The following is a 55696-nucleotide window of genomic DNA, read 5'->3' as shown; positions in this document are numbered from 1 at the left end:
GAGGAAGGTTGCCGTGCATTCCAACGCGTTCATGAGCCGGAAGTCGGATTCGTTCGTCCTCACAAATAAACTCGTATCGATGACGAAACCGGTTGACAATTTGGGCTGGAGGTTCAACTGGAGCAAGGTGACCGTTGCCCTGAGCTTGGTGACGATCCTGGCCCTGGCCGTCGCGATGCGTCTTCATCTGGCCGATGATCTGGAACGGCTTCGACTCGAGGCTTTCCAAAGCCCCTGGGCCTGGGTCGGTTTGGCCATGATCGTCTTGAGTTTTCTCGTCCTGGTCTGGAGGATCTTCCTGGTTGTCGGCTACCGATCGACTCCATCGTGTCCCGACAAGGACCTTCCTCTCTGCACGGTGGTCATACCGGCCTACAACGAAGGCCGTCAGGTCCTGGATACGGTCCGGAGCGTCATGGCCAGCGACTACCCCTGGACACGAATGCAGGTCGTCTGCGTGGACGACGGCAGCAGAGACGATACCTGGATCTGGATGCAGGCTGCGGCCAGGGAGTTTCCAGACCGGCTGGAGCTTGTCCGGCAGCCGATCAACCACGGCAAGCGAAGAGCCCTCTACGAGGGTTTCGTCCGGGCCAGGGGCGAAATTCTGGTAACCATCGACAGCGATTCCGAGGTTGCCCCCGGAACCATCCGCAGTCTGGCCAGCGTCATGGTCCGCAACGGGCGAGTGGGGGCCGTGGCCGGGAACGTCAGGGTTTTGAACGTCGGGGAGGGGCTGATTCCCAAGATGCTGGACGTTTCCTTTACCTTTTCCTTTGACTTCATCAGAGCATCCCAGAGCCGGGTGAACACGGTCATGTGCACGCCCGGGGCATTGTCAGGATACCGCCGCAGTGCCGTGGTGCCCATTCTCGATGAATGGCTCAACCAGACCTTTCTCGGTCGGGAGGCCAATATCGGGGAAGACCGGGCCATGACCAACCTCATCCTCCGGCAGGGCTGGCTGGTCCACTTCCAGCACGACGCCGTTGTCTACACCAAGGTCCCGACGGCATATCGGGGACTGTGCAAGATGCTTTTGCGCTGGGCCCGGAGCAACATCCGGGAAACCCTGGCACTCTGTCGGTTCGCCTTCAAACGTTTTCGCCCGGAAGGAGCTACCGGGGCCCGGATCAACCTTCTCGTCCATCTCCTCAGGATGTCCGTTGGCGAATGCTTCAAGCTGTCCCTTCCCCTGGTCCTGATGATCTGGCCTTTGTTGGCCGGCTACAATCTCCTCATCGGCCTCGTCACGGCGGCTTTGGTTCCGGCCTTGTTCCATTTCGTGCGGAACCGGAACACCGACTTTCTCTGGGCCTTTCCCTATGCGGCCTTCTGGCTGGTGGGATTGTCGTGGATCAGTCTCTACGCCCTGGTTACCCCGCATCGGAATGGATGGTTGACCCGGGACTTGGCGACGGAGCTCGGTGAGGTGGCCCAGTCGAAGATGGCCGTGAATACGGCCAGGATCGCGGCCTGAATTCCTTTTTCGATGATGGTTCGGCCCTCGGAGGTCCGATATTCGTTGACTGCCGACGGCGGTCATGGCACCCTCTCGGGGCCTTGAAAATCGTGATCTGAACAGGAGAAAGCCATGATCGAACTCAGCCTGGCCAATATCGAGAACTACCTGACGCGAACCTTTCCAGGTCAGGTCCGTCTGACAGGAGTGGGGGACATCGGTTCCCTGGACGAGCAGGGGATGAAGGACTTCGGGTACGGCAAGCCGATGCTCGTCAGTTTTGAAGTGGACGGCCGTCCCAGGCAGGCTGTCTTGTCCATGATGCGCGGGGACAAGTACGGTCACCAATTTCTCTGGGACCGGGCCGCCATCCTCATGTTCCAGTACGATGCCGGATCCCGGATGCCCAAGCACGTTTGCCCACTGGGCCTGGGCTATGTGGACGGCCAGGGACGGTTGGAACCAGTCCTGGATCCGAAAGAATTTTTTATCGTCAACGAAAAGGTCGAAGGCGACGACTATTTCCTGCATCTGGAACGGATCAAAAACGGCGAGTTTCGCGATTCGGACGTTCGTCTGGCCCGGGATTTCGCCGCTTGGCTGAGCGAGGTCCACGCCCGGAAACACGAGGCGGCTGACCTCTACGTCCGCCGGACCAGACAGCTCCTCGGGGATTCCGAGTGCATCTGGGGCATTGTCGACGGATATCCTTTTCCTTACGAGCCATTTCCGGTCAAGCGAATCAAGGCCCTGGAAAAACGCCTGATCGACTGGCGCTGGAAGCTGCGGGGCTATACCCACCGTCTCTGCGCCGTGCATGGGGATTTCCATCCCTGGAACGTCCTGGTCCGCCCGGACGGCGACTTCACCGTATTGGACCGCAGCCGGGGTGAATGGGGCGAGCCGGCCGACGACGTGTCCACCATGACCTGCAATTATCTTCTGTTCAGTCTCTACGGACATGCCGGGCTCGGCGGGCATTTCGAAGCTCTATACACGGCCTTCTGGGAAGAATACCTCGGACGGACCGAGGATTCGGAAATGCTGGAGGTCATCGCCCCGTACTTCGTGTTCCGGGCTCTGGTCATCGCCTCTCCCGAATGGTATCCGAACCATCCGCCCCAGGTCAGGGAAGGCCTGTTCCGGTTCATGGAACGTGTGCTCGATGACGAGGTCTTCGACTGGCGGAACATTAACAAGTACATGGTGCCGTGAGCGGAATCTTCAAAAAAGGATGGGCGATGTGGTTCGTCGGCCTGCCCGGTTCCGGCAAGAGCAGCCTGGCCCGGGGCGTGGCCAAAGCCCTGCGGGCCGAAGGCATGGACGTGGATCTTTTGGAGATGGATGCCCGCAGGAAATCCTATTTTCCGAATCCGACCTATTCCGGCGAGGAACGGGCCGAGGCCTATCGCCTATTCGCCGAGGAAGGGGCTGCCCTGGCCAGGGACGGGAGACGGGTGGTCATGGACGGCACCGCTCCCAAACGGGCCATGAGGGATCATTGCCGAAACCTGGCCCCACGGTTCGTTGAGGTTATGGTTCGATGCAGACTGGAAACGGCCATGGCCCGGGAGGCGGCCCGGCCCGAAGGGCTGGTCATGGCCGGGCTGTATGAGAAGGCCTTGGAGCGCAGGCGCACCGGTCAAAACTTTCCCGGTCTGGGGCAGGTGGTCGGGGTGGATGTGCCCTTCGAGGAGAATCCAGAGGCCGAACTGGTGATCGAGAATGATTGCCCGGACCCGGAAAGAGGGGTGGCGGCCGTTCTGGAGTTTCTTCGTCGCTGGTTGGGGGATTTCCGAAGGTGAGCCGGAGTTTCCACGTCCTGACCTTCGGCTGTCAGATGAACGTCTGCGACTCGTCCTGGATTTCTGCTTCCTTGCGAAGCAGGGGATGGGAGGAGACTGTCGAGGAAGAGGCCGATGTGGTCGTCCTGAACACCTGCAGCGTTCGGGACAAGCCAGAGCAGAAAGTGTATAGCGTTTTGGGGCGGATCGGTCCCAGGCTGCAGTCCATCCCTGACGGCTTCGCCGTGGTGGGGGGCTGCGTGGCCCAGCAGGTCGGCCGGGCCATCTGGAAGCGTTTTCCCTTTGTGCGGCTTGTCTTCGGTACGGACGGGGTCCATCGGGTGCCTCAAACCATGGACCGTCTTGTTCGGGGTGAAATAGGTCGGGCGGCCCTGCTGGACTTCGAGGACGCCTATCCCGAGCGCCACGGCGGCCTGCCGGATCAGATTCCCGGCCAGGCCTTCGTGAACATCATGCAGGGCTGCGACAATTTTTGCGCGTATTGCATCGTGCCTTTCACCCGGGGGAGGCAGAAATCCCGGGATATAGATTCGGTGTTGCGAGAATGTTCGACCTTGGTGCAGCGGGGAGCGAGAGAGTTGACCCTGCTTGGGCAGAATGTCAACAGCTTCGGGCTTGACAGGCCAAGCAGCCCGTCATTTGCCGAGCTACTGACAGCGGTGGCCGACATTCCGGGCCTGGAGCGTCTCCGGTTCACGACCTCTCATCCCAAGGACATTGCCCCTGAAGTCATCGAGGCCTTTGGATCGTTGCCGGTTCTGTGTCCACAACTGCATCTGCCGGTCCAGTCCGGATCAAATCGGATTCTGAAGGCCATGGGCAGGAAGTACACCAGGGAACGCTATGTTGATATCGTCAGGGCCCTGCGCGGGGTCCGGCCGGATTTGGCTCTGAGCACGGACATCATCGTCGGGTTTCCCGGAGAGAGCGAGCAGGATTTTCAGGAGACCATGAGCCTGCTGGATGAGGTGGACTACGCCGGAAGCTTTTCGTTCATGTATTCGGACCGGCCCGGAACCCAGGCAGCCGCGATGCCCTTGAAGATCGACCGCAGCGAAAAGCTCGACCGTCTGACTCGGCTGCAGCGCCGACAGGATGAGTTGACCGCGTCCCATCTGGCGGGCATGGTCGGGAATGAAACGACTGTTTTGGTTGAAAGGCCGAACCAGAAGCAGTTCGGAAGTCAAATCCGCTGGCAGGGCCGGGATCCCGGGGGGAGGATCGTCCATTTTGATCACGTTATCCCGGATCTGGCCGGGCGCATGGTCGCGGTAAAAGTCACCGGTTCCGGAGGGCACAGTCTGTCCGGCGAGACGCAAGGAGCACCATGGTAGAAATGCACGTTTTTGGGCTGGCCCTGGACGAGGAATCTCAGGTTCCGATTCTCATCCTCAAGGATGGGGACGGCCGTTTTGTCCTGCCCATCTGGATCGGGAACATGGAGGCCGTGGCCATCTCCATGGCCATCAACAAGATACAGGTCCAGAGACCCTTGACGCATGACCTTTTTCTGAGGCTCCTGGAGAACCTTGAAACCTCCCTGGATCGGGTCGAGTTGACCGCCCTGAGCGAGGGCACCTATTACGCAGAGCTGGTCCTTTCGACAGGAGATCGGCAGAGGCGCTTGGACAGCCGTCCCTCGGACGCTATCGCCCTGGCGCTCAGGGCCGGTGTCCCGGTCTTGGCCACCGAGACCTTGCTGGAGACCGTGGCCAAAGGAGCCGAGAAACCATTCCAGGCCGTGTTGGACGACGCCGAGTCGGACAAATGGACCGAAGTGCTGGCCAAGTTCGATCCGGACGGCAAACCCTATTCGATGTGATCATGTTCGATCTGCATACACACACGGTTTTCAGCGACGGGGAGCTCATTCCGGCCGAACTGGCCAGAAGGGCGAAGGTGGCCGGGTATTCGGGCATCGCCTTTACCGATCATGTGGACGATTCCAACCTGGAAACGACCCTGGCCGGACTCTTGGCCGTGGCCCGGGAATATGGTCCGCACATGGGCCTCGATCTGCTGGCCGGAGTGGAATTGACCCACGTTCCGCCCGGCTTGGTGCCAGTTCTTGTCGCTCGGGCCAGGGAATTGGGGGCGCAGGTGGTGGTTGTCCATGGAGAGACTGTGGTCGAGCCTGTGGCTCTGGGCACGAATCTGGCGGCCATCGAGGCCGGGGCGGACATACTAGCCCACCCCGGGCTCATTACCGAGCAGGACGTCCGTCTGGCCGCCGAGCGTGGAGTTTTTTTGGAGATCACGACTCGCAAAGGGCATTCTTTGGCCAACGGCCACGTATTGGCCATGGCCAGAAAATTCGGGGCCGGTCTGGTCATCAACAACGACGCCCATGCCCCGGGGGATTTGGTTTCGAGGGACTTTCGGCGCATCACCGCCCTGGGGGCGGGTATGACCGAAAATGAATACCGGCGAGCCGAGGCCAACGGTGACGGTCTGGCCCGAAAAATCCTGGCCGCCCGAGGGACGGTCCAAGCCTGAGGCCGGGGCTATGGGGCCCTTCACCTCAACATAAACGAAACAGTCATGCATTCATTCAGTTTTTGGGACATGCTGGCCCAGGCCACGACCATGGTCCAGTTGGTCCTTCTCGTTCTTGGAGCCATGTCTATGACCAGCTGGTACATCATCTTCTATAAGACTATCCAGCTGAACAGGGTCCGCAAGCGATCCCTCCAGGATTTGGAACGGTTCAACAAGGCCCCTGATCTGCCCAGCGCCCTGCGCCTGCTGAAAGCCGGGTCGGGCTCGCCCTTGTTTCCGGTGGCCAATCTGGCCCTGGGAGAGATCAAGAATCTGGAGCGGGCCAAGATCCGACCCGAGGTCAAGTACAAGATCTCCGAGGACAACGTCCGTCGGGTCCTGAAGCAGGGGGTGAGCCGGGAATTGGACCGCATCTCCAGGTCTCTTCCCTTCCTGGCCACCTGCGCCAACGCTGCGCCGTTCATAGGCCTGTTCGGGACGGTCTGGGGGATAATGCACGCCTTCCATACCATAGGCATACAGAAATCGGCGGCCCTGGCCGCGGTGGCTCCAGGCATCTCCGAGGCTCTGGTGGCCACGGCCATCGGACTCTTCGTGGCCATCCCGGCCACGGTGGCCTACAACACCTTTCTAGGGATGCTGAACAGTATCGAGAAGGAATTCGTGAATTTCGCCGGAACATTTTTGAACAGGGTCCAGCGCGAGATTCCCTGGATGGATCTCAAGACCCGGGAGGAGTGAGATGGCGCTCGGGGTCGGGGGGAAAGGGTTCGTTTCCGAGATCAACGTCACGCCCTTCGTGGACGTTATGCTGGTCTTGCTGATCATTTTCATGGTCACGGCCCCTCTGATGACCCAGGGCATAGAGGTCGATCTGCCTCAGACCAGGACAGTGGCCTCACTGCCCGAGGACAGTGATCACGTGATTCTGACCGTCAGCGGGAACGGAACTCTTTTCCTCGACGAGTATCGATTGGAATTGGACGAGCTTGAAAAGCATCTGGCCACGGTCATGTCAGGCACGAACAAACTCTTGTATCTCAAGGCCGATAGGGCCGTTCCCTACGGGGTCGTGGTCAAGGTCATGGCCAGGGCCAAGGCGGCGGGGGTTGAAAAACTGGGCGTGGTGGCCGAGGAGGAAACCGATCCGTGAGGCTTTCCTTTCCGTCGGGCCGGTCATTCTCCAAGTTTGGGGGCGATGGGGCGGGCATGCGCGGACTCAGCCTGGTCCTGTCGGTCCTCGTGCATGTCATCGTGGCCGTGGCCCTGCTCCAGGCCGGAAGCGGAAACTCCATGGCCAAGATCGACCTGAATAAAAGAGTCTACACCGTTGATCTGGTAACCCTCAAGGCTCCGGGCCCGGCCAAGGGCGGAGCCTCCCAGACACCGAAATCGGCCGCAGTCCAGAAAAAGGCCGATCCGAAACCGACCCCAAAGCCCGCAGCCAAGGTCGAGCCAAAACCGACGCCCAAGGACATCAGTCCGGCCAAGAAGGCCCAGGATACGAAACCCAAGGCCAAGCCCGAGGCCAAGGCTAAGCCCAAGGAAGAGCCCAAAAAGAGGCCGGAGAAAAAGGAAAGCCGGGAGGACATCCTGGCCAGCGCCCTGGGGAGTGCCCGGGAACAGGCCGCCCGCAGCGATCGAGCCCAAAAGGACACCGTGGCCGGAGCTCTGGCTCAGGCCCGGCAAGAGGCCGCTGCAGTGGGATCCCCTGGCGAGGGCGGCGAAGGGAGCGGAGGGGTGACCCTCCTGGATATCTACGCGTCCCTGGCCGAGGCCAAGGTCAAGGAGAATTGGAGATTTCCGCGGGTCGGAGGTGGTGCCCTGGTGGTCGGAGTCGAGATCGACATCGACGACGCCGGAACAATCGTCGGGTCCAGAATCGTCGAGTCATCCGGCCGATCCGATTTCGATGCCTCGGCCATGCAGGCCGTGGCCGAAACCAAGGTTTTTCCCAAGCCTCCTCTGGGGATCCGTCGATTGGTCATCCGTTTCAATCTGAATGAACTCATCTCGTGAGCATATGAACAAAGTCATCATTCTTTTCCTCCTGGCCTTGTCGGCCCTCTTTTTGGCCGCATTGCCGGCCGTGGCCCAGGATGCCTTGAACATCGACATCCACGGCCCCGGCCAGACCCGAATGAACCTCTATCTGGCGTCGCCATTGCCCTTGGAGGGTCGTGAGGGCGTCGATCTCGATCCGGCGGTAAATCTGGAGAAGGAGTTGAGGGCCAACCTGTCCTTCCTGCCTTTCTTTCATCTGGTTTCCTCGGCGGACATGCTGGGAGGAGGGGGCCTTGGCGGGTATCTAGCCAGGAACATGGACTTCAGGAAGCTTCAGCTCTCCAAGGTCGATCTGGCCTGCACCTCGGCCTGGGCCCAGAGGCCGGGCATCCTCGGTGAGGTCGAGCTCAGGGCCTACGAGGTCTTCACCCAGCGGCTCGTGCTCGGCAAGGCCTACCAGATCCAGGGGACGGAACAGATTCCGCAGGTCGCCGCCAAGTTTTGCTCAGCCCTGATGGAGATATTGACCGGGAGCGGGCTTTTTTTTGATTCCAAGCTGGCCTTCGTCAAAAAAATCGGTCGAAACAAGGAAATCTACGTGGCCGACGCCCTGGGCCGGGATTTCAGACAGGTCACCCGCCTTGGAGGCATCTGTTTGAGTCCGGCCTGGTCCCCTGATGGTCGCTATCTGGCCTTCACCTATCTTTCCGGACGTGAGCATATGCTCGGACTTTGGGACGGCGAAACGGACAAGGTCACGACCAGGACCCTGCCTGGAAACACGGTCATTTCCCCGGTTTTTCTGCCCGACGGGCGATTAGCCGTAAGCATCAATCCCCAGGGCAGCTCAGACATCTTCCTACTGGACCGAAGTTTTAGGCTGGACAAGCCCCTGGTCCAGCATTGGGCCATCGACATTTCCCCGAGCTTCGACTCCGCGGGACACAAAATGGCCTTTGTCTCCAGCCGGGCAGGCAATCCGCACGTCTTTGTTCTCGACATGCCATCCGGGGAGGTCAGTCGGGCCACATACGCCGGAAAATACAACACCGGAGCCGACATCAGCCCTGACGGCAAGTTTCTGGCCTACGCGGGGGAGACCGAGAACGGCCATCGGATTTTCGTCATGGACCTGACCACGGGACGGGAACGGCAGGTGAGCTTCGGCCCTCGAAACGACGAGGATCCGGTTTGGTCTCCGGACGGATATTTCCTGGCTTTCACTTCCAACCGCGAGGGCGGGTATAAGATTTATCTGACCACCCGGCATGGAGATGAGGCCAGACTGGTGCCCACCGGTCCCGGGGAAGCCTCGGCTCCGGCCTGGGGAAGGGAATACGCAAAAGGGCGATAAGCGTGCCCGTGCTATATGGGTCGGTTTCAAAAACAATTTTTTTGGGAGGAAGAGAACATGCGCAAAGGAATTTGGTTGGTATTGATGGTCGTGCTGGCCGGATCGTTTTTGGCTTCGGGATGCGCCAGCCGCAAGGTGAGCGGCGACTCGACCTCGGTGCCCCAGCCCCAGCCCGAGCCGGTGGTCGTTGTTGAGCAGGAAACGATCGAGATCGTCGAAGTGGAGGACCCCAGGGTTCTGGTCGAAAGGGAGCTTCGGCAGTTGACCATCCATTTCGACTTCGACTCCTCGGATCTCAAGCCCGAGGCCAGAGCGAACCTGCAGCTTGTAGCCGACACGTTGAAGGCCAACCAGACCGTCCGGGTTCTGATTGAAGGGCATTGCGACGAGCGAGGCACCGAGGAATACAACTTGGCCCTGGGTGAACGCCGGGCTCGGGCGGCCCGTGAATTCCTTGTCCTGCTCGGTGTGGAATTGTCCAGGACGGAGATCCTCAGCTACGGAGAGGAGCGGCCCGTGGCTTCCGGACATAATGAAACGGCCTGGTCCCAGAACCGCCGCGCCGAATTCAAACCCATTCAGTAGGATACCGAAACAGGGAGGGTGGATCACAAGTCCGCCCTCCCATCGCGGAAAACATCGAGGAGGCAACAGATGCGCAGAATGAGTTGGATGCTCTTGGCGGCCCTGGTGGCTGCATTTCTTTTTGCCGGCGGATGCACCAAGAAGCAGGTCAGCGTCGGTTCTTCGCCCATGACCCGAACCGGAGCCCAGACCGGCAGCTTCCAGGATGGCGGGCCTGCCGATGCCGAAACCGAAGAGGCCAAGAAACTTCGTGAACTTCAGGAGCGGGAGCTTCACGAGAGCGAGCTTCAGGACGAAGAGGCCAGACGTTTGGCCCTGGAGTCCGAGGGAACTCAGGGAGATCCGACACGGTTGGCCGCCCTGGAGGAAGAGGTCAGGAATCTGGTCGTCCTGTTCGATTTCGACTCCTTTGAACTTAAGGCCGAGGCCCGGGAGAAACTCCAGGTCCTGGCCGACAGGTTGAAGACCAATCCGGGGGTGCGCCTTCTCGTCGAAGGACATACGGACGACCGGGGAACCGAGGAATACAATCTGGCCCTGGGCGAGCGTCGGGCCAGGGCGGCTTACGAGTTCCTGATCCTCCTGGGTTTGGAATCGGGGCGGATGCAGATCATCAGCTACGGCGAGGAATATCCTGCCGTTCACGGCCAGAACGAGTCGGCCTGGGCCCAGAATCGCCGGGACGAGTTCAAAATCATACAATAGTCTTCAGACGTCTGATTGTTGAGAAATTAACTCTCGGGAGGCCAGACATGAAGAAGGGATGTATGAGCGGCCGGGCGATGATACTGACCGTAGCGGCCATGTTGCTGGTTCTTGGCTGCGGATGCCGCACGGGCAATTCCTCGGGGGACCAGACCGACGAGGAGCGGGCTCGGGCAGCAGTCGACAAGGTCAGGGATGATCTCCAATCCGTCCTCGGCCGAGACGTGCCTGTCCTGGGGTTGATCATCCAGACTCCTTCCACGATCATCTTCGCGTCCTCGTCGGCATCACCGGAGCAGGCCATGACGGCTGACACCCATTTTCGGTTCGCCAGCAACACCAAGACCTTCACCTCGACCTGCATCCTGCGCATGCATCAGGACGGGTGGCTGGACATCAATAATCGGATCACGGACCTCATCCCCGGCTCGACCATCCCCTACGTTCCAGACACGGTCGAGTGGAACGTCCCCTGGAAAGACGAAATCACCATCGAACTTCTTCTCCAGCACGCCGCCGGGGTCTACGACGTGGACAACGACGAGGTGCCCGGATGCGGAGGGGAGTCCTACACGGCCTGGAAACAGGGTCTGAAACCCGACCATCAGTTCTCGGCCTCCGAACTGGTGGGACAGGCCGCCTTGCACAGCCTGTCGTATTTCGAGCCGGGCCAGGGCTATCACTACAGCAACACCGGGTACACCATGCTTGGCGAGATCGTGGCCCGGGTCTATTCCTTCAGGACCGGAACGAGCAAGACCCTGACGGACTACTTGCGTGACATGATCGTGGGAGAGCAGGCTCCCGTGCCCCTGGACATTGATTTTCCCTGGAAGTCCACGGACCAGACGATTCCCGAACCGTTCGTACCGGGAACCATCGTCACGGAGGGAGGGACCTTGGTCTTCTCGCGGATGAACATGAGCGCCCAGGTGGCCGAAGGCAACGGATGGGGAACCCTGGCCGGCCTGAACCGATTCGTCCGGACCCTGTTTCGGGGGGAAAACATCCTCGAGCCGGAAACGGTCGAACTGATGATGACCGACGGCTCGACGGCCCAGCCAACCTATGCCCTGGGCTGCGAATACCGCCCCAATCTCGGCTACGGGCACAACGGGTGCCGGGTCGGGTATCTGTCCATGATGGCCTACGATCCGGAAGCCGAGGTTTCAGTGGTCGTCTGCCTGCCCTTCTTGGACGTGAGCAGGGGCATGGACACATTCCAGCATTGCTTTTTCGCCCTGTACGACGCAGCCTACGGCGTCCGGGAAGCCTTGGGGTATCCGGGAAAACCCGAACAGTCCCGATAGCTTTCAGGCGGCCATCATGTTCCGGCCGTTTTGACGGTCAGTGGGCGGCGAGAATCCGGTGGCCGCAGAACGAACAATCGCTTCCCTTGAGACGGGTTTCCAAAAGAGTGAAGCCCGAGCGGGACATGACCGTCTTGCCGCACCCCGGGCAGATCGTGTCCTCACCGCCACGGCCGTGGCGGTTCCCATGATAGACGAACCACAGTCCTGCCTTCTGCCCGATTCTTCGGGCCCGTTCCAAAGTTTCCAACGGAGTGGGCGGGCGGTCCATCATCTTGAAGGTCGGATAAAATCCGGAAATGTGCCAGGGAACGTCCGGCCCCAATTCCTTGCCGATGAAATTCGCCATTTCCCCCAGTTCTTTGTCGGAATCGTTCAAGCCGGGGATGAGCAGAGTGGTCACTTCCAGATGCCAGCCCATTTCCCGGATATGTTTCAGATTCCTCAAGACCGGTTTCAGGCTCCCATCGCAGATGTCCCGATAGAATGTGTCCGTGAAGGCTTTGAGGTCGATATTGGCGGCGTCGATCAGGCCGTCGAGTGCCTCCAGGCATTGCGGGCTCTGAAAACCGTTGCTGACCATGATGTTGGCCATCCCGGCTTCTTTGGCCTTCAGGGCCGTGTCCTGCATGAGCTCGAAAAAAATCGTTGGTTCCGAGTAGGTGTAGGAAATACTCCGGGCCCCGTGTTGGCCGGCCAGAGCCACCAGTGATTCAGCCTCGACGACATCGCCCTGGATGCGGCCACCAAGTTTTGGAGTTTGCGACAAGGAGCTGTTCTGGCAGAAAAGGCAGGAAAAATTGCAGCCCATGGTTCCGAAAGACAGGGTCGTGGTCCCGGGCAAAAAGTGGAAGAGCGGTTTCTTCTCCACGGGATCAAAGCCCATACTCGGCACCCGGTCGGCCAGGGTGACCAATTTTCCTCCCTGGTTCAGTCGGACCCCGCACCGGCCCCTTTCGTTCGTCTTCAAGCGGCAATGATGGGCACAGAGCAGGCAGAGGACGCAATCGTCCTTTTCGGTTTTCCAGAGTCTGGCTTCGCGCATGAGCAGGTCTCCTTGTATTTGCGATTACAGTCTGTTGAAACTACGTCATTGCAGGTTGCCAATGCAAGGGCCCAAAAATTCATCCGAGTTCGCCTTGGTCCGATGGTGTAAAAATGGTGATGGACCTTGTCTTGGCAGGCAACGATTCATTGATTATGTCCGCCGTGCCGATCGTCGGCCACAAATGAGGAAACGCGCTGTCTGAACAAAGGCATTCCCGAAATGGTCCGATTCATACCCCGCCCGATTTGATTTGGAGTTTGCTTTGAATACCTTTTCCAGTTCCGGATCGCCCGGCAGCTATCTCCTGTGGCCCGTTTACGCCCGGCTGGTGGGGGTCATGGCCCTATGGGGAGGGACCTGGATCGCTGGCCGGCTCTTGTCCCAATCTTTGCATCCCATGACTTCGGCTCTTCTCCGGCTGGCCTTGGCCAGCAGCTTTCTTGTCGGTCTGTACCGTTTTTCTCGCGGCCGATGGCCCTCGCTACGGAAATCGGAATTCCTGCCGGTCCTGTTTCTAGCCCTGACCGGGGTGTTTTTCTACAACCGTTTCTTTTTCACCGGGCTCCAGACGATTCCGGCCGGCCGGGCGGCCCTGATCGTGGCCTGCATCCCGGTCTGCATCGCGGCCCTGTCGGCCGTTTTCTGGAAGGAACGGTTTGGCCCGGTACGCATCTTGGGGACGTTGATTTCTCTGGTTGGAGTGGCAGTGGTCATCGCCGACGGCAATCCCATGGTCCTGCTTCAAGGGGGAGTGCAGACGGGGGACGTCTATATCCTGGGCTGCGTGGCCGCTTGGGCCGCCTATTCCCTTGGGGGCCGCTCGGTGATGAGGACCATGGAACCCCTGTCGGCGGTGACCTGGTCCTGTCTGGTCGGGACCTTCATGCTAATCCCGGCGGCCTGGGGGCATGTGCCGTCGGACTTGATACGGGCCGGCATGGTCGAATGGGGCTGTCTGGTGTTTCTTGGAACCTTGGCCACGGGCGTGGCCTACTACTGGTACTATGCGGCCATCAACACCATCGGGGCCTCGCGGGCCGGGGTGTTCATCAATCTCGTCCCGGTCTTCGCCGTGCTCATGGGGTTCTTTCTTCTGGACGAACCGATCCATCTGAGCCTTTTGACCGGCGGGGTCATGGTCATCGGCGGTGTCTGGCTGACCAACAGACCGTGATGCTTTGGAAGCGGTCTGGAAAAATCCGGGCCGTTTCGTTTTTAGACGTACCGTCTGACGGCCCTGGCCACTTTTTCCGCTGAAATCTCGGTCAGACAGGCATGGCCAAAACGGCACCGGTCCTGGCCGTGGAGGGAACAGGGGCGGCAGGGCAGGTCGAATTCAAGGACCGTGGCCAGAGGGCCGCAAGGAGCGAAGCCCCAATGTCTGGTGGTCGGACCGAACAGGGCCACCAGGGGGGTGTTCACGGCCCAGGCCAAATGCATGGGGCCTGAGTCTCCGGTGACCAGAACCCGGCATCGGGAGAGAAGGGCGCAGGTCTCCCTGATTCCGGTTTGATCGGTAAGGTTCAGGACTGCCTCGCCGGTGACCAGAGGGTCCGGGCTTCGTCCGATAGCGAGGACGGCCAGACCCCGGGCCTGGAGCAGGGCGGCCAGGGCCAGCCAGGATTGGCGAGGCCAGGCCTTGGCCGGATGGGTGGCGTAGGGGTGGAGGGCCACGATGGGCCGGCCCTGGGCCCAAGGGTTTAGCAACCTGTCTGCGGCCTCCTGTTCTTCATGCGAAAGGAATACGGCTGGATGCAATCGCCAAATTGGCGGGGTTGTCTCGTCCAGGGCCAGGGCGTAACGCTGGGGTACGGTCAGGGACAGGAGCCGGCGGCCGATCGAGGTATTCCCGGTCTGGAGATACAGTCGTCGTTCGAGGCCAAGTTTGAGTGATGAGCGAACCGGCCCCTTCCAGAAAGCTCGAAGAATTGTGGTTCTCAGGTTGCCGTGAAGATCGACCAGGGTCGAACCGGCTTGGAATCGGGCAAGGTCCCGGGCCGTTTTTATCCAAGCGGCTCCGTTCAAGGCCTGTTCTTCCAGTCCCTGAATTCGGCCCACGGCCGGATGCCCCTGGAGTATCGGGGCCAATGAGGCCCGGGTGACCACGTCGAAGACCAGCCCCCGGGTCCGGTGCCAGTGGAGAAGAGGGCCGGTGGTCAGGACCAAATCCCCCAGGGCGCCCAGTCGGATCATGGTCATGTTCGAACCATGTTTAGCTGAGCAGACCACGATAGACCTCCATAAGATTTCGGGCCGAGGCCTCGGGTGTGAATGTGGCCGCGTGTTCCAGACCGGCTCGGACCATGTTCGCGGCCAATTCACTGTCGGTCAGAACCCGTTTCAGGGCAGCAGCCATCTCCTCGGCGGAATCGGGCGAGACATAGATGGAACCGGGCCCGCCGGCTTCCTTCAGGCAGGAGCCCGTGGCGGCCACCACCGGAACCCGGCTCCAGAGGGCCTCCAAAATGGGGATACCGAAGCCCTCGTAAAACGATGGATAGACAAAGACCGAAGCCCCGGCGTACAGGGCCGGAAGCTGGTCGTCTTCGACATTTTTAAGGAGAAAGACGTTTTTTTCCAGCCTCCTGGCCGAGACCCTGGTCCGAATTTCAGAAGCCAGCGGGCCGGAGCCGACCAGGATCAGACAAGGGCGGATGGAAGAGGGCATGAGGGCCAGGGCGTCCACGAGAACGAGGGGGTTTTTCCGTCTGGTCAGGGAGCCCACGAAAAGTGCGTAGGACTCAGGAATTTTGAGGGAATCCCGAATGGCACGACGGGCTTCGAGGGATGGGGGAATCATAAACTCTGCTTTGCAGGATTGGTGGACGACTGAAATTCTGTCTTCGGGAATGCCCAGCAATTCGACCAGGTCGTCGGCCGTTTTTCGGCTGACGGCCACGATTCGGTCGGCCCTTTTGGCGCTTCCCACGTATTTGAGCCGGTACATGGTCCGATCCAGCCAGGGATAGTCGTCGGGCCGGCGAAGAAAAATGAGGTCGTGGACCGTGACCACGCTGGGCCCGGGAAATCGTCCGATGTCCAGAGGCAATTCGTGGGACAGGCCGTGAAAGAGATCGGCTTGGTCCCGGGCGGCGACCCGTCCCAGGCCGAAAGTTCTCCAGAATGAACCGTTCATGGTCGCGTCAAGCCCGTGGGGGACGCAGGCCTGGCATCCCATACTCTCGGCGAAGGAGGCAAAGGGTCCCTCGATCCTCGGCGTGTAGAGAATGCACTCCAAAGACGAATCCAGACGACGCAGGTTGTGGACCGTGCTTCGAGCGTAGTTGCCGAGCCCCGTCCTGTTGGTGAAAAACCTCTTGGCCTCGAAGGCGATTCTCATGGGCGAGGCTCCCGGCCCAGCCAATCAAGCGCCAGGGGCAGAGATGCGGCTACGAAACGCACGGTGGTTCCCTGGTCGGATATGCGGATCACGTTTTCCGGGGGCTTCGGCCGGGGCAGTCCAAGCCGGGCCGCCTCTTCTGGACCGTGCCCGGTCAGAACCAATATTGCCGTTTTCAACCCGGTCTGGGAGGCGAATTCAAGATCGGCCTCTTTGTCGCCGATCATGACGCATCGGTCGGGATCCAAGTCGTATTCCCGACGCAGGGAATCCCAAAGGCCAATGGCCGGTTTGCGGCAGCGACAGTTTTCTTCCGGGGCATGGGGACAGAACCGCACGCCATGCAGCCGAACCTTATGTTCAAGCAGAAGGGTGTCCAAACGGGCCTGGACCGCCAGGTAATCGTCGAGGGTGAAATAGCCCCGGCCAATGCCGCTCTGATTGGTGACCAGATGGAAGCGGGCTCCTGCTTCCTGAAGGCGGTGCATGGCCCTGCCGGCACCCGGAATCAGGCGGACCCTGCTTGGATCGCGGAGGTAATGCTCTTCCTCGATGAGGGTTCCGTCACGATCGAGAATGATGTCCAAATGCCCTGCCCTGTGGTTGGTGACGTCAGTGGGGTCCTGAAATGTGGATGGAATGTCGGGCGAGGTCAAGCCCGATCCGACCTCGAAACCGGCCCGGAAACCCTTGCCCTGGCCATTGGCCTCTGTTAGGGATTGGTCGTGGCGTCGGCCTGGGACCCGCCATGTCCGATCGTCGGCATCTTCGCCGGCAACAGGATCGAAGTTCCAGATGGAGGCTGGGCCGGTCCTTTTTCACTCTGCATGACACCACTTCTTGTTGTCGTTTTTCTGACTCTTTTCATTTCCTTTTTGTGTTCCCTGGCCGAAGCCGTGCTCTATTCGGTCAGCTTGAGCCATCTCGAGACTCTCAAGAATTCCGGTCGAAAGTCGGGCCGTATTTTTTTTGAGCTGCGTCGAAATGTGGACAGGCCCATCACAGCCATCCTGACCCTGAACACTCTTTCCCATACAGCCGGAGCCGCCGTGTCCGGAGCTATGGCCGTGGAGTTTTTCGGACACGAACATCTTTTTCTTTTTTCATTGATTTTCACTGCCTTTATTCTATTTTTTTCCGAAATTCTTCCCAAAGTCATGGGAGTGACCTATAATCGGAAGCTGGCCATTATTTTGGCCAGGCCTCTCCAATGGCTTGTCATTCTTTCAATTCCGGTTATCTGGATTTCCAGATTCCTGATCAGTTTTATGCACAAACACCAAGCCGAGCATACCGTTTCCGAAGAGGATCTCCTGGCCCAGATCAGTCTAACCCACAAGGCCGGGCATATCGACCCCCGGGAAGCCCTGTCCATGCGAAATATCCTCAGCCTGGACAAAAAGATCGTTCGAGACGTCATGACCCCCAGGATGGTGATTTTTTCTCTGCCCGCCAACATCACCGTATTCCAGGCCCGGGCCGACAAGAGCGTCTGGCCCAACAGCCGGATTCCGGTCTATGATGACGAGGACCCGGAGGACATTGTCGGGCTGGTCTACCGACGGGAGGTCCTCGAGGCTTTGGCCAATGATGAAAACGACAAGACATTGTCCGATCTCATGAAGCCGGTCCGTTTCGTGATTGAGACTCTGACCCTGGACAAGCTTTTGGTCGATTTTCTGGAATCCCGCCAACATCTTTTTGTCGTTCTGGACGAATACGGCGGCGTGGCCGGAGTAGTGACCCTGGAGGACGTTCTGGAAGAAATTCTGGGCAACGAGATCGTGGACGAAACCGACGAGTTCGTGGATATGCGGGAACTGGCCCGAAAACGCCGTAGGAGCTTGACTGCCGGAGGCGAGTCCAGTAGCCTTGATTAAATCAAGGGGGACCAAAAAACGCCATGAAGACTCGAAAGAACCAACGCGGGCTTTTCATCACGGCCTTCCTGCTCATCGGAGGCGGCATCGTCTTTCTCGTTTTTACAGGACTAAGGCAGGACTCTGTCTATTTTCTAAACGTTTCCGAGGCGTTGGCCATGGAAACTTCGACCATCTCCCAAGCCCGCCTCTTCGGAACTGTGGCCGGGGACGGGATCGACACAGCCGCCGGTGGCCTGGGAGTAGATTTCAATCTGGTGGACAAAGTCGATGCCTCCAAATCTCTGCGAGTCTCTTATCGGGGGGCGATACCTGATACCTTTAAACCCGGGGTGGAGGTCATCGTCGAGGGCGGGTTCGATCCGGGTACGGGTCGCTTCCAGGCCGGAACCCTGCTGACCAAGTGTCCTTCCAAATACACCAAGAACATCGAAGAGTCCTGATCCCGGTCGGCCTTGTCCGACTGTAAGATCCCGCCGGGGCGTTCCCTTTTCCCACACAGGATTTCCACATGCATGTCGTCGCTTTTGCCTGCCTCCTGCTCGCTCTTGTCGTCGCCTCTTTCGGAGGGCTGGCTGCGGCCTGGTCCTTCAAGACCGGATCTCCCGGTTTCGACCGCCGGGCCCGAATGGCCCAGGCTGCCGTGGCAGGCTTCATCCTCGTCGCCTGTGCCATTCTTTTTCGGGCACTCATGGTTCGAGATTTTTCCTACGAATATGTCCACGGATACACGGACACCTTTCTGCCATTTTTCTATCTGGTCACGGCCTTCTGGGCCGGACAGAGCGGATCGTTCCTGTTCTGGACTGCGGCCATCGCCGTTATGGGCGTTTTCGTGGCCATGGGATCGGGCCTGGACAGAGCCCCGGTCAGGGTCAAAGCAGCCTTCTGGCTCTTCTTCTTCCTGGCTCAGGCCTTGTTTCTCCTCATCTTGACAGGTCCGAGCAACCCATTCCTCAGGCTATCTCCGGTTCCCCTCCAAGGGAACGGCATGAATCCGCTCCTTCAGAATCCGGGCATGATCTTCCATCCCCCTTTGCTGTTCATCGGCTATGCCGGGTTCACCATCCCCTGCTGCCTGGCCGCGGCCTTCAGCCTGGGCGGTCGTTCCAACGACTGGATCTCCGTCGGTCGAAATTGGATCTTGATCTCCTGGATCTTTCTGACCGCCGGCATCATCCTTGGGGCCTGGTGGTCGTACATGGAGCTCGGCTGGGGCGGATACTGGGCTTGGGATCCGGTGGAGAACGCCTCCCTCGTCCCTTGGCTGGCCGGAACGGCCCTGGTCCACACGGCGGTCGTCGGACGGGCCAAGGGGGCCCTGGGCAAGACCAACGTCTTTTTGGCCGGACTGACCTTCCTCATGTGTATTTTCGCTACCTTTGTCGTTCGTAGCGGGTTCATCGACTCGCTCCACGCCTTTGGCGGTGGAGGGGTGGCCACTCCGCTGCTCGCGTCCATGGCCCTTATCCTGCTTCTGATCCTGGCGGTCACCTTCGCCAAAAGCGAAGGGCCCGGGCCGTCCATTGGGGACCTGGCCAGCAGGCAGGGAATGATGCTCGTGGCGGCCTGGATCTTTCTGGCCCTGGGCGGGATCGTCGTGCTCGGGATACTCTGGCCGAATATTTCGAGTCTGTGGAGCGCGAGTCCCATGGGCCTGGATGCCAAGTTCTACAACCGGGTCTGCCTGCCTCCGTTCGTTTTATTGTCCCTTTTGCTGGCCTTCTGCCCCTGGTTCTCCTGGCGGGACGGACTCACATCACGCCGGGGCGCCTTGGTCTCGGCGGCCGTTCTGGTCTTGTGCCTTGCCGGGCTGTGGTGGATGGGGATCAGAATCCCCCTGGCCCTTGTCGGGGCGGCCGCCGGACTAACCGTGGTCTTCAGCTCTTTGGCCGTCTTTTTTGTCGACCATAGCGCCCGATCGTCCCGCAAGTTGTGGGGGGCTCTCGGAGTCCATCTCGGCTTGGGACTGGTCGTCCTGGGCATCGCCATATCCGGACCCTACAAGGCCGAGAAGGAGGTCATCCTGACCAAGGGCGGAACCGTGGATATCGGATCCTTCAGCATCCTCTACCGGAGCTTCGACGATCGGGAAACCGAGTCCATGGCCCTGGTCGAAGCCGAACTCCTGGTGGCCAAAGGCGACAGGCCCGTCGGAATTCTCAAACCCCAGAAACGGCTGTATCGAAATTTCGACCAGAGTTTCGCCGAGGTTTCGGTCATCCCTTCCCTGGGCGACGAAATCTACGCCACGCTCCTGGCCTTTGACCAGGATCTCAACGTCAGCCTCAAGCTGAGCCTGAACCCTCTGGTGAACTGGATCTGGATCGGCGGGACCATCATGTGTCTGGCCGGATTCATCGGTCTGGGCCGCACAAGGCGAAACGGCGGGGGAGGGGAGGGCGACCGTTCATGACCGGGGCCCTGATCCGGGCCAGAGGGGTCGGCCACGCCTACGGGACGACGCCGGTCTTCAAAAACGTGGACCTGGACGTCGGAGCGGGTCAGATTCTCCTGCTCATGGGTCCCAACGGGGCCGGCAAAAGCACATTACTGAAAATCATGGCCGGCATCGTCGAGGCCACCCTGGGTGAGATCGAACTGCTGACGAGCCCGGAACGAGTGGCCTTCATGGGTCACGGAACCTTTGTCTACGAAGAGCTGACGGCCCTGGAGAACCTGTCCTTCTGGCGGGATCTCTACCAGACTGGACATGACCGCGGAGCCTTGCGGGACATCCTTGAACGCATGGGCCTCGAGCGGTTCAGACACGAGCGGGCCGGAACATTCTCCCGAGGCATGCTCCAGAAACTCGGGCTTGCCAGGATACTGCTCATCGGACCGGAGTTGGTCCTTCTCGACGAACCGGCCACCGGACTCGACCGAACGGCCCGGCGGTTGCTGCACGACGAGGTGGCCGCGGCGGCCGGTCGAGGTGCCGGGGTGGTCTGGGTCAGCCACGATCCTGATCGGGACGTGTCCATGGCCGACACGGTCGCCTATCTGTCCGGAGGCAGACTGTCCTGGTCAGGTCCGGCCGGGCAATTCGAAGCGGGGAGGATGTCGGCATGAGAGGCTGCCTGGTTCTCGCGGTGAAGGACCTCCGCCAGGTCTTGCTCCGCGGCGGTGGCGCGGTTCAGGCCGTGCTCCTGGGTCTTCTGCTCATTTTCATCTTCAGTCTGGCCACGCCACCCGGCCAACGGGTTCCTGTCCAGACCGCCGTTTCCATCTTCTGGCTGGCATCTTGCTTCGGGTTGGTCCTGGTGTTCAACACACTGTATCGGCTTGAGGAACAAAATGGCCTACGCACGGCCCTGACCATGGCCCCCATGCCGGTCCAGGCGATTTGGCTGGGCAAGCTAATGGCCGGCCTGGTTGTCCTGCTCGTGTCCCAGGCCCTGTTCGCTCCCGGCCTGATCGTGTTTCTCGGCCTGACCGGAGAGGTCAATCCCGGTCTACTGTTCGGCTCCCTGATGGGGGTGAACCTGGGGCTGTGCATCCTCGGTTCCCTCATCGGGGCCGTTTCCCAAGGCCGGGAGGCACGGGACTCGCTGATGACCATCATTCTCTTCCCTCTGCTCGTGCCCCTGCTTCTCGGGGGAATCCGACTGGGCTCGGCCGGGCTCGGGGCGGGAGATCAGGCCGAGGCGTCGGGCTGGATGGGGCTTGTCGCGGCCTTTGATGTTGTCTTTGCCGGAGCGGCCCTGCTCCTGTTTCCATATCTCTACAGAGGAGAATAGAGCGACATGCGCGACGCCGTCGACCATCTGATGCCTTGGCTCTGCCTCCTGGCCACGAGTCTCTTGCTGACGGCCCAGTGGTTCATCTGGGTCCACGTACCGGAAGAGGCCACCATGGGCATGACCCAAAAAATATTTTACTTTCATCTGCCCATGGCTTGGGTCGGGCTGGCCTGTTTTTTCGCCGTGTTCGTTACCTCGGTCGGCGTTCTGGCCGGAAAAGGCCCCGGCTGGGATCTCCTGGCCGGAGCCTGCGCCGAGGTCGGCGTGCTCACCAGCGGACTGGCCCTGGCCACGGGCTCCCTGTGGGCCAGGGCGGCATGGAACACCTGGTGGACCTGGGACCCAAGGCTGACCACGACCATCATCATGTGGTTCGTCTATGTGGGATATCTCGTGCTTAGACGGACCGATCTGGGCGGCTTGAAGAGGACCAGAATTGCGGCAGTAGTCGGAGTGGTGGCCTTTCTGGACGTCCCGCTGGTCTTTCTGTCGGCCCGGATGTGGCGGAGCATCCATCCGGCCGTGTTCGCCTCCGAGGGAGGGGGACTGGAGCCGGAGATGTGGAACACAATACTGGTCAGCTCGGCTGCCTTTCTGGCGCTGGCCGCGGTTCTGGTCCTTTTAAGACTCAGGCAGGGCCTGGCCGCCCACAGGATCGATGTTCTGGTGGCCGGATTTCTTCGAGGATAACTAGCTTGATTTTTTGAACATATTTTCTCAACGGGAGCGGCTATGGACTATCTTTTGACGGCCAACGTCTGCGTCTGGATCGGGATCGGCCTGTACACGCTTGTTCTGTGGGCTGGGCAGCGGCGCATCGAACGCCGGCTTCAACAACTGGAGGGGTTCGGCAATGACCGCTGAGACCGCCCCCCAAAGCCGGGCGACCCTGGTCGTGGCCGCGGCGGCCCTATGTCTAGTCATGATTCTGATCTCCTCCTTCGTCTATCGGATGACCAACCCGTCCCTGACCCTGGTCGCTCGGAGCGGAGACCAGGGAAAGAAGGGCCAGGGCATGGATTCTGGGGCCATGACCGATGTCGCCGCCCACATGGCCATGCTCCAGGAAGATCCCCGGAACATGGAGGCCCTTTTGAATCTGGGAGTGGCCTTCATGCGCATGGAGGCCTGGGACAGGGCGCTGGTGTTTTGGAACCGGGCCCTTGACGTGGACCCAAAGAACAGGATGGCCCTAAATCAAAAGGGAGTGGCCCTGTTTCAAATGGACCGCCACGAGGAGGGAGCCCAGGCTTTCGGCGAACTGGTGGCCTTGGATCCCGACGACTATCGGGCCCACTACAATTTGGCTATCGTACACAAGTATTATCTAAACGATCCGACTGCGGCCAGGGAGCATTTCCAGGCCGTGGTTCGTATCGAACCCGAGGAGCCCGGGCTCCTTGAGGAAGTCGCCAGGGAACTCGAGCTGCTTGAGGCTTCCCAGGGATCATGACCGGCGTAATTCTGGGCCGAACCGGTTTTTTTCATGTCTGTTGCTGGTTTTGGAATCCGGCATGACTGAGGATCGCGGCCGGGCCGTGGTGCTCAATTTGACCAGGTTCGGCGACATCCTGCAGACTCAGCCCGTGGTTGCAGGACTGATCGGGCAAGGTCTGTCCGTATCCATGGTCTGTCAGGAAAATTTTCAAACCGCGGCCGGACTGCTTGACGGGGTGGACGAAATCCTGCCTTTGCCAGGGGCAGGTCTGCTGGCCGATCTGGACCGGTCTTGGCCCGAGGCCATGAACAGGCTTCGTCGCTGGGTTCATCAAGCCTTGATACCCGACACTCCGGATTTGGTCTTGAATCTGACCCCCGGTCCGTCATCGGGCCTTCTGGCCAGACTGCTTCAAGGCCGAAAGTGCCTTGGCTTTGCCCTGGACGAAGACGGCTTCAGCGCTCCCTCGTCCCATTGGGCCGCCTACCTCCAGGCGGCGAGCGTCAATCGGGCGGCAAGCCCCATGAACATCGTCGATGTGTTCTGTCGGATGGCCGAGATCCAAACCCCTCCACCTTTTCGACTCCGAAGGCCGGACTCCGGGGCGGTTGCTCAAGCCGAGGACTTGCTGGTTTCCGGATGCGGCGCCTCGTTTCAAGGCTACATAGGGTTTCAGCTCGGAGCCAGCGATGACGACCGGCGTTGGCCCGTGGAATTTTTCGCCCGGCTCGGAGAGCTGGTCCTGGACCGTCTGAATTGGTGTCCGGTTCTTCTGGGCACATCCAACGAGTCGGCTCTCGGATCCAGGTACAGGTCCATGTCTTCGGCGCCTTGCATCGATCTCATCGGCCGGACCAAAGCCGAGGAATTGGCCGCCGTTCTGGCCGTGCTCCGGTTCCTGATCACCAACGATACAGGCACCATGCACTTGGCAGCCGGACTTGGTGTGCCTCTGGCAGGGATATTCCTTTCCACGGCCCAGCCCTGGGATACAGGCCCTTGGCTCGAGGGTTCCCTTTGCCTGGAGCCCGATCTGGCCTGCCACCCCTGTTCCTTCGGCCGGATTTGCCAGCACAACCTGGCCTGCCGCAGAGCCGTGTCTCCGGAAACGGTTCTGAGCTGCATCGAGAGCCGGGAACGGGCAGGGGAGAAGGGGCTATCTTTTTCCGGTGCCAGAGTCTGGGAGTCCGTCCGGGACTCCAAGGGCTTCATGGACCTCAAATCCTTAAGCGGTCATGACGCCGAACTGAGGACTCGCTGGATGAAGATTCAACGCCATTGGTATCGTCAACTGCTTGACAATGCCGGGTTCCAGACCTTTCCAGGAGACTGGGGACGCGTCGACGATCTGACTTCCTTTCGACAGGAGCTTGAGTCCGTCTCCGGACTTCTGGCCGTGTTTCGGGAGCAGATGGCTCTGGTGGCCAAGATCGGACGACCTGCCTTCCGGGACAAGGCCATGGCCACATGGAACAGGCTTCAGGCCATGCTTTCCGAAGGACAATGTTTTCCGATTCTCGGCCGGATGTGGCAGAGCGAGGCCAATGTTTTGGCCGGCGACCACTTGGTCCTCTCCTCCAAAGTCAGGGAATGGGAGGCCTTTGTCCAAGCCTGGGCCAACGACCTTCGATAATTCTTCGTTTTCGGCACAAAACTTGAATTGGATCCCTCCAAAGACACGTAACGGTTATTTCTTCCGGCAGGGCCTTTGCCATCGAAAGCCCAGCCCACATCGAAGTACAAGGAGGCGAGACAATGCTGATCATTGATGGCCGGCAGGCCGATGTGAATGTCAAAAGTTATGCCAATCTGGAGGAAGTCCTCCAAAACACCGTCGAAGCAGACTACTTCAAGGACCGGGTGGTCACGGACGTGCTGCTCAACGGGGAAGCATTTTCCGAGATCTATCCTCACCAGGCCGAGGACATCGAGATTGAGGAAGTCGATCGTGTTGAAATCGTCAGCGTTCCGAGCGTCGAAATGGCCGTGGATATCACCCGGGAACTGTACAAGGTCATCACCCTGATGGAGAATGGTGGACGCCATGTGGCCGATCTTTTCCGTCAAGCCGACGACGCCGAGGCCCTGGAGACCTACCAGGACCTTCTGGACGTTATGCGGGATTTCCTGGGTATGATCACCTTACTCCGTCAGCAGTACGCGGCTTCGGGATCATTGGGTATTGAAACTGCCGGTAAAGAGTTGACCGAACTCTTTTCGGAAATGATCGAAGTCCAGGAAAATGAGGACTGGATTCTTCTGGCCGATCTGCTTGAATACGAATTCCTCCCGGCCGTGGGCAAGTGGAAAAAGATCATCGCCGATCTGAGGGCGCAGATCCGAAATGAACGTTCGTGAGGAAATGCTCTCTCCGGATGAGGCCATTGACCGGGCCCTGCTCATCGGTTCACGAGAGCTCGTGTGCTGGATGGAGAACAATGACGACGAAGCGACCGAACTCGCTCTGGAGAGGGGAAGACTCATGAACCATACATTCGAGACGCCGAGCGACAAGAGCGCTCTTTCGGACAAAATCAAGGAGCTTGCAAAACTCCAGACCAAGATCACCTTTGAGGCCAAAAGGCTTCACGGTGCGATCAGAGACGAACTGACCGCCTTGCGTGGACAAAGTAGGCGCATCAGCAGCTACAGTCAGGCGGCCAAGGTCACGCCCATCAGCAGCAGATTCGTCAACCGGGCTGGTTGAACAGCTCGGACGACATCAACAGAGCCGATAGCAACCGGGCCGCAGGGATTCTCCCGACGGCCCGGTTGCCTTTTGTATTGGGCTCGACTACGCGGATATCATGAAAACCTTTTCCCTAATCTGGTCATGGATCTGACCCAGACCACAGAACTGACCCTGGAGCGCATGGCGCGGATTCTGGAAACCCACGGTCCAGAACGGACTGCCGTGGCCTGGAGCGGAGGCAAGGATTCGACCGTGGTCATGGCCTTGTGGAGAGAGACTCTGGTCCGAGCCGGACGGGACGAAAGGCCAAAGGCCGTTTCCGTCGACACAGGACTCAAATTTCCCGATGTCCTGGCCTTCAGGGACCGGATGGCCGAGATTTGGGGGGTAAAGGTCTACGTGGCCCGACCGGATCCGATTCCGCCCGAATATCCCGTGGCCGAAGACCCCGTGACCTGTTGCCGCGACTTGAAGATCGTCCCCTTGGAATCCTGCCTGAAGAGCGAGGGGATATTGGCTTTGCTTACCGGAGTCCGTCACGACGAACATCCGGCCCGGCTCGACATTCCCTGGCAGGAGAACCGGCATGGGGTGGTCCGTGCCCACGTCATCCATCATTGGACGGAAATGGATATCTGGGCCTTTGTTGTTCAAGAAAAGCTCGCCTATTGTCCGCTCTACGATCAGGGGTACAGGTCTCTCGGATGCCGGCCCTGCACGGCCTTGATCTCGGGTGAGGGCTCCGAACGCCTAGGTCGCAGCCAGGCCAAGGAGTCGAAGATGGAGGAACTCCGCAGCCTGGGGTATTTTTGATTCAGATCGGCTTATAGTCTGTTCCCGGAGGATACGACATTGGAAACCATGAAGCTCGATCCGCGTTCCATCACCCTGGCCATGTCGGCAAACCCGGCCTGGGTGCCCGTCCTTCAGACCATGGCTGAAACAGGGGCCAGGGCCTTTGGCCTGGACAGGAACAAAGGTCTGCGTCTGGCCATGGGCATGGAAGAGATCCTTGTCTTTTTGAGCCGGATCCTTCCCGGGGAGTCGATCAAAATTACGGTGGGACCGGATAAATCCTCGGTTCGGGCCATGTTCTCCCTTTCCGCCAAATCCCTCGATCTTTCGGCCATGAACGTCGTCGCCAAGCTTGAGGGCGATGAAGACGACGGTCATGACCTGCCACTGATTCTGGCCTCACGCATCAGCGACAGTCTGGACGTGAACCGCATCGGCCAGGACATCCATCTTTGTTTACGCCAGAATCACGTCTATCCCACGATCAGCCCCAATCTTTCGAAGCCCGGGCCGGTCAGGGCCCCGTTGCGGGTGGAGGACTCTCCCGATCCAACCCTGATCGCCGAAGGCTGTGCCCGGACCCTGGCCGCTTTTCCCGAGGGCAACCTTCCACCCTGGTTTGTCAGGCCAGGCCAGGCCGCAGACCTGGTCGCCAGCGGCGATCTCCATGTGGCCATGGCCATGGATGCAACCGACATCCCTTGCGCCTTGCTGTCCTGGCACACGCTGTCGGAACGATGCGTCACCTTTTCCGGACCATGGGTGTTTGCTTCAGGGGGAAACGGAGTTCCCCTCCTTCTGGAGCACATGCTCTCGATCCTGGCCAGAAGCGCAACGGTCAGCCTGTTCAACGACCCGGACGCAACCCCGCCCGGCCTCGATTTCGGGAAGCATGGGTTCGAGCATCTGGCCTTCATGCCGACTCCGGCCTCCATGTTGGGTCCCTCTGATCCCGTCCCGATCTGGTTTCGCCAATTGAACGAGGACAACGGCTTGACGGTCTGGTCCCATCCCGCCTGCGTCTCTTTTCTCGAGGATATTTACGGACGCCTCTTTCTGCCCAGGATCATCCAGGCCGTGGTCGAGACCGGCCGCCACAAGGGTGATCGGTCCCTGTTCGCGGCCGAACTGAAGCCCGAGATGAGCGAAGTCATCATTCGTCCTTTGCTGGACGGATTCGACAACGGTGAAAACATCCAACGCCACCTCCAAGTCCTTGCCAAGGAGGGGTACGAACGGATCTTTTTCTCCATTGATCTGGCCGAAGGCTGGCAGGCCGCCCTGTCCGGTCTTCTGATCGAGCACGGTTGCCAACCTCTTTTCGTGCTGCCCTATGGCGGTCGATCCGACATTTTGACCTTCGTATATGTCCAGCCTGCCACTTGACCGTCTCGTTCCGGGATACATCCGGCGATTTGAAGCCTACGTTCCGAGTCGGCCGGACCGCGAACTCATGCGACTGTTCGGGGTCGATCATCTCCATCGTCTGAACAACAATGAGAATGTGCTCGGGCCCCCGCCAAATGCGAAACGCGTCATCGAAGAATTCGATCCGGATCTGGTTCCGATCTATCCCAGCGGCGACTGCTTCGACCTCCGGACCTGCTTGGCTTCCAAATTCGGCAAGGACCCCAACCAGTTTCTGATCGGCAATGGATCGTGCGAGGTCATCGCCAGCGTCATCAAGGCCTTTTGCGAACGGGGCGACAACATTGTCACTGCGGACAAAACCTTTGCCGTCTACGAATGGGTGGCCGAGTTTTCGGGTTTCCAGGCCCGCCTGGTGCCGCTCAGAGATCAGACAATGGATCCCCAGGCCATGCTCGACGCGGCCGACGGCCGGACCAAGATATTCTTCGTCTGCAATCCGAACAATCCCACTGGAACCTATTGGGACAGGGACACCATGGACGGTTTTTTGCACTCCGTGGGTTCGGATGCCATCGTGGTCATTGACGAGGCCTATTTCGAATACGTGGCCGAGGATGATTACCCGGACGGCATGTCCCTCATGCTGGACCACCCCAATGTCGTGGTCTTCCGGACCTTTTCGAAGATGTACGGTTTGGCGGCGCTTCGCGTTGGTTATCTGTGTGGATCCATGGAGGTGGTGGAGGTCATCCGCAAGACCCACGTGGTCTATTCGGTGAACACTCTAGGGCAGAAAGCGGCCGCGGTGGCAGTGGTGGACGACGACGATTTCATCGCCGCCACCCGAACCATGGTGGCTGAAGACAAGGCCATGCTTCAGGCCGAGTTCGACTCTCTGGATTTGGCCTGGATTTGCGGCCAGGGGAATTTCATCATGGTCCGGGTGCCCATGTCCGACACCCTGCTGTATCGCAAGCTGGCCATGAAGGGGATTCTGGTCCGGACCATGACCGGATTCCGTTTTCCTGGCTGGATCCGGGTCAGCCTGGTCCGACGACCGGTAATGGAGGAATTCTGCCAGGCCCTGCGGGACGTGCTTCAGGGAAAATAAGGTGAGGGGAGCCGATTGTGGACTGAAAGGATCAAAACTCGCTCGGTCCAATGGATTCCGAGTAATCGCATTTCGAACCGCTATGATCGAGCTGAATCCAATCCGTAAACCTCGCGCAGAATTTGGAGGCCTCCGTCTTCGAGGATTGAAGCGGCCAAAACCCGTCCCAGAGATTCCGGATCGTTTCCGGCTCCTGATTTTCGGATGATCCGTCTGCCGTCAACGCTTCCCACCAATCCATCCAGCCGCATCTCGCCGGACAAGTCGAACCGTGCCCAGCAGGCAATGGGTACCTGACAGCCGCCGTCCAATCCGTGCAGAAAGGCCCGTTCGGCCCGGATGCAGTCATGGGTCGGACGATGGTCCAGAAAAGCGAGAAGGTCGGCCAGATCCCGCCGTTCGGTCGAAAACTCCAGACCTAATGCTCCTTGGGCCACAGCCGGAAGAAAATCAGGTGGAACCAGAGGGGTGACGTAAGGAGCCGACAACCCCAGACGGCGCATGCCGGCTGCGGCCACGACTATGGCATCATAGAGGCCGTCGTGGAGCTTCCCCAGCCGAGTGTCGAGATTGCCTCGCAGCATGCGAATGTCGAGTTCCGGACGCAGGGAAAGGAGCTGGCATTGGCGACGGAGGCTGCTGGTCCCGACTATGGCCTTGTCCGGCAAGGCGTCGAGGCCAGAATATTTCGTCGAAAGCAGGAGGTCGACGCAGTCCTCACGTTCGGTGACCACTCCGATGTGCAGAGGATCCGGAAGTTCCGTGGGCACGTCTTTCATGCTGTGCACGGCCAAGTCGGCCCGACCGTTTAGGATGGCCTCTTCGATTTCCTTGACGAACAGCCCCTTGCCCCCGACTTGGGCCAGGGGCACGTCCTGAATCTTGTCCCCGGTGGTCTTGACGATCTCCAGGCGGACGGAAACCTCGCCCGAATGAAAGGTCTCGATCCGTTCCTTGACGTGTTCCGCTTGCCACAGGGCCAACTTGCTTCCCCGAGTGGCGATGGTGAGGGTTTTCATCGGCTGTGCATCCGTTGGCTCTAATGACTGCAGGTCGAGCAACTCTTGCCCGAACAGGAGGAGCAGGGACTGGTGCCCCTGGTGGTCACGGCGTTGGCACTGGGGGATCCGGCCACAATGGGGCCTCCTGTCCTGAAATGGCTGCTGGAGATGAGTTTTTCCGTCTGCCGTGACTGGCATTGAGGGCAGACAACCTCTTCATCTTCCTTGAGAATAATTTCTTCAAAGACACGACCGCATGTGGCACATCGAAATTCAAAAATAGGCATTGGTCTGTCCTCCTCCTTCAACTATTATAAGCTCATTTTTTTAGCGTTCATTCGGCCAAAACGTCATCGTTGCCGTCAAGCGCGGCAATGTCGGATTGAATTTCCGAGATTCCTTCGAAGAGAAAATAGTCGGTCAATTCGCAGAGCAGATGACCGATGCAGATGTGGATTTCCTGGACCACGGGGGTGTTGGCTATCGGGACAAGCAAAAAATGATCGCAGCATCCGGACATGTTGCCCCCGTTGCCGCCGCAGAGTCCAATAGTCAAAATACCGGCTTCCCTGGCCGTGTTCATGGCCCGGTTGACGTTGGGGCTGTTTCCGGAGGTGGAAATACCGATCAGCACGTCTCCCGGCAGTCCGAGGGCCTGGACCTGTTTTACGAATACCTGGTCAAAGGAATAGTCGTTGGCTATGGCCGTCAGAATGGATGTGTCAGTGGTCAGGGCGATGGCCGGCAGGGGTGGACGCTCCATCCGATACCGATTGACGAACTCGGCCGCGATGTGCTGGCTGTCGGCAGCGCTTCCGCCGTTACCGCAGAGGAGAACCTTGGCGCCTCGAGCCAGACAAACGGCAATGGCCCGGGCGCATTGGACGATCCGTTCGGCGTTCTGGTCGAAGAACCGTTTTCGAAGCTCTTCGCCTGCCTCGAGATGACCGTGAATGATCTCAAGGGCTCTGGTCTGCATCATCTCTTCTCCGATTTTATAGGGACTCGATTTTTTTTCCGGCTCCGTGCCTTGGAAGCCGGATGTGGGCTAACGCATTTCATGACGGAAGACAAATGGTCCAAACCTTGATGCCGAGACATTTTCCCGTCGGTCCGAGCAATAAAAGACTTTCATTTTCCAACGAGTTTGATTATAGCTCACCAATTCGTCCAAACCCATCACTTTCAAAGGGAGGTAGGCTGTGAAAAAACTTTTTTCGTCTATGGTGCTGGTGGTCGTGGCCCTGGCCTTCAGCGGCCTGTGCTATGCGGCCGACACGATCAAGATCGGCTTCAACATCCCCCTGACCGGGGACATTCCCAAAGTGGGAGAGGAATCCAAGTTCGCCGGCGAAATGCTCAAGGAAGACATCAACTCCGCGGGTGGACTTGAAGTCGGCGGCAAGAAGTACATGCTCGAATTCATCTACGAGGACAATGAGTCCAAGGCCGAATCCGCCGTTTCCGCATCATTGAAACTCATTGAGCGCGACAACGTGCTGGCCATTGTCGGCCCGAACTCCAGCAAGCAGGCTGTTCCGGCTGGCCAGGTCGCCGACGACAACCAAACTCCAATGATTTCGCCCTGGTCCACCAACCCCGACACCACCAAGGATCGCCCCTGGGTTTTCCGCGCCGCTTTTCTTGATCCCTTCCAGGGACCCGTGGCCGTGGATTTTGCCATGGAGCAGTTCGGCGCCAAGACCGCGGCCGTGCTGTACGCTCTGGACAACGACTATTCCAAGGGCTTGGCTGAAATTTTCCGCGACGACTTCATCGCCAAGAATGGCGCGGGCAGCGTCAAGGCCTTTGAATCATACTCATCCAAAGACCAGGACTTCAGTGCCCAGCTGACCAAGATCCTGGCCGCCAAGCCCGATTTCATCTTCCTGCCCAACAACTACAACGAAGTGGCCCTGATCATCAAACAGGCCCACGACCTCGGCTGGAAGAACCCCTTCATGGGAGCTGATGCCTGGGGCAACTCCGAGCTAATGCCCCTGTGCGGCGACAACTGCAAGGGACAATTCTTCTCCACCCACTACGCCGCGGCCGGCGCCACCGGCGCCACCAAGGTATTTATCGACCGCTACAAGGAAAAATACGGCTATGAGCCCGCCGACGTAGCCGCCCTGACCTGGGATGCGACCCGTCTGGTGCTGCAGGCCATCCAGAACACCGGCGGCCTGACAGGGAAAGTGCGTGCCGACCGCAAGGCCATCCGTGACGCCATGGCCGCCATCCCCGAGTTTCCCGGCATCACGGGCGACATGAAGTTCGACGAGGAAGGCGACCCGATCAAGTGCGCCGTCGTCGTGCAGATCAGTGAGCAGGGTGAATTTGTGTTCACCAAATCCGTTTGTCCGTAACAAACCGGAACAGGTGCGCGGAGCGAACAACTCCGCGCACCTTTTTTTCAAGACCCGTCCGGGTTTTTTCATTGTCAACTCGCGCCTTCGGGACATTGGAACATAGGGGATAAGACGTGCTCGCAAGTATTATGCAGAACCTTTTCAACGCGTTTCAGTGGGGCAGTTTCTACTCCCTCATCGCGCTGGGTTACACGCTGGTGTACGGTGTGCTGCGGCTGATCAATTTCGCGCACGGCGATATTTTCATGGTCGGCGCCTACATCTCCTTTTTCATCGCCACGGCGATCCTGGGCATGGCCCTGCCCCTGCCCGGCTGGGTGATCCTGGCCATGATCATACCTCTGACCATGATCCTCACCGCCTTCGTCGGAGTTTCCATCGAACGTATCGCGTACCGCCCGCTGCGCCGCAAGGGCGCCCATCGGCTGTACGTCGTCATCACGGCTCTGATGTGCGGTTTGGTCCTGGAGAACGGCAACCTGGCCCTGCTTGGAGCCAGCCGTAAGAGTTTCCCCGACATTGTCGACAAGGTCGTCTACACCGTCGGCAACGTGAGCATGACCAACCTCAAAATCGGCGTTGTCTTCGCCGCGATCCTGGTTTTTGTTATTCTGCAGTTGATCATCACCCGGACCAGAATCGGCATGGCCATGCGCGCCATCTCCTATGACAAATTCGCGGTGCCACTCATGGGCATCCCCATTGACACGGTCATCGTCTTTACCTTCATTCTCGGCTCCTCCTTCGCCGGCCTGGCAGGACTGCTCTTTGCCATGTCCTATCCCATCCTCGACCCATACATGGGCGCTCTCATCGGCTGGAAAGCCTTTATTGCCGCCGTGGTCGGCGGGATTGGAGACATTCGCGGAGCATTCTTCGGCGGATTCCTCCTCGGATTCGTGGAAATCCTCGTTGTCGCGGTCTTTCCATCCACGTTCCGGGAACTCATCGCTTTCTCCATCCTGATGGCCATCCTGTGCATAAAGCCCACAGGCATGTTCGGCGTGGCCGGCACGACAAAGATCTAAAGGACAGATACATTTTACCGAGGGGCTTCACACTTTTCTCCTTCACTTGGTAGCCGAGGAATTCAATGCGAAGATTAACCGTCCCCACGATTCTTTTAGCGCTGATAGGCGTGATCGTGTTCATGTCCCATCGGGAATACATGGACCTCTATGTTCAGTCCGTCATCATGTTCATGGGCGTGAACATCATCCTGTCCAGCAGTTTCAATATCGTGAACGGATACATGGGCGAGTTCGCCTGCGGGCACGCGGGCTTCATGGCAGTGGGCGCTTACGTCAGCTCCATCCTCAACGTCTGGCTCTTCACCGATGACAAGGTCTTCGGCGCCGCCGTGATGTCCCCGGAGTTGGCCGTGTACCTGTTCCCCTTTGTCTTGCTGGTGGGTGGAGCCGCCGCCGCCGTGACCGGACTGCTCGTAGCCATCCCCTCGTTCAAGACTCGTGACGACTACCTGGCCATCATCACCATCGCCGCCAACTTCATCATCATCAGCACCATCATCAATATCGACGTTATTGGTGGAGCCAGAGGCTTCATGGGCATGAAGAAAGTTATTTTTGCCATGGGCGACAGCTATGACATCCCATGGATCTTCCTCTGGGTCCTGATCTTTACTGTCGGCACGGTCTTCATCATCCGCCGCTACGTCACCTCGACCTACGGCAAGGGCATCATTGCCATCAAACAGGACGAAGTGGCCGCCGAGATCATGAGCGTCAACACCAACAAGATGAAATTGGTTGCCTTTATGCTCTCATCAGGCCTGGCCGGCATTGCCGGAGGGCTCTTTGCCCACATCCTCGGCTACATCAACCCCAACTCCTTCGGCATCCTCAAATCCACAGAGTGCCTGGTTATGGTCTATCTGGGCGGCATGGGCTCGCTCAGTGGCTCGGTCATCTCGGCGATCCTCTTCACCTTGCTCATGGAGTCTTTCCGCTTCGTAATTCCTTGGATGGACACCGTGATGCACTATGCCCACCTGCTCCCCGAAGGGTACGAACTGAGCCAAGTCTGGAAATGGGTCATCATCCCGCTTATCCTCATCCTGCTCATGCAGTTCAGGCCAGAGGGCATCATGGGAAATAGGGAGCTGTCCGACGTCTTCCCGAGGCTCAAGCGTTTCTATAAATTCAAGTAACCACGCCGGAGCGAAGCCAATGCCACTTCTGCAGATCAACGGCCTGACCCAGTACTTCGGCGGGCTCTGTGCCGTTTCGGATTTTTCCGTTACCTTCGAGGGTCGCGAACTCATGGGGCTCATCGGCCCCAACGGGGCCGGCAAGACCACAGTCTTCAACATCGTCAGCGGATTCTACAAGGCCTCCCAGGGCGAGATCGTCTTCAATGGTCGTAACATCGGCGGGTTGAAGCCACATCAAGTCACTGCCCTGGGCATCGCCCGGACCTTCCAGAACATCCGGCTCTGGCACGGCATGACCGTCCTGGACAATATCCGCATTTCCCAGCACCACCATCTCGGGTACACGCTTTTGGACGCTTTGATGCGGACCAAGACATACACTAAAAATGAAGGCCGCCTGACCAAGAAGGCCGAGGATATCCTGGATGCCCTGGAGCTCAGAAAATATATCGACGAACTTCCGAAGAACCTTCCCTACGGCATTCAGCGTCGGGTGGAGATTGCCAGAGCATTGTCCATCAGCCCCAAACTCCTACTGCTGGATGAGCCTGCCGCCGGCCTGAACTCGGCCGATGTCCGCGGACTCATCGACCTCATACGCTGGATTCACGACGAGTTCGAGATCGCCATCTGGATGATCGAACATCAGATGGCCGTGGTCATGAGCCTCTGCTCCTGGATCAAGGTCATCGATTTTGGAGCGACCATTGCCGAGGGCACGCCGGAGGAAATCCAGAACAATCCGGACGTCATCAAAGCCTATCTTGGAGACGAGGCAATCTAATGCTGCTCGAAATACGCGACCTGCATGTGAAATACGGCAATATCGAGGCTCTCCACGGGATCAATTTCACCGTGGACCGGGGAGAAATTGTGACCCTCATCGGGGCCAACGGAGCGGGCAAGACAACAACTTTGCATGCCATCACCCGCGTTCCTCCGCCCGAGGGATCCAAGGTGACCCAAGGAGATATTCTCTATGAGGGGGAAAGCCTCCTAGGCGTCGAGGCCCATATGGTGGTCCAGAAATATCGTATCGCCCTGGCCCCGGAAGGGCGGCACATCTTCGGCAACCTGACCGTGGAGGAGAATCTGCGTCTGGCCACATACGCCCGCAAGGACGAACAGGGGATCCAGGCCGACTACAAACGCGTCTACGATCTGTTTCCAAGACTCTACGAGCGCCGCAAACAGCGAAGCGAATCCCTGAGTGGTGGAGAGCAGCAGATGCTGGCCGTGGGCCGGGCCCTTATGACCGGAAGCGATTTCATCATGTTGGACGAGCCTTCCATGGGATTGGCGCCCTTGCTCATGTACGACATGTTTCGGGCCCTCAAGGCCTTAAACGAGCAGGGAATGACCATCCTCTTGATCGAGCAGAACGCCAAGCTCGCCCTTCAGTTCGCCGGACGAGGCTACGTTCTGGACACCGGGGAGATCGTCGCATCCGGAACGGCCGCTGAATTGATGACCAATCCGGATATCAAAAAGGCCTATCTTGGCGGGTAGCCGTCGTTCGAATTGCTGCCGTTCTGAAAGGTCACGAATCATGGCCAAATCGGGCCTTCCCCGCTTCCTCGATCGACCCACGGATGTGGAACCTTGTCTGATCCTGGTCGGCATGGCTGGGGCCGGCAAGACGACCATTGGCCGGGCCGTGGCCAGGGCCCTAGCTTGGGCGCACGTGGACACCGATCACATTATGGAGGCATGGTGGGGACAGGACCTCGAATCCCTCCGCCAACGCTTGGGACTCGAAGACTTTCTTAGGGCCGAAGAGCAGACAATCCTGTATCTCAACATTCAGCGAGCGGTGATCTCCACCGGCGGAAGCGTGGTCTATAGCGAACCGGCCATGCGACGCCTACGGGCCATGGGCACCATCGTCCACATTCACGCCGGTCTAGATACCATTCGATCCCGCATCGAGGCAGCCCCGAACCGCGGCCTGGCCATGCCTCCAGGCTATTCCCTCGACGACGTCTATTACGAACGACAGGAACTCTATCTCCGATATGAACAGTTTCGGGTTTCAACGGACGGAGTGGCCGAGGCCGATGCCGTACAGACCATTCTCGATCTTTGGCTGAAAAAGATATGAAGAAAGTTCTTCCAGTCGTGGCTTTCAGGCGTCTCGAGGCCTTGTATGACGATATGCGGAGTGCCTATGACAAAATCTCCGGAGAACTTGGGCTGACATGTTCCGGATGCCCTGACAATTGCTGTACGAGTTTTTTCCAGCATCACACCTATATCGAGTGGGCCTATCTCTGGCGCGGGCTGTCATCCCTGTCTCAAGAGCGTCAAGACTTATTAAAAATTCGGGCAAAGGAGTACATGGAAGGCCTTCGGTTCTGGGTGGCTGGAGGTCAGCAGGGCTCTCCAGGATTGATGTGTCCCCTGAACGAAAATGGCCTTTGCGCCCTTTACGGGCACCGGATGATGATCTGTCGGCTCCACGGAGTACCGAACAAGGTCCACATGCCCGATGGTCGAATCCAAGATTTCCCGGGTTGCTTCAAAAGCCGGGAGCTGGTGGCGAATTTTTCGAGCGGTTCAATCCCCACCCTGGACCGGACCGACTTCTACCGTCGTCTGGCCATCATAGAGCGGGACTTTGTCGGTCTCAATGCCTTGCGTTCCCTGGCCCGGATCAAACTGACCCTGTCCGAGTTCATTCTGGCAGGCCCTCCGAAGTTGCGTATTTTTTAAACCAAAGCATGAGGTTTTAGTGACCAAAATTCAGGCCGCAAGGATATAATCTTCTCCGACCCGATGCCCGCGGGCAGTCAAAAATATCTCCAAATCTTCTCGAACCCCTCGCTTTCCAAGCAGGGAAACCCCGAACATCCGTCCTGCTGCGGGCAAATCCCGGAGATGCCGGACTTCTGCGCCGTGGATCAAACGGCCGATTCTGCGGGGGTCAACGTCGAAATAGCCGCGAACTCGAATACCACGCTCTACAAGGCAGGAAGCTCTTTGGCGGACCGTCCGGCTGGATCCGAAAACATGAATCTCGGGATGGAAGGGATTGTGTTCCCTTAGCCAGTCGGCCAAAAACTGGGATTTCAGGCGATAGAAAGCCGAAATGGAGTACCTGGAATCGGTCCGAGACAGGCGGTCTGGAGGATCGTTCCAAATTAAAAGGGTCTTTCGAACCTTGTCCATGACCGTCCCCAGCTGCAAAAGACGCAGAACCAGGTCATAGTCTTCCGGAAACTCCCCCTGCCGGTATCCTCCAAGATCAAGGACCAATCTTCGATTGAAGACCACCGAAGGGTGTGCGAAAGGAGATTCGACAAAACGGGACATGGCGATGTCCTTGGGAAAAATCTTGGAGTTGATCCAATCCACGTATCGGGCATATCCGCCCTGGGACAAGCTGTTTCCCCCGTGCCGGACCAGACACCCATTCAATTGAGTCTTCGGGTGATCCTCAAGCCAGGCCATCTGGGCGTCCAATCGTTCGGGCAGAGCGATGTCGTCGGCGTCCATGCGAGCCACCCAAAAGCCGTGGCACTGGGAAAGGCCGATGTTCAAGGCCTCGACAATGCCCACAGGGGGAAGGTGCACGACTCGAATTCGGGGATGTTGACGGGCCCAGTCGTCGAGAGCGGCCCCGGTTCCGTCTGTGGAGCCGTCGTCGACGGCCACGATCTCATACTCCGAGCAGTTCTGGACGATCAGACTTTCCAGGCAGGGTCCGATGGTCCCGGCGGCGTTCCGGCAGGGGAGAAGGACCGAAAGCTTCATGAACCGGCCTGGCCGGCAGACATCCGTTCAGCGATGCTTTGGCGGACATCCAGGACGATGTCAGCCGATACGCCCGACATGGCCCGGCTCATGGCCTGTGCAAGGGATTCCGGGTTTCTTTTTTGGCAATTTTCACGTCGGGAGTAGGTCCGCTGGAACAAAACCTCCTGGGCTGGATCCGGAGTCCTGGCATCGACCAGGGTAATCACGAGGCTCAGCACGGCCTGCCATCTGTCGTGCAGATCGAACTCGTAAAAATCCTGCACGACCCCTTCGACCGTATAAACGGGCCGCAGAGTGGTACCCGGTCCGGTGACGGCTTGAGCCAAGCCGGAAGCGATCATGTCCCTGCGAAGGAATGACGATACGAGCAGGCCTGGGTTGGCCCGCCAGAAGTGATAGGCATACTCCCGACGAACGAGATCTCCGTCCCTGTAGACGATGGACTGGGTGTCATACTCCGGCGCGACACTGAATCTGGTCACTCCGAGAATCACGGACAGAGGGGGCGCAGTCGGTTCGGGAACGGTGTATTCCAGGGTGTAGCTGGAAATGGGGGGCGTTTGGCCGGTCTTGCCGGCGCAGCCGAGGCCCAGGATGCAGACCGCGAACACGGCAAGGATGACGGGCCCGGATTTGCAAGCTTTTCCAGAGCGCCCCAAAGGGCAAATTTTCGGTAACAATGTGCTGCGATGATCCATGCTGAAGACCTCTTTTATGGCTCGATGGTTCTGGGCGCCGGCGGCTGGCCGAAAAGCAGTTGGGCCGGATAGGTTTCGAGTTTTTGGAGCAGGCGGGTCAATGCCTCGCTGGACCGCTCGAGATTCTGGACCGTGACCAGGATCGAGCGTTCAGTCGAGTCGAGATTTTCACGGCTCTGACGAAAGACCTCCTGCCCCTGGGCAAGCAGTACATCGGAACGACGGGCCGAGGCCCGGATATCTTTCAGGGATTCTTCGATCAGGACTCCGCTGACGCCGACCGTGTCCGAAACTTTGTCCACGATCTCCCTAACGGCGACCATTCCATCCTCCATCTCGGACAGGATCGCGTTGGCTTGCCTTCCAGCTTGGTCGGCGTGATTCAAGAAGTTCGATAGACGAGGGTCATGGAGCAGATTGTTCACTTTATGGATCGCGGTCTGGACCTGCGTGGAGAGTTCGGCCGCCCTGATGTCGAGGACAGCCTGATCAGCGTGATCGAGTAGAGCCACGATGCGCGAAGAAATGCCCTCGAAGTCGATGGCGTTGATCTTGCCGTACAACTCGTCAACTCCCTCCATGAATTGCTGGATAGATGACTGACGAGTGGCCAGGACAGGGTAGTCGTATTCGAGTTGCATATCAGACGGAGGCTTGAAATACCGCCCGGACGGTCGCCCGGAATCGAGTTCAATGAACATGGCCCCGGTGATGCCTACGGCCGAGAGCTGGGCCACGGTGTTCTCCGGGAGCCGTACGTTTTGGCCGACGTCCAGAACGACCTGGACCAGAGTCCCGTCAGGGGCCAATTCGATGGAGCGGACCAGACCGGCGGGAACTCCACGGAACTTGACCGGGGCGTCGACGTTGAGTCCTTGGACCGATTCATTGAAAAATATCTGGTACTTGTTCCCGTGCTGAAAAAAATTGTTCATTCCCAGGACAAGAATGGAAACGATGGAGATCCCCAGTCCCGAGGCCACGAAAAGTCCGACCAAGACCTTGGTGCGTGCGTTTGCCATGGTTATTGCGTCTGCTCGTATGCGTTGTTCCGGTTCATTGGGGCTCGGCCTCACGGTTGAAAAATTGGCGGACAAAGGGATGTTCGCCATGGTCTCGAAGCCAGGCCGGGTCCCCCTCGGCTATGATGGATCTGGATTGCTTGTCCAGCATGATGACGCGGTCGGCAATGGCGAAGATACTGGAGAGTTCGTGGGTGACGATAACCATGGTCATACCCAGGGTCTCGTTGAGCCGGAGGATGAGCCGATCCAACTCGGCCGAAGTGATGGGGTCCAGCCCGGCCGACGGCTCGTCCAGAAAGAGAATTCCGGGATTGAGAGCCAAGGCCCGGGCAATGGCCGCCCGTTTCTTCATCCCCCCACTTATCTCCGAGGGCAGATGATTCTCGAAGCCGTCCAAATTGACCTGAGCCAGCTTCATGGACACCAGGGTATCCACGGCTTTGGTTGGCAGGTCTGTGTACTCCCTAATGGGCAGGGCGATATTTTCGGCCAGGGTCATAGACCCAAACAGAGCTCCAGCCTGATACATGACTCCGATACCCCTGAGGATCTTCTTGTAGATATCGTCGTTGGATGAATCCAGGATCTGTCCCTCAATGGTGATTTGACCTTGGAGGGGAGGATGAAGGCCGATGAGGTGCTTGAGCAGGGTGCTTTTGCCGCATCCGCTTCCTCCAAGAATGACGAAGATTTCTCCTCGCCGGATGGAGAAATCTTCGTTCTCCAGAAGAAGATTGCCGGGGAAGCCCATATGCAGTCCTCTGACTTTGATGACGACATCATCCATGGCTACCGCCAGTACCTGAGGATCACGGCCAGAATGGAGTCGGCCAGAATGATGAGAAAGATGGCGCTGACAACAGCCGAGGTCGTGGCCCGACCGACGGCATCGGCTCCGCCACGGACCTGGAAGCCCCTGAAACATCCGATCCAGGAGATGAGCAGGGCGAAGATGGCACTCTTGAAAAAACCCCAGACCACATCGAAGACCTTGAGGGTCCGGATGGTTTGTTCGATATACGAATGGGCCGTCAGATCGAGCATGCCCACACCGACGATGAGACCTCCGAAAATGGCGAAGAGATCGGAAAAAAGGGTCAGGAGAGGTACCACGGCCAGGGTGGCCAAAAGCTTGGGAATGACCAGGAATACCGTGGTGTTGAAGCCCATGGTCGTCAGGGCGTCCACCTCCTCGGAGATGATCATGCTCCCAATTTCAGCAGCAAAGGCCGATCCAGACCGGCCAGCCACGATGATGGCCGTCATGATCGGGCCCAGCTCCCGGACCATGGACAGGCTGACTAGGGAAGCCACATAGATGTTGGCCCCGAATTGCTGGAGCTGAACTGCGGACATGAAGGCCATGATCAGGCCGAGGAGAAAGCTGATCAGCCCGACGATGGGCAGGGCGTCAACGCCGACCCGTTGCATGTAGGTGAAGGTCTCTTCATAGCGGATTCGGCCTGGATGACGGATAACGAAGGCCAGACTCAGGCAGACGTCGCCAATGAAGCCGAGGAGGCGAAGCGTGTCTCGGTATATGGTGATGCTCGCGTCACCTAGACGATAAAATATTCCTCCAACCTTTTCTCCTCTGAATGACAGGCTCTGCCCCAGCTGTTTGAAATGAACAATCTCCAGCTGGCGGGCGATTTCCCGGGGGACATTCCTGAGGAAAAAGGCCTCCCGAGTCGTGGCCCGACGACGCAAGGCGTCCAGGACCAAGATACCGTAGTCATCCATGGATATCACTCCGGACAGATCCACGGTCATGTCGGCCTTTCGCTTCTTAAGAACACGGTCGATCCAGGCGATGCATGCCGAGGCGTTTCGCCGGTCGAACGAGCCGGCGACGGCGACTTCGGCCATCGCCAATTCAGGCCAGCAGATTCGAAGATCGGCCCCCTGAATCTGTACTGAGACATCCTTGCGGGCGTTGACCGTCACGGAACGCTCCCGGCTGTTTTTTGACTCAAGGGCAAAATTATTCGAAAGAGAGCCCCGCCCAGAGGGGCGGCATCGACACTCATGCTTCCGTTGTGATTCCGGACAACGATGAAGAAGGATACGGACAGTCCCAGTCCCGTGCCGGAGCCGGGGGGCTTAGTGGTGAAGAACGGTTCGAAAATTCGCTTCCGAGAGGCCTCGTCCACTCCAGGCCCGCTGTCCTCGACCTCAAGGACCACGCTTTTGGCCACGGCCCTGGTTCGGATGTTGATCCTTGGCTCCCTCCCTGCGTTCTGTCCACTCATGGCCTGGGCGGCATTGCGCAGGAGATTGACCATGACCTGTTCGATTTCGGACTGTGAACACTCGACTGGAGGCAGATTTGGGTCCAGATCCGTTTCGATTCGGATTATGTTCCAGAACCGCTTGCTCCTCAGGGTCTGTTCGCTTCGGGCGACCTCGATGCATTGAAGGACAAGGGCGTTGAAGTCGGCCATGGCGTAGCCGCCGGATTTCTTGCCGCTCATCTCGAGCATCCCGCTGACGATTTTGGAGGCTCTGTCAGCGGCGTTTTGAATATCATGAATCCTGGACGGAATTTTTCTGGCATCAAGATACGACCAAATTCGATCCATCGAGAGGCCAAGCTTTACGGCGGCTTCGTCGTTGGCTCTGGAATCGTTTAAAAGACGCTGTTCCAATATCTGGGCTCCGAGGGTGATGGACGCCAGAGGATTGTTGATCTCGTGAGCGATTCCGGCGGCAAGTCCGCCGATGGACATCATTTTCTCGGTCTGGGCCATCATCTCCTCGAGCCGGACTCGGGCCGTGACTTCGTCGACTCTGACCAGCATCCCCGGGAGGCTGTCCGAAAGTAGGGGCGCCAAGGTCACGTCAAAATAGCGGATGCCCTCGGGCCCATCAAGAGGAACCCGTTCCAACCTTTTGGTCTTGCGGAAACGGATGCATTCCGAAACCACATCCATGGAGCCTGCCATCAGCGGCAGGACCGAATCCAGAGGTTTGCCGACGGCGTCGCTTATAGGCCGGGACAGGGTTTCCTCGGCCTGAAAATTCCAGTGGGTAACCAGTCCGTCCGCGTCGACGGCCGCCAAAATGGATGGGATGGAGTCAAACATGGTCTGGAAGGAACGCCTGTAGGATTCTAGGGCCTCCTCAGCCAATTTTCGGCGGCTGATGTCTGTGATCAAAACCAGATATCTCAAACCCTCCGGCAAAAGAATTCTGTGAGCTCGGAGTTGAATTGGAAAAAAGGTGCCGTTTTTTCTTTGACCTTTCCACTCCCGGTCCACTGGAATGTCGACCCCAGTTTGACGAATCTCGAATTGCAGCCCGCTTCCTTCAAACGATTCTCCGCTCAGGACAAAAATCGGCTTGTCAACTAATTCCTCTGCCTCGTAACCAAAAATTCTGACGCAACTCTCGTTAATCTCAAGCACCGTTCCTTCGAGGTCGGTGAGGGCGATCACGTCAGGGATGGTGTTCAAGACCTGCCTCAGTCGTTCGCTCAAACGGGCTTGGATTTGCCTAGCCTTCTGGACCGCTTCGGCCATGTTGTTGAAGGATCGGGACAGCTGGCCGAGCTCGTCGTCGGAATCGACGGGAACCCTTTTTTCGAAAGACCCCTGGGACATGTCTCGAGCCATGCCTTCCAAATGCCTGATGGGACGAGCCAAACTCCCGGCGACCATCAGGGAACAGGCAAAAGCCACCAAGGCCAGGCCCGCGGTCAAGATTCCGGTCACGGTGGTCTGGGCCACACTCGAACGGATAAAACTTTCCCGGGTCTGACCGAATGCGACGTGCCACGGTTTTTCGGTCAAGGAAACTTCGGCGAACCACATGGGTTCCCTCTGTACCTCGATTTCGGCGAAAGAAATCAGGGGCGCGCCGCTGGATGAGGCCCCTGCGAAGAACGGGACGGCTTGCTTCGCGGTCGAAAGAGCGCGTCCGAGGCCAGGCTGGCTATCCAGACCTTTGTGTCCGTGCCAAAAGGGTCGCCCACGCCAGGAGGGGTCGGAGCCAGCTGCGATGCAGACTCGGTGATCGTCGACAACAAGGGCATAAGAGCCGATGCCGAGCAGACCGTTTTCCCGGGCGACGAGGCTCTGGAGTATGGCCGCATCGTATCTGCATCGAATGAGACCGACGGTTTGGCCCTGCACGTCACGAATGACGCTGGAGAAGACGATGGATGGCCGGCCGTTGCTAGGAGAGATGAAGATGTCGGACGCATATGGAAGGCCGGTTTTGATGGCTTGGACGAAATAATTACGATCTTGGCGGCTTTCACCGGACGAAAGAATGGATGTGTCCAGGATCACTTGGCCTTCGATATCGAGGATCGCATAGGAATTGATGAAAACTTGATCGAGCCGCTTGAGGGCGACGAGAGAGGCCATGCACCTCTGCTCCTGAAGACTGCCTACTCTCAAGTCTGGATCAAGCTCGAACAGCAATCTGAATTCCGGAAGCAGGGCCTGGGTCCGGATGGTATTTAGACTCGAAGAGAAAAAACTGTCCAGTGTCCTTGCCGTTTGTTGAGCCGCACCGCGAAGCGATTGTTTGGCCGTATCCATCAGGGCTTCGCGCATGATGGCGCCGGAAATTAACGACTGAAAGGCAATGGGAAACAGGGTCAGCAGAAGGAAGGCCAAGGTGAGCTTGGTCTGAAGTCTCAGCCGGGAAAAGAAACGGATGAGCAGAAAGGCCGCCACAAGCTGGAAGAGAGCAACCGACAACGGGAACAGAAAACTCTGGTTCCCATGATCGGTGAGCAGGAGCGGAGCAAAGGGAGCGAGGCCCATGGCTGCCAGAAGGACGCACACGCAGGCCACCACTCGGCGGCCTGCCGGGTCTGATTCCGACGTGAAGATTTGCCGGGCCCGGACTTTCATCCCGCGATTCGTTCTCTTCCCGCTGGCATCGTGCATTACTTGAAAAACGTCTCGGTTTCGGGTCGGATTTTTACCGGTTCCGGTTTAGAACAAAGCCGCCGTCGATCATGTCTTTGGGATTTGGAGCGGAAGATGCATCGCCAAGGTTGATGAAAAAATTGATCTGGGCCGTAGCGATGTCATAGATGGAGTCTTTTTCGGACGAAAAAAGCAGCTGGTTGTCCTCCAGATTCAAAAGATCACATCCGGCCAGTGACACCTCTTTGGGCCGCTTGCCCACGGCATCAGCAATGATCCGGGTTGCTTCTTCTGGGTGTCTCAGCCAGAAATCCAAAGCCTCAAACCATGCTGCCACGAATCCTCGAATGTCATCGTGGCGTTTTTTGACAACATCCTCCGTGAAGCAGACAACATCGAGGATCATGCCGGGAGTATCGGCTGTGGTGAACAAAACATGATAACCATTTGCCTCTGCTAGGGCCAGAAACGGGTTCCACGTATACCCGGCCTGGATGGAACCGGAGGACATTTTGTCGATGACCAGTTCAATGGGAACGTCGATGAGGGATAATTCTCTGCCATCCTGTCCGGCTCTCCGGAGATAGGTGGTCAGGATGAACTCACTTCCCGACAGAGAGCCTTGGGTTCCAACGCGTTTTCCAATCAGATCTTTCGGACCGTCGATGTCTGGCAAGGCAATTAGCCCTTCGGCCCCTTTTGAAAAATCGGTGGCCATAACCACCCGAAGATTGGGAAGACCTGACTTGAGGGCCTCGTAGAGGCCCATGCAGCCCCCACCGAGTTCTCCGGCTCCGATGTCCGGAAGAATCTGGACGTATGTCGAGTAGAAGATAGGTTCTATATGGGCCCCATGTTTTTCGAACAGGCCCTTTTCCTTGGCGATAGCCATGGGATACCAGCCTGGCCACTGACACCAGGCGACCTTGATTGGCTGCATATACTTCCTTGTTTTACTGGATATTTCGTTACTACAGGAAGGCAGAACCAAAGCCGTCAGGATCAAAAACACTAGAATAGGTTCGACGATGATTTTTCCGGGCGGAAGCAAGCAGACATGGATCGGCTCTCTTTGAAGCAAAATCATAATAAAAGCTATCCAATGCTCAGGGCAATGGCAAGACTGTCCTCCGCGCAAGGCAGGCTCCGGCGAAACGACGAGTTGCTCGGCTTGATTTTGACCTTGTTCTCGGATAATCAAAACTGCATGTTTTCCAACAAAAAATCATTCTTTTTCGTAGCGTCCGGCCTGCTGGCCATGCTGTTCATCCTGTCAACCCCGCAAATCATTCTTGCCGACCAGAAGATTTCGGCGGAAATTGACCAAGCATTGGACTACACGCTGTCAACCTGCCTGCCGAACGGACCTTCCCATGTCGATCGGGGCCTTTTGGCCCCGTTGGTGCATTTTGCCAAAACCACCCCATCCGGATCTGCACTCAAACTCGACAAACGGGAAGGGGCCACTCCGGCATTCATTAGCTTCCGAATTGACGTGCCGCTTAAAAAGCTCATGCAATACATGTACGACCCTAATCTGCCGTGCTATATTGTCATGCCTTCCTCCATGCGGATGACCGAATGGAAATCGGTTGAAAACCATCCTGACGGGTTCCCCCTGCTCTGGAAGATGTTCGACAATCTTCAAGAGCCGTTTTTCGTTCGTGGAGTGGAGCGTGAGGAGATTACTCCGGACCTGAACACCGGCGCCTACTACGGGTATGACTTGTACCGGAGCATGACGATTCTTCCCGGTCCTGAAAAAGCAGTGGTCTCTGTATCCCGGCAGGCCGACAAATCCGATGTGGGCCGCAAAGGGGCCGTGGTCGGCGACGACCAGAATTGGAATTACATCTATTCCAATGAAGAAGGAGTGAGCATGTCCGGGTTGGGGTGGGCCAGCACCTACATGTATAACGGCTTTACGGTTTCGGTCTTCGTGGAGACCGGCCCGACCTCGGTTCAATGCGTCATCTTCAAATGGCTCAAGGCAGGGTGGTCCAACATGAATATGGTCAAGTCCTCGCACATCGAGCGGGGGATGACCCGATTCGTATCAGACCTGAAGACCATCCTTGAATCCCCGTTTTTGCCAAGCTATGATGAACTTCTCGACCGCAGGGCCGAACTCGGCACCCTGGAAAACCGAGAACTCCGTGATCTTTTGCGCCCCTATTTCCGAACTCTGGCTTCTGCGGATGACCCGATCCTCAGACGCGACCCCTTCAGCGAATTGCTGGCCGACGACTCTTATCTGGACGCCATGCCCAGACTTGAGATGGAAAAGATTCTGATTCACGAATTTTTGCGGTGTCGCCTAGGTCGGACAGCGGCTCTGGGCGCCGACGTCTGCGACCGGTATTCCAGACTCGACAATCCATGGAGTGCACAGCCCTTGGTTCGTTGAGGCGCCTCAAAGTCGGTCACTTTTCCTCAGCTTCAAGAGCACAAATCCCGTACCAGGCCTGACCAAGAGAAATGCAGGCGTCGTTGGGGGGCACGAGGGTGTGGACCGATGGTTCCAGATCACGCTTTTGAAGCGCCGTTGGGAGGCATCTAGCCAGAGTCGCATTCTGGAATACCCCTCCGCTTAAGACCACCTTTCTGATTCCAGTCCTGGTCGCCCCGTCCAAAGTCCAGTCCACGAGCCCCCTGATCAGTCCTCGGTGAAACCGTCCGGAAATGATTCCCGTCGGCACCTCATTTCGCCAATCAATAAAAACGCATTTGAAAATTTCGTGCGTGTCCAGGATTGTCAGGCCCTCGTCATGTCGAAGAGGGCAGGGGTAGGCAATCCGATCGTCTTCCGCCTGCGCCGATTCGAGACGAATGGCCGCCTGACCTTCGTAATCAATGACCAGACACAGGCCGAGAAGAGCGGACACTGCATCGAACAGACGGCCGCAACTCGAACTGATGGGAGAATTGATTCCTCGGTCCAGCATGGTCTGAACGATGGAGTCTGCCGTGGCATATTGCTCCATCCATGGCCAGGCTCTGCCTGCGGGAGGCGCGAGGCCCAGGCTATGGACAAAGGCCTTGGCAATTCTCCAGGGTTCCACAACTGCCTGATCCCCTCCCGGCAGGCGCACCCTGGCCAAACGACCGATTCTCTGATGTTGTGCCCGGATTGGATCGACAAGAAAGAGTTCGCCGCCCCAAAGGGTGCCGTCCTCGCCGAGTCCGGTACCGTCCAAGGCGATGCCAAGACAGGGCTCGTCGATGCGATTTTCGGCTATGCAAGCCCAGACATGGGCTACATGGTGCTGAAGCGTCATGGTTGGCAGATGGGATCGCTCCTGGGCAAAAGCCGTGGTCATGTAGTTGGGATGCACATCCCGAACTTGGGCCTTTGGCTCGCATTGCAGGATATCCGGGAGATGGGCAGCCATCTCCCGGTAGAACTCCATGGTTTCCAGATTGGACATGTCCCCGATGTGCTGGGAGGGAAACGCCTGGTTGCCCTTGGTCAGGCACATGGTAGCCTTGAGTTCTGGGCCGGTTCCGAAAACGCTTGGTCCACTTCGGGGCAAGAAAACCGGCGATGGTGTGTAGCCTCTGGCCCGACGAAGGAGAATCGCTCGACCGTCGACGACGCGAACCACGGAATCGTCGCACCGGATCAAAATGTCGCGGTCATGAAGCAAGAATAGGTCGGCTATGCGAGTCAAACGAGACAAGGCCTCGCGGTTTCCCAAGCAAATCGGTTCGGAGCTCATATTTCCCGAGGTCATGACCAGGGCCGGAATTCTTTTTGGTCTCAATGCCGCGAACCGGGCTAGGATGAGGTGGTGGAGCGGGGTGTAGGGAAGCATGATTCCGAGATAGTCCGTGTCCGGAGCCAGTTCCCGATCCAAAGGGCAATCTTCCTTGCGTCTCAAGAGGACGATGGGCCGCTTTATCCCGGACAGGAGATCGGCCTCGGTTGGGTCCACGCAACAAAGGCTCCGGGCCGTTGCAAGATCCGGAACCATGACCGCCAGGGGCTTGCCGAAACGCTTCTTTCTGGCCCGCAATGTTCTGACCGCCTCGGGATTGGCGGCGTCACAAACAAGATGAAACCCTCCCAGACCCTTAACGGCCGCTATGCCTCCCTCAGCCAATTTTTGAACCAAACCGGCCAGGGCCTCAGAACCTTCGGCCAGACGAATTTCATTCTTTTGTAACCAAAGTCGGGGCCCGCACACCGGGCAGGCATTGGGCTGGGCGTGAAATCTTCGGTCCAAGGGGTCTTCGTATTCCAGTCGGCAGTCAGTACAGAGGGGAAAACATGCCATGGACGTCGATGGACGGTCGTAGGGAATTCTGGCCGTAATGGTGAACCGCGGGCCGCAATTCGTGCAATTGGTGAAGGCATAGCCGTATCGTCGATTCTTGGGGGCGAAGATGTCCTGAAGACAATCCGGACAGGTAGCCACGTCGGGAGAGATAAGAACGGAATGTCCGGCCCCGGACCGGCTGGCTTGGATGACAAACCGTTCTTCAGCTTCGACGACGGGCATATTCTCCCACTCCAAGGAGACAATGGCGGCCAGAGGAGGAAGTTCGTCCCGTAGCCGCAAAGAAAAAGACTTAAGCCGGTCTTCTGACCCCTGAATCTCGATCCTGACCCCCTTGGAGTCGTTGAGAACGAATCCGGTCAGGACCTCTTCCGCGGCCAACCTGTAGACAAAGGGTCTGAAGCCGACCCCCTGAACCTGGCCGGTGATGATGAAAACCAAACGCTGCATGGATGAATCTCCTTCGGGATACGTTCCGTTCATGGCAGGTCTAGAGCCTTTCGTGGACACAGACAAGAATTGACCTCGACCGTCCGCACATTTAGGGATGAGGCGGCAAGAAACACGTAACGCTAATAAATCAGTGGCAGCCAAGGAGTGAGACGAAGTACGATGAGCGGTTATTTGGCACCGATACTTATGGCGGGACTCATTCGAACCTGGGGTTCGACCCTGCACTTCAGTCTCCAAGGCTTTGAACAGGCCCAGGCCGCCCGGGGAGTCGACAACCGTTTTGTCTGCGCCGTCTGGCACGATGAATTGTTTCCTGTCACCTATTTACATCGAGACGAAGGCCATATCGCTGTCGTCAGCCAGAGCAAGGACGGGGAGGTGGCCACCAGAATCGCCCAGAGACTCGGGTACGCCGTAACGAGAGGCTCAAGTACGAGAGGGGGAATGCAGGCGGTCATGAGTTCCATGCGCGAAATGAAGCGACGTGGGGCAGGACTGGTCTTGGCCGTGGACGGGCCCCGTGGGCCCAGGCATCGGGTCAAGGAAGGGGCCGTGTTCGTGGCCTCCAAAATCGGGGCCATGATTATCCCAGTCAGGACGATCATGCACAGGGCCAAGGTCTTTGAACGTTCATGGGATCGGTTCCAACTGCCTCTGCCGTTTTCCAGATGCGACGTTTTCTACGGTTCACCCTACGAAGTGCCCAGAGATCTCGATCGTCGAGGTTTGGCCCAGGAGAGAGAACACCTTGAGGCCAGGCTCAACGCCTTGACGGATGCGGTGGAGGGTAACCGATGAAGGATGCATTCTACTGGAGTTTTTTTCGAGTAGCCCAGGCCTTGCCCGAGAGAGTCCTGATCTGTTTGGGACGGGGCTTGGGCCGGATAATGTGGGCCGTACTCGGAAGTCGTCGCCGGGAATCGACTCGATCGGTTCAAGAGCGCCTGAATCTTTCCCCTGATTGGGCCAAAGTCGTCGCCAAGGCAAGCTTCATCAACAGCGGCCAGTCCTTCATGGAAATTTTCATGACCCGCAATGTGGACTGGAGATTCCTGGACAGGGTCGAAATCCCGGATATGGCCTCTCTTGTGGCTTTGGCCGAGTTGGATCGGCCCATAATCGGAGTCACCGGGCACATGGGGGCATGGGAACTTCTGGCTGGAATGCTTAATTTGTTCGTGCCGGAAGGGCGTCCCAATCAGGTTGTCGTCCGTCTTCCGAAGGACAGGGAGCTGGGCCTGCTCATGCTTCACATGAGAACTTTGGCCCGGGTCGAGATCGTTCGCCATCGTCAAGCGGTAAAGTCGGTCTTACGCTGCCTTCGAAAAAATGGGGTCAGTGCCTTTTTGGTCGACCACAACACCATGGTCGAAGAGGCCACGTTCATTCCATTCCTTGGGTTGGAGGCGGCAGTCAACATCGGTCCGGCTGTTTTGGCCGTTCGCTCTCAGGCCACGATCTTACCAATTTTTCTCGTACGTCGAGAACCAAAGGGGTATCGACTGGTATGGGAAACTCCGCTGGACACCCGGGACCTGCAGGGACCGATCGGGGAACGAATTGAGGCGGCGGCCCGGTTCTACACCGAAGCCGTGGAGAGAATCGTCAGGGCCTATCCGGAACAGTGGTTTTGGATGCACCGCAGATGGAAGACCCGGCCTGAAGACTGCCTATAAGGGGCTTCAGGAAGGCTCGAGATGGGTGGCTATGGTTTCTGAGTCCTCCGGTCGAAATTCGACCCCCAACGATTTGGAACCTCCGCTACAGGAAATCCGAGATTTATTGATCTCGACGAATCCGGCCGAAATGATTTTGGAGTAGGGGATCTGGGCTCGCATCTCGCCATGCCCGATCCTGTCCGGAAATAGGACCGGAAGCTCCTGTCCGGAAAAATCTTCGAATACGATGTACTTCATCATCGGATTGTCCCCTGCTTCTTGTGATTCAAGTCCGATCCTCCAATCAAGGCCAATACCTCAAGCATCACTTTATATTGCAGTGCGCCGCCCATGGCAGGCCTCAAAACAATGGGACCGTGCCCTTAGCCGCCTGCCCGGTCTTCTTTTCCAGGGCCTTGACCCGTTGTTCGGCAGCTTCCTTCTGGCTCTTACGATCAGCATTCTTGGCCACCCGGGAAAAGAGCCTTGACGCGGCCGTGAATCTGCCTTGATTTTCATAGATCAGCCCGGCCCGATACAAGGCCGTCAATGCCCAGATGTTCTGTTCGGGAAATTTCCAGCCGAGTATCAGATAGTAATCCAGGGCTTGGTCTTCATTCCCAAGATATTGTGCCCCTTCCCCCATCCAAAATAGGGTTTCGGCTTGGAGATCCCTGGGTAACCCATCTCTTTCCGACCAAATTTTTTCGAGCATGTCCTGGGCCCAAGTCCATTGCCCGAGCCTTTGAGCAAGGAGGGCGAGTTTGAGCCTTCTCGCCACGGTGACACTCTCGGGAGTGATCTCCAGAATGCTCTTGTAGGTTTGGAGGGATTCAGCCTCCATGCCCTGTTCCATCTCCAGTCCGGCCCGGGCCAGCAGATAGGCATTGCCCCATCCCGGTCCGATATCTTGTTCGTCAATTTCTCTAACGTATTTCCAGGCCAAGGCGATGCGGCCTTGGCCATGGGCTTCCTGGGCCAAAACCAGAAACCCGCGTTGTCCGGCAACACTTCGGGAGTACAAAAAAGCCAACATTGCGGCCGAGGCCTGTTTGCCTTCCGGGCTCTGGAGACTTTCGGCAAGATCGGTGTACAGAAGAAGCGGATCCAAGGGCCAGGATTTTGCCTGTTCCGAAACGGTCCAGAAGGGGGCCTGAATAGATGGCGAAGCTAAAACACCTCCGGCATTGGCCAGAGACAGGATGAGCAACTTTTGATCAGTGTCAGCAAAGGTATCAGGAAATGTGTTTTTAGCCAAAATCCGGGACAAAGCCAGACAAAGAGAATGATCCCATGGATGTGAAGCAGTGGTGTTGCTGTCCACAAAAACAGACAGATCACCATCCAAGACTCGGAAAACGATTTCAAGATCGGACAAGGAAGACCGAATACCCTCGTCGAGAAGTGAGGATTCCTTTTCCTTTCGAACAGCCTGCAGGGCCTGGCCCGGACTGAGCTCGGATAAACGGGCCAGAAAATGAGGCCAGGACAGAGTGTTCGGGCCGGACAGAGCCCATCCTCCGGATGCCATGTTCCGAAGCTGGGGTCGATAAACCTCCCAAAAGGAAAGCTCCATCGAAGGGGCGGCTTCTGCTTGAATGGATGTTTCTTCGGCACCGTTTTTGAGGTACTCGCCAAATCGGAACCAGAAATTTCGCTGGTCGGCATTGGAGAGACCTTCGACGGCCTTATGGCCGACGCTCCAAAAGCCCACGGACCAAGCGGCTAGGGCTCGGACCAGAAGTACCCGTTCACCGGATGGAGCAGACGAGATGCCTGCATGGTCATCCTGTTCAAAGGAAAGTGGCTTAAGTGCCCATATCTGGGCGATGGCCTGCCAACGACGCGAGTTTGGCCAGGCTTGGTTGGCCAAACTCAAGGTCCTGTCCAAAATTCCATGACGGGCCTGAACGATATCCTGATTCGGATTTTTCCACAGGTCCCAGAACCAGCGGGTCCAGACCATGTCCCAAAGGGTTTCGAGTCTGGGCTCTTCCCGGAGCGATTTCAATGCCTGGGTGGGATCGAGAGATGAGCAGGCCTCGGCAAAATCCAGGACCGCCTCGGGAAACAGTCCTAGTTGACGTTGAGCCCGTCCCTTGAGCCAGAGTCTACGACCTTCGAGAGTCCCATCGAAATGCCCAAAGGCATTTAGGAGTCCAAGTGCCTCCTCGGGATTGTCGCTAAAAATGAGGGCCTCGGCCTGGGACAAGACAGTCTCCTGGGTAGGGTTTTGCCTGGCCATTTCACGGGCAAAGGCATCCCAGGCGTCGAGATCTCTGAGCCAGGAGGAGAATTCCTGATCCTTGGCCGCATTTGCCGGGATAATTCCCAGATTAATCGTCAGAATGGCGAGACAGAGATTAAGCATCAGAGCACGGACGAACATGTGGAGTATTCCGGTTGTTGAAGTTTGACTTGAAAAATTGAAATTTAAAGCGGAACTTGATGGTTTGAGCGGGGCATCATCTGCAAAAATGATCTTAGAGGGGCGACAGTTTTTTTCGCTCAAATTTTTGATTTAATTTTATAAAAGTTTACATAATTTACATTATGAGACTTAGTAACAAAGAAAAAATATATTGAGACAACCCACCGTATTCACATAAGATTACCTATTCTTGGACTTCCAGCCCGAGCCTTGAGCGTCCCTCATAAAGATGTCCAGACCGGCCGAGGTCAAAGGATGACTGAAGAGCTGCTCAAGAATGGAAAACGGAATGGTCACGATGTTCGCCCCGACCATGGCAGCCTCGAGAACATGTGCCGTGGAACGCACGCTGGCCACCAGAACCTCCGAATCGTAGCCGTACTGCTCAAAGATGGTCTGAATTTGAACAACGATTTCCATGCCGTTATGCCCAATGTCATCCAGTCGTCCGACAAATGGACTGACATAGTTCGCTCCGGCCTTGGCGGCGAGCAAAGCTTGAAGCGGCGAAAAAATCAGGGTGACGTTCACTGGAATATTCATGTCCCTCAATACGGCAACGGCCTTGATTCCATCTTTGGTCATGGGAATCTTGACCACAACATTGGGACCGATTTTAGCCAGCTCCACGGCTTCGGCAACCATCTGGCCCGTGGCCGTCCCCATGACTTCAAGGCTGACAGGACCCTCGACCATCGAGCAGATGGTTTCGGCCAATGCACGCCAATCCTTGCCCTCTCTAGACAAAATGGATGGGTTGGTCGTCACCCCATCCAAGACCCCGTAGTCTCGGGCCTTGGAGATTTGATCCAGATTGGCGGTATCGAGAAAAAAACGCATGCCCTACTCCTTGATTTCCTGGCCGGATTCCAATTGTTTCATATACTTGTCCCGGCAGTCATAGCTGCAGAAACAATGGACCTTTTCTCCGTTACGGATTCTAATGTCCGTGTCCTTGGGCACATAGGTTCCACAGATCGGATCCTTGACCATTTCGCCGTCGGCGACCTTCTGGTCCTGAATTTTTTGAGATGCTTGGTTCTTCTTGCGCTTGTCGCCAGTAAGCAGCTTGTACAAAATGTAGGCTGCGGCGACGAAAATCAAAAGTTTGATCATCTGGGACCGCCTTGTATTTAAAGTAAAGGTTTATATTTATCAATTATCATCTTGATATTCTTTTTTTATTTTTGTCTGATCAATCCATTCTCGACCGTGAAACGCAAATTGGCAAGGACCGCGTCGATCCTACTTGAATTCGGACCGGGAATGACGAATTCCGGGTCCAGATCAAACAAAGGGACGAGCACGAAAGCCCGGCGATGCATACGGGGATGAGGAAGAACAAGGTCAGTGCCCAAACAGATCGTCGTCCCAAAGGTCAAGAGATCGATGTCGATAATTCGAGGCCCTTTTTCAGGACCTATACGATTTCGACCCATGCGGGATTCAATGCTCAAAAGTGAGTGCATGAGTCGTTGAGGAGTCCACCAGGCCGAACATTCGAGCATAGCGACCTGATTTAAAAACCAAGCCTGGTCTCGAAAATCTTGGGGCTCGGTCCGGTAGACCGGAGATCGAGCGACGACGCGAACTCCGGGCAATTCGGCCACATGAACCAAGGCCTTGGCAACATTGGATTCTGCCTCCCCCATGTTGGACCCCAGGCCGATACAGATGCCGGGTGCAAATTTTTTGGTTCCGGTCGTTGATTCGAGCATCAGGGTTTGCGTAAAATGGCTCTGGGCTTGCTGCCGTCCTGGGGGCCGATGATTCCATCCTGCTCCATCTGTTCGATGAATCTGGCCGCCCTGTTGAAGCCTATCC

Annotated in this window: 58 protein-coding genes; 38 read left to right on the top strand and 20 right to left on the bottom strand. The window is 57.8% G+C overall.

What is annotated here, in order from left to right; translation table 11 throughout:
• The first annotated feature begins 31 nt into the window (after nucleotides 1-31).
• The 13 genes from EOM25_00290 to EOM25_00230 all read left to right on the top strand — a co-directional run bounded on the left by EOM25_00290 (nucleotide 32) and on the right by EOM25_00230 (nucleotide 11724).
• Nucleotides 32-1480: a glycosyltransferase family 2 protein gene (locus EOM25_00290; protein NCC23624.1), complete on the top strand. Its 1449-nt coding sequence runs from the start codon at nucleotides 32-34 to the stop codon at nucleotides 1478-1480.
• A gap of 114 nt (nucleotides 1481-1594) precedes the next feature.
• Complete coding sequence (locus tag EOM25_00285; GenBank protein ID NCC23623.1) at nucleotides 1595-2677, top strand: aminoglycoside phosphotransferase family protein; 1083 nt, start codon at nucleotides 1595-1597, stop codon at nucleotides 2675-2677.
• A 26-nt stretch (nucleotides 2678-2703) separates the two neighbouring features.
• Entirely contained in the window at nucleotides 2704-3267 is a 564-nt protein-coding gene (locus EOM25_00280; protein NCC23622.1) for an adenylyl-sulfate kinase, read from the top strand.
• Nucleotides 3264-4601 carry a tRNA (N6-isopentenyl adenosine(37)-C2)-methylthiotransferase MiaB gene (gene miaB, locus EOM25_00275; protein NCC23621.1) on the top strand — a complete coding sequence of 446 codons (1338 nt, stop codon included), beginning with the start codon at nucleotides 3264-3266 and terminating at the stop codon, nucleotides 4599-4601. The genes EOM25_00280 and miaB overlap by 4 nt, the downstream gene beginning before the upstream one ends.
• Nucleotides 4595-5089 carry a bifunctional nuclease family protein gene (locus EOM25_00270; GenBank protein ID NCC23620.1) on the top strand — a complete coding sequence of 165 codons (495 nt, stop codon included), beginning with the start codon at nucleotides 4595-4597 and terminating at the stop codon, nucleotides 5087-5089. Before miaB ends, EOM25_00270 begins: the two co-directional genes overlap by 7 nt.
• Nucleotides 5090-5091: 2 nt before the next feature.
• Nucleotides 5092-5763 carry a histidinol phosphate phosphatase domain-containing protein gene (locus EOM25_00265; protein ID NCC23619.1) on the top strand — a complete coding sequence of 224 codons (672 nt, stop codon included), beginning with the start codon at nucleotides 5092-5094 and terminating at the stop codon, nucleotides 5761-5763.
• A gap of 45 nt (nucleotides 5764-5808) precedes the next feature.
• A complete protein-coding gene (locus EOM25_00260) occupies nucleotides 5809-6507 on the top strand; it encodes a protein TolQ (GenBank protein ID NCC23618.1) in 699 nt (232 codons plus the stop codon).
• Nucleotide 6508: 1 nt separating this feature from the next.
• Nucleotides 6509-6919 carry an ExbD/TolR family protein gene (locus EOM25_00255; GenBank protein NCC23617.1) on the top strand — a complete coding sequence of 137 codons (411 nt, stop codon included), beginning with the start codon at nucleotides 6509-6511 and terminating at the stop codon, nucleotides 6917-6919.
• Nucleotides 6920-6975: 56 nt separating this feature from the next.
• A complete protein-coding gene (locus EOM25_00250) occupies nucleotides 6976-7785 on the top strand; it encodes a TonB family protein (protein ID NCC23616.1) in 810 nt (269 codons plus the stop codon).
• A 4-nt stretch (nucleotides 7786-7789) separates the two neighbouring features.
• Nucleotides 7790-9124 carry a hypothetical protein gene (locus EOM25_00245; protein ID NCC23615.1) on the top strand — a complete coding sequence of 445 codons (1335 nt, stop codon included), beginning with the start codon at nucleotides 7790-7792 and terminating at the stop codon, nucleotides 9122-9124.
• A gap of 57 nt (nucleotides 9125-9181) precedes the next feature.
• On the top strand, nucleotides 9182-9709 hold the full coding sequence (gene pal / locus EOM25_00240; GenBank protein ID NCC23614.1) for a peptidoglycan-associated lipoprotein Pal: 528 nt from the start codon (nucleotides 9182-9184) through the stop codon (nucleotides 9707-9709).
• A 69-nt stretch (nucleotides 9710-9778) separates the two neighbouring features.
• A complete protein-coding gene (locus tag EOM25_00235; GenBank protein NCC23613.1) occupies nucleotides 9779-10414 on the top strand; it encodes an OmpA family protein in 636 nt (211 codons plus the stop codon).
• 47 nt (nucleotides 10415-10461) lie between these two features.
• Nucleotides 10462-11724 (top strand): class A beta-lactamase-related serine hydrolase, encoded by a 1263-nt coding sequence (locus EOM25_00230; protein ID NCC23612.1) that lies wholly within the window; start codon nucleotides 10462-10464, stop codon nucleotides 11722-11724.
• Between the two features lie 37 nt (nucleotides 11725-11761).
• Here the strand turns inward: EOM25_00230 and amrS are convergent, their stop codons facing one another.
• Complete coding sequence (amrS, locus tag EOM25_00225) at nucleotides 11762-12769, bottom strand: AmmeMemoRadiSam system radical SAM enzyme (GenBank protein ID NCC23611.1); 1008 nt, start codon at nucleotides 12767-12769, stop codon at nucleotides 11762-11764.
• Nucleotides 12770-13109: 340 nt separating this feature from the next.
• On the opposite strand from amrS, the gene EOM25_00220 reads away from it, so the two are divergent.
• Complete coding sequence (locus EOM25_00220) at nucleotides 13110-13946, top strand: DMT family transporter (protein ID NCC23610.1); 837 nt, start codon at nucleotides 13110-13112, stop codon at nucleotides 13944-13946.
• Between the two features lie 41 nt (nucleotides 13947-13987).
• On the opposite strand, the gene EOM25_00215 is transcribed toward EOM25_00220, so the two are convergent.
• The 3 genes from EOM25_00215 to EOM25_00205 are packed head-to-tail and all read right to left on the bottom strand — an operon-like array spanning nucleotide 13988 to nucleotide 16909.
• Nucleotides 13988-14965: a glycosyltransferase family 9 protein gene (locus tag EOM25_00215; protein ID NCC23609.1), complete on the bottom strand. Its 978-nt coding sequence runs from the start codon at nucleotides 14963-14965 to the stop codon at nucleotides 13988-13990.
• Between the two features lie 19 nt (nucleotides 14966-14984).
• Nucleotides 14985-16112 (bottom strand): glycosyltransferase family 1 protein, encoded by a 1128-nt coding sequence (locus EOM25_00210; protein NCC23608.1) that lies wholly within the window; start codon nucleotides 16110-16112, stop codon nucleotides 14985-14987.
• Nucleotides 16109-16909 carry an HAD family hydrolase gene (locus EOM25_00205; protein NCC23607.1) on the bottom strand — a complete coding sequence of 267 codons (801 nt, stop codon included), beginning with the start codon at nucleotides 16907-16909 and terminating at the stop codon, nucleotides 16109-16111. Before EOM25_00205 ends, EOM25_00210 begins: the two co-directional genes overlap by 4 nt.
• Before the next feature lie 30 nt (nucleotides 16910-16939).
• On the opposite strand from EOM25_00205, the gene EOM25_00200 reads away from it, so the two are divergent.
• The 14 genes from EOM25_00200 to EOM25_00135 all read left to right on the top strand — a co-directional run bounded on the left by EOM25_00200 (nucleotide 16940) and on the right by EOM25_00135 (nucleotide 29142).
• Nucleotides 16940-17992, top strand: coding sequence for an HlyC/CorC family transporter (locus tag EOM25_00200; GenBank protein ID NCC23606.1), 1053 nt, complete (start codon nucleotides 16940-16942; stop codon nucleotides 17990-17992).
• Nucleotides 17993-18015: 23 nt separating this feature from the next.
• The gene (locus EOM25_00195) at nucleotides 18016-18435 is read left to right on the top strand and encodes a cytochrome c maturation protein CcmE (protein ID NCC23605.1); all 420 of its coding nucleotides are present in this window, start codon (nucleotides 18016-18018) and stop codon (nucleotides 18433-18435) included.
• A gap of 68 nt (nucleotides 18436-18503) precedes the next feature.
• Complete coding sequence (locus EOM25_00190) at nucleotides 18504-20408, top strand: heme lyase CcmF/NrfE family subunit (protein NCC23604.1); 1905 nt, start codon at nucleotides 18504-18506, stop codon at nucleotides 20406-20408.
• Nucleotides 20405-21064: an ABC transporter ATP-binding protein gene (locus EOM25_00185; GenBank protein NCC23603.1), complete on the top strand. Its 660-nt coding sequence runs from the start codon at nucleotides 20405-20407 to the stop codon at nucleotides 21062-21064. Before EOM25_00190 ends, EOM25_00185 begins: the two co-directional genes overlap by 4 nt.
• Complete coding sequence (locus EOM25_00180) at nucleotides 21061-21732, top strand: heme ABC transporter permease CcmB (protein ID NCC23602.1); 672 nt, start codon at nucleotides 21061-21063, stop codon at nucleotides 21730-21732. Before EOM25_00185 ends, EOM25_00180 begins: the two co-directional genes overlap by 4 nt.
• Nucleotides 21733-21738: 6 nt before the next feature.
• On the top strand, nucleotides 21739-22425 hold the full coding sequence (locus tag EOM25_00175; GenBank protein ID NCC23601.1) for a cytochrome C biogenesis protein CcmC: 687 nt from the start codon (nucleotides 21739-21741) through the stop codon (nucleotides 22423-22425).
• Nucleotides 22426-22467: 42 nt separating this feature from the next.
• Nucleotides 22468-22599: a CcmD family protein gene (locus EOM25_00170; GenBank protein NCC23600.1), complete on the top strand. Its 132-nt coding sequence runs from the start codon at nucleotides 22468-22470 to the stop codon at nucleotides 22597-22599.
• Nucleotides 22589-23188: a tetratricopeptide repeat protein gene (locus tag EOM25_00165; GenBank protein ID NCC23599.1), complete on the top strand. Its 600-nt coding sequence runs from the start codon at nucleotides 22589-22591 to the stop codon at nucleotides 23186-23188. The genes EOM25_00170 and EOM25_00165 overlap by 11 nt, the downstream gene beginning before the upstream one ends.
• 61 nt (nucleotides 23189-23249) lie before the next feature.
• Nucleotides 23250-24806, top strand: coding sequence for a glycosyltransferase family 9 protein (locus EOM25_00160; GenBank protein NCC23598.1), 1557 nt, complete (start codon nucleotides 23250-23252; stop codon nucleotides 24804-24806).
• 122 nt (nucleotides 24807-24928) lie between these two features.
• The gene (locus EOM25_00155) at nucleotides 24929-25531 is read left to right on the top strand and encodes a hypothetical protein (GenBank protein NCC23597.1); all 603 of its coding nucleotides are present in this window, start codon (nucleotides 24929-24931) and stop codon (nucleotides 25529-25531) included.
• Nucleotides 25518-25880, top strand: coding sequence for a hypothetical protein (locus tag EOM25_00150; protein ID NCC23596.1), 363 nt, complete (start codon nucleotides 25518-25520; stop codon nucleotides 25878-25880). The genes EOM25_00155 and EOM25_00150 overlap by 14 nt, the downstream gene beginning before the upstream one ends.
• A gap of 126 nt (nucleotides 25881-26006) precedes the next feature.
• A complete protein-coding gene (locus tag EOM25_00145) occupies nucleotides 26007-26678 on the top strand; it encodes a phosphoadenosine phosphosulfate reductase family protein (GenBank protein NCC23595.1) in 672 nt (223 codons plus the stop codon).
• Between the two features lie 48 nt (nucleotides 26679-26726).
• On the top strand, nucleotides 26727-28046 hold the full coding sequence (locus tag EOM25_00140) for a hypothetical protein (GenBank protein ID NCC23594.1): 1320 nt from the start codon (nucleotides 26727-26729) through the stop codon (nucleotides 28044-28046).
• Nucleotides 28027-29142: an aminotransferase class I/II-fold pyridoxal phosphate-dependent enzyme gene (locus EOM25_00135; protein NCC23593.1), complete on the top strand. Its 1116-nt coding sequence runs from the start codon at nucleotides 28027-28029 to the stop codon at nucleotides 29140-29142. The genes EOM25_00140 and EOM25_00135 overlap by 20 nt, the downstream gene beginning before the upstream one ends.
• A gap of 80 nt (nucleotides 29143-29222) precedes the next feature.
• Here EOM25_00135 and EOM25_00130 read toward each other — a convergent pair whose 3' ends face one another.
• Genes EOM25_00130 through EOM25_00120 form a run of 3 tightly spaced genes read right to left on the bottom strand, consistent with a single transcriptional unit; the run spans nucleotide 29223 to nucleotide 31122 of the window.
• Nucleotides 29223-30161 (bottom strand): hydroxymethylbilane synthase, encoded by a 939-nt coding sequence (locus tag EOM25_00130; protein ID NCC23592.1) that lies wholly within the window; start codon nucleotides 30159-30161, stop codon nucleotides 29223-29225.
• Nucleotides 30162-30181: 20 nt separating this feature from the next.
• Nucleotides 30182-30430, bottom strand: a complete 249-nt coding sequence (locus tag EOM25_00125; protein NCC23591.1) for a zinc ribbon domain-containing protein — start codon at nucleotides 30428-30430, stop codon at nucleotides 30182-30184.
• A 47-nt stretch (nucleotides 30431-30477) separates the two neighbouring features.
• On the bottom strand, nucleotides 30478-31122 hold the full coding sequence (locus EOM25_00120; protein NCC23590.1) for an SIS domain-containing protein: 645 nt from the start codon (nucleotides 31120-31122) through the stop codon (nucleotides 30478-30480).
• 244 nt (nucleotides 31123-31366) lie between these two features.
• Here EOM25_00120 and EOM25_00115 point away from each other — a divergent pair, with 244 nt between their 5' ends.
• From EOM25_00115 to EOM25_00085, 7 genes are all read left to right on the top strand, one after another.
• Nucleotides 31367-32512, top strand: coding sequence for an ABC transporter substrate-binding protein (locus EOM25_00115; GenBank protein ID NCC23589.1), 1146 nt, complete (start codon nucleotides 31367-31369; stop codon nucleotides 32510-32512).
• A 131-nt stretch (nucleotides 32513-32643) separates the two neighbouring features.
• A complete protein-coding gene (locus tag EOM25_00110; protein NCC23588.1) occupies nucleotides 32644-33543 on the top strand; it encodes a branched-chain amino acid ABC transporter permease in 900 nt (299 codons plus the stop codon).
• Between the two features lie 65 nt (nucleotides 33544-33608).
• Entirely contained in the window at nucleotides 33609-34685 is a 1077-nt protein-coding gene (locus EOM25_00105) for a branched-chain amino acid ABC transporter permease (GenBank protein NCC23587.1), read from the top strand.
• Between the two features lie 19 nt (nucleotides 34686-34704).
• Nucleotides 34705-35472 (top strand): ABC transporter ATP-binding protein, encoded by a 768-nt coding sequence (locus EOM25_00100; protein NCC23586.1) that lies wholly within the window; start codon nucleotides 34705-34707, stop codon nucleotides 35470-35472.
• On the top strand, nucleotides 35472-36197 hold the full coding sequence (locus EOM25_00095) for an ABC transporter ATP-binding protein (protein ID NCC23585.1): 726 nt from the start codon (nucleotides 35472-35474) through the stop codon (nucleotides 36195-36197). Before EOM25_00100 ends, EOM25_00095 begins: the two co-directional genes overlap by 1 nt.
• A gap of 40 nt (nucleotides 36198-36237) precedes the next feature.
• Entirely contained in the window at nucleotides 36238-36789 is a 552-nt protein-coding gene (locus EOM25_00090; GenBank protein ID NCC23584.1) for a shikimate kinase, read from the top strand.
• Nucleotides 36786-37400 (top strand): hypothetical protein, encoded by a 615-nt coding sequence (locus EOM25_00085; protein NCC23583.1) that lies wholly within the window; start codon nucleotides 36786-36788, stop codon nucleotides 37398-37400. Before EOM25_00090 ends, EOM25_00085 begins: the two co-directional genes overlap by 4 nt.
• Nucleotides 37401-37430: 30 nt before the next feature.
• On the opposite strand, the gene EOM25_00080 is transcribed toward EOM25_00085, so the two are convergent.
• From EOM25_00080 to EOM25_00050, 7 genes are all read right to left on the bottom strand, one after another.
• Nucleotides 37431-38441 (bottom strand): glycosyltransferase, encoded by a 1011-nt coding sequence (locus EOM25_00080; protein ID NCC23582.1) that lies wholly within the window; start codon nucleotides 38439-38441, stop codon nucleotides 37431-37433.
• Entirely contained in the window at nucleotides 38438-39142 is a 705-nt protein-coding gene (locus EOM25_00075; GenBank protein NCC23581.1) for a hypothetical protein, read from the bottom strand. The genes EOM25_00080 and EOM25_00075 overlap by 4 nt, the downstream gene beginning before the upstream one ends.
• A 14-nt stretch (nucleotides 39143-39156) precedes the next feature.
• A complete protein-coding gene (locus EOM25_00070; protein NCC23580.1) occupies nucleotides 39157-40254 on the bottom strand; it encodes an MCE family protein in 1098 nt (365 codons plus the stop codon).
• Nucleotides 40199-40954, bottom strand: coding sequence for an ATP-binding cassette domain-containing protein (locus tag EOM25_00065; protein ID NCC23579.1), 756 nt, complete (start codon nucleotides 40952-40954; stop codon nucleotides 40199-40201). The genes EOM25_00070 and EOM25_00065 overlap by 56 nt, the downstream gene beginning before the upstream one ends.
• Nucleotides 40955-40956: 2 nt before the next feature.
• Nucleotides 40957-42036 (bottom strand): MlaE family lipid ABC transporter permease subunit, encoded by a 1080-nt coding sequence (locus tag EOM25_00060; protein NCC23578.1) that lies wholly within the window; start codon nucleotides 42034-42036, stop codon nucleotides 40957-40959.
• 74 nt (nucleotides 42037-42110) lie between these two features.
• Complete coding sequence (locus EOM25_00055) at nucleotides 42111-45068, bottom strand: PAS domain S-box protein (GenBank protein ID NCC23577.1); 2958 nt, start codon at nucleotides 45066-45068, stop codon at nucleotides 42111-42113.
• A gap of 34 nt (nucleotides 45069-45102) precedes the next feature.
• Entirely contained in the window at nucleotides 45103-46137 is a 1035-nt protein-coding gene (locus tag EOM25_00050; protein ID NCC23576.1) for a hypothetical protein, read from the bottom strand.
• A 120-nt stretch (nucleotides 46138-46257) separates the two neighbouring features.
• Here EOM25_00050 and EOM25_00045 point away from each other — a divergent pair, with 120 nt between their 5' ends.
• Complete coding sequence (locus EOM25_00045) at nucleotides 46258-47457, top strand: hypothetical protein (GenBank protein NCC23575.1); 1200 nt, start codon at nucleotides 46258-46260, stop codon at nucleotides 47455-47457.
• Between the two features lie 16 nt (nucleotides 47458-47473).
• Here EOM25_00045 and hypF read toward each other — a convergent pair whose 3' ends face one another.
• Entirely contained in the window at nucleotides 47474-49813 is a 2340-nt protein-coding gene (hypF, locus tag EOM25_00040; protein ID NCC23574.1) for a carbamoyltransferase HypF, read from the bottom strand.
• 129 nt (nucleotides 49814-49942) lie between these two features.
• Between hypF and EOM25_00035 the strand changes: the two genes are divergently transcribed.
• Both EOM25_00035 and EOM25_00030 read left to right on the top strand, forming a co-directional pair.
• On the top strand, nucleotides 49943-50581 hold the full coding sequence (locus EOM25_00035) for a DUF374 domain-containing protein (GenBank protein ID NCC23573.1): 639 nt from the start codon (nucleotides 49943-49945) through the stop codon (nucleotides 50579-50581).
• Complete coding sequence (locus tag EOM25_00030) at nucleotides 50578-51459, top strand: acyltransferase (protein NCC23572.1); 882 nt, start codon at nucleotides 50578-50580, stop codon at nucleotides 51457-51459. The genes EOM25_00035 and EOM25_00030 overlap by 4 nt, the downstream gene beginning before the upstream one ends.
• Nucleotides 51460-51465: 6 nt before the next feature.
• Here EOM25_00030 and EOM25_00025 read toward each other — a convergent pair whose 3' ends face one another.
• From EOM25_00025 to folK, 5 genes are all read right to left on the bottom strand, one after another.
• A complete protein-coding gene (locus EOM25_00025) occupies nucleotides 51466-51699 on the bottom strand; it encodes a hypothetical protein (GenBank protein NCC23571.1) in 234 nt (77 codons plus the stop codon).
• Between the two features lie 103 nt (nucleotides 51700-51802).
• On the bottom strand, nucleotides 51803-53830 hold the full coding sequence (locus EOM25_00020) for a hypothetical protein (GenBank protein NCC23570.1): 2028 nt from the start codon (nucleotides 53828-53830) through the stop codon (nucleotides 51803-51805).
• Between the two features lie 222 nt (nucleotides 53831-54052).
• Nucleotides 54053-54712 carry a fructose-6-phosphate aldolase gene (fsa, locus tag EOM25_00015; GenBank protein NCC23569.1) on the bottom strand — a complete coding sequence of 220 codons (660 nt, stop codon included), beginning with the start codon at nucleotides 54710-54712 and terminating at the stop codon, nucleotides 54053-54055.
• Nucleotides 54713-54715: 3 nt separating this feature from the next.
• Nucleotides 54716-54988: a transcriptional regulator gene (locus EOM25_00010; protein ID NCC23568.1), complete on the bottom strand. Its 273-nt coding sequence runs from the start codon at nucleotides 54986-54988 to the stop codon at nucleotides 54716-54718.
• Nucleotides 54989-55053: 65 nt separating this feature from the next.
• On the bottom strand, nucleotides 55054-55590 hold the full coding sequence (folK, locus tag EOM25_00005; GenBank protein NCC23567.1) for a 2-amino-4-hydroxy-6-hydroxymethyldihydropteridine diphosphokinase: 537 nt from the start codon (nucleotides 55588-55590) through the stop codon (nucleotides 55054-55056).
• Nucleotides 55591-55696: the final 106 nt, after the last annotated feature.

It is taken from the genome of Deltaproteobacteria bacterium (assembly GCA_009929795.1).
GTDB lineage: Bacteria > Desulfobacterota > Desulfovibrionia > Desulfovibrionales > Desulfomicrobiaceae > RZZR01.
The sequence above is the reverse complement of the archived record's forward strand: the minus strand, read 5'-3'. Positions and strand labels throughout refer to the sequence as shown.

What these genes read in the sequence shown, in the direction of transcription:
- EOM25_00290 (NCC23624.1), top strand. Translation starts at nt 32, where the DNA reads ATGAGCCGGAAGTCGGATTCGTTCGTCCTCACAAATAAACTCGTATCG.
- EOM25_00285 (NCC23623.1), top strand. Translation starts at nt 1,595, where the DNA reads ATGATCGAACTCAGCCTGGCCAATATCGAGAACTACCTGACGCGAACC.
- EOM25_00280 (NCC23622.1), top strand. Translation starts at nt 2,704, where the DNA reads ATGTGGTTCGTCGGCCTGCCCGGTTCCGGCAAGAGCAGCCTGGCCCGG.
- EOM25_00270 (NCC23620.1), top strand. Translation starts at nt 4,595, where the DNA reads ATGGTAGAAATGCACGTTTTTGGGCTGGCCCTGGACGAGGAATCTCAG.
- EOM25_00265 (NCC23619.1), top strand. Translation starts at nt 5,092, where the DNA reads ATGTTCGATCTGCATACACACACGGTTTTCAGCGACGGGGAGCTCATT.
- EOM25_00260 (NCC23618.1), top strand. Translation starts at nt 5,809, where the DNA reads ATGCATTCATTCAGTTTTTGGGACATGCTGGCCCAGGCCACGACCATG.
- EOM25_00255 (NCC23617.1), top strand. Translation starts at nt 6,509, where the DNA reads ATGGCGCTCGGGGTCGGGGGGAAAGGGTTCGTTTCCGAGATCAACGTC.
- EOM25_00250 (NCC23616.1), top strand. Translation starts at nt 6,976, where the DNA reads ATGCGCGGACTCAGCCTGGTCCTGTCGGTCCTCGTGCATGTCATCGTG.
- EOM25_00245 (NCC23615.1), top strand. Translation starts at nt 7,790, where the DNA reads ATGAACAAAGTCATCATTCTTTTCCTCCTGGCCTTGTCGGCCCTCTTT.
- pal (NCC23614.1), top strand. Translation starts at nt 9,182, where the DNA reads ATGCGCAAAGGAATTTGGTTGGTATTGATGGTCGTGCTGGCCGGATCG.
- EOM25_00235 (NCC23613.1), top strand. Translation starts at nt 9,779, where the DNA reads ATGCGCAGAATGAGTTGGATGCTCTTGGCGGCCCTGGTGGCTGCATTT.
- EOM25_00230 (NCC23612.1), top strand. Translation starts at nt 10,462, where the DNA reads ATGAAGAAGGGATGTATGAGCGGCCGGGCGATGATACTGACCGTAGCG.
- amrS (NCC23611.1), bottom strand. Translation starts at nt 12,769, where the DNA reads ATGCGCGAAGCCAGACTCTGGAAAACCGAAAAGGACGATTGCGTCCTC.
- EOM25_00220 (NCC23610.1), top strand. Translation starts at nt 13,110, where the DNA reads ATGGCCCTATGGGGAGGGACCTGGATCGCTGGCCGGCTCTTGTCCCAA.
- EOM25_00215 (NCC23609.1), bottom strand. Translation starts at nt 14,965, where the DNA reads ATGATCCGACTGGGCGCCCTGGGGGATTTGGTCCTGACCACCGGCCCT.
- EOM25_00210 (NCC23608.1), bottom strand. Translation starts at nt 16,112, where the DNA reads ATGAGAATCGCCTTCGAGGCCAAGAGGTTTTTCACCAACAGGACGGGG.
- EOM25_00200 (NCC23606.1), top strand. Translation starts at nt 16,940, where the DNA reads ATGACACCACTTCTTGTTGTCGTTTTTCTGACTCTTTTCATTTCCTTT.
- EOM25_00195 (NCC23605.1), top strand. Translation starts at nt 18,016, where the DNA reads ATGAAGACTCGAAAGAACCAACGCGGGCTTTTCATCACGGCCTTCCTG.
- EOM25_00190 (NCC23604.1), top strand. Translation starts at nt 18,504, where the DNA reads ATGCATGTCGTCGCTTTTGCCTGCCTCCTGCTCGCTCTTGTCGTCGCC.
- EOM25_00185 (NCC23603.1), top strand. Translation starts at nt 20,405, where the DNA reads ATGACCGGGGCCCTGATCCGGGCCAGAGGGGTCGGCCACGCCTACGGG.
- EOM25_00180 (NCC23602.1), top strand. Translation starts at nt 21,061, where the DNA reads ATGAGAGGCTGCCTGGTTCTCGCGGTGAAGGACCTCCGCCAGGTCTTG.
- EOM25_00175 (NCC23601.1), top strand. Translation starts at nt 21,739, where the DNA reads ATGCGCGACGCCGTCGACCATCTGATGCCTTGGCTCTGCCTCCTGGCC.
- EOM25_00170 (NCC23600.1), top strand. Translation starts at nt 22,468, where the DNA reads ATGGACTATCTTTTGACGGCCAACGTCTGCGTCTGGATCGGGATCGGC.
- EOM25_00165 (NCC23599.1), top strand. Translation starts at nt 22,589, where the DNA reads ATGACCGCTGAGACCGCCCCCCAAAGCCGGGCGACCCTGGTCGTGGCC.
- EOM25_00160 (NCC23598.1), top strand. Translation starts at nt 23,250, where the DNA reads ATGACTGAGGATCGCGGCCGGGCCGTGGTGCTCAATTTGACCAGGTTC.
- EOM25_00155 (NCC23597.1), top strand. Translation starts at nt 24,929, where the DNA reads ATGCTGATCATTGATGGCCGGCAGGCCGATGTGAATGTCAAAAGTTAT.
- EOM25_00150 (NCC23596.1), top strand. Translation starts at nt 25,518, where the DNA reads ATGAACGTTCGTGAGGAAATGCTCTCTCCGGATGAGGCCATTGACCGG.
- EOM25_00145 (NCC23595.1), top strand. Translation starts at nt 26,007, where the DNA reads ATGGATCTGACCCAGACCACAGAACTGACCCTGGAGCGCATGGCGCGG.
- EOM25_00140 (NCC23594.1), top strand. Translation starts at nt 26,727, where the DNA reads ATGAAGCTCGATCCGCGTTCCATCACCCTGGCCATGTCGGCAAACCCG.
- EOM25_00135 (NCC23593.1), top strand. Translation starts at nt 28,027, where the DNA reads ATGTCCAGCCTGCCACTTGACCGTCTCGTTCCGGGATACATCCGGCGA.
- EOM25_00130 (NCC23592.1), bottom strand. Translation starts at nt 30,161, where the DNA reads ATGAAAACCCTCACCATCGCCACTCGGGGAAGCAAGTTGGCCCTGTGG.
- EOM25_00125 (NCC23591.1), bottom strand. Translation starts at nt 30,430, where the DNA reads ATGCCTATTTTTGAATTTCGATGTGCCACATGCGGTCGTGTCTTTGAA.
- EOM25_00120 (NCC23590.1), bottom strand. Translation starts at nt 31,122, where the DNA reads ATGCAGACCAGAGCCCTTGAGATCATTCACGGTCATCTCGAGGCAGGC.
- EOM25_00115 (NCC23589.1), top strand. Translation starts at nt 31,367, where the DNA reads ATGGTGCTGGTGGTCGTGGCCCTGGCCTTCAGCGGCCTGTGCTATGCG.
- EOM25_00110 (NCC23588.1), top strand. Translation starts at nt 32,644, where the DNA reads ATGCAGAACCTTTTCAACGCGTTTCAGTGGGGCAGTTTCTACTCCCTC.
- EOM25_00105 (NCC23587.1), top strand. Translation starts at nt 33,609, where the DNA reads ATGCGAAGATTAACCGTCCCCACGATTCTTTTAGCGCTGATAGGCGTG.
- EOM25_00100 (NCC23586.1), top strand. Translation starts at nt 34,705, where the DNA reads ATGCCACTTCTGCAGATCAACGGCCTGACCCAGTACTTCGGCGGGCTC.
- EOM25_00095 (NCC23585.1), top strand. Translation starts at nt 35,472, where the DNA reads ATGCTGCTCGAAATACGCGACCTGCATGTGAAATACGGCAATATCGAG.
- EOM25_00090 (NCC23584.1), top strand. Translation starts at nt 36,238, where the DNA reads ATGGCCAAATCGGGCCTTCCCCGCTTCCTCGATCGACCCACGGATGTG.
- EOM25_00085 (NCC23583.1), top strand. Translation starts at nt 36,786, where the DNA reads ATGAAGAAAGTTCTTCCAGTCGTGGCTTTCAGGCGTCTCGAGGCCTTG.
- EOM25_00080 (NCC23582.1), bottom strand. Translation starts at nt 38,441, where the DNA reads ATGAAGCTTTCGGTCCTTCTCCCCTGCCGGAACGCCGCCGGGACCATC.
- EOM25_00075 (NCC23581.1), bottom strand. Translation starts at nt 39,142, where the DNA reads ATGGATCATCGCAGCACATTGTTACCGAAAATTTGCCCTTTGGGGCGC.
- EOM25_00070 (NCC23580.1), bottom strand. Translation starts at nt 40,254, where the DNA reads ATGGCGAACATCCCTTTGTCCGCCAATTTTTCAACCGTGAGGCCGAGC.
- EOM25_00065 (NCC23579.1), bottom strand. Translation starts at nt 40,954, where the DNA reads ATGGATGATGTCGTCATCAAAGTCAGAGGACTGCATATGGGCTTCCCC.
- EOM25_00060 (NCC23578.1), bottom strand. Translation starts at nt 42,036, where the DNA reads ATGGCCGAAGTCGCCGTCGCCGGCTCGTTCGACCGGCGAAACGCCTCG.
- EOM25_00055 (NCC23577.1), bottom strand. Translation starts at nt 45,068, where the DNA reads ATGCACGATGCCAGCGGGAAGAGAACGAATCGCGGGATGAAAGTCCGG.
- EOM25_00050 (NCC23576.1), bottom strand. Translation starts at nt 46,137, where the DNA reads ATGATTTTGCTTCAAAGAGAGCCGATCCATGTCTGCTTGCTTCCGCCC.
- EOM25_00045 (NCC23575.1), top strand. Translation starts at nt 46,258, where the DNA reads ATGTTTTCCAACAAAAAATCATTCTTTTTCGTAGCGTCCGGCCTGCTG.
- hypF (NCC23574.1), bottom strand. Translation starts at nt 49,813, where the DNA reads ATGAACGGAACGTATCCCGAAGGAGATTCATCCATGCAGCGTTTGGTT.
- EOM25_00035 (NCC23573.1), top strand. Translation starts at nt 49,943, where the DNA reads ATGAGCGGTTATTTGGCACCGATACTTATGGCGGGACTCATTCGAACC.
- EOM25_00030 (NCC23572.1), top strand. Translation starts at nt 50,578, where the DNA reads ATGAAGGATGCATTCTACTGGAGTTTTTTTCGAGTAGCCCAGGCCTTG.
- EOM25_00025 (NCC23571.1), bottom strand. Translation starts at nt 51,699, where the DNA reads ATGAAGTACATCGTATTCGAAGATTTTTCCGGACAGGAGCTTCCGGTC.
- EOM25_00020 (NCC23570.1), bottom strand. Translation starts at nt 53,830, where the DNA reads ATGTTCGTCCGTGCTCTGATGCTTAATCTCTGTCTCGCCATTCTGACG.
- fsa (NCC23569.1), bottom strand. Translation starts at nt 54,712, where the DNA reads ATGCGTTTTTTTCTCGATACCGCCAATCTGGATCAAATCTCCAAGGCC.
- EOM25_00010 (NCC23568.1), bottom strand. Translation starts at nt 54,988, where the DNA reads ATGATCAAACTTTTGATTTTCGTCGCCGCAGCCTACATTTTGTACAAG.
- folK (NCC23567.1), bottom strand. Translation starts at nt 55,590, where the DNA reads ATGCTCGAATCAACGACCGGAACCAAAAAATTTGCACCCGGCATCTGT.